This window comes from Pseudomonas sp. LA5 (genome assembly GCF_028640825.1).
Taxonomy (GTDB): domain Bacteria; phylum Pseudomonadota; class Gammaproteobacteria; order Pseudomonadales; family Pseudomonadaceae; genus Chryseomonas; species Chryseomonas aestiva.
The window spans coordinates 1-57671 of record NZ_JAQYZY010000033.1; the positions used below are offsets into that span (position 1 = coordinate 1).

At 66.0% G+C, this 57671-nt stretch carries 51 protein-coding genes (1 of these 51 running past the window's edge); 22 read left to right on the top strand and 29 right to left on the bottom strand.

All coding sequences use genetic code 11. The features are described from left to right. Positions 1-96 precede the first annotated feature (96 nt). The 4 genes from rpoH to ftsY form a co-directional block, all read right to left on the bottom strand. The gene (rpoH, locus tag PVZ72_RS10460) at positions 97-951 is read right to left on the bottom strand and encodes an RNA polymerase sigma factor RpoH (protein ID WP_064309252.1); all 855 of its coding nucleotides are present in this window, start codon (positions 949-951) and stop codon (positions 97-99) included. A gap of 161 nt (positions 952-1112) precedes the next feature. After that, complete coding sequence (ftsX, locus tag PVZ72_RS10465) at positions 1113-2123, bottom strand: permease-like cell division protein FtsX (RefSeq protein ID WP_158893568.1); 1011 nt, start codon at positions 2121-2123, stop codon at positions 1113-1115. Continuing rightward, positions 2120-2794: a cell division ATP-binding protein FtsE gene (ftsE, locus tag PVZ72_RS10470; protein WP_133861472.1), complete on the bottom strand. Its 675-nt coding sequence runs from the start codon at positions 2792-2794 to the stop codon at positions 2120-2122. Before ftsE ends, ftsX begins: the two co-directional genes overlap by 4 nt. Continuing rightward, positions 2791-4245: a signal recognition particle-docking protein FtsY gene (ftsY, locus tag PVZ72_RS10475; RefSeq protein ID WP_273861865.1), complete on the bottom strand. Its 1455-nt coding sequence runs from the start codon at positions 4243-4245 to the stop codon at positions 2791-2793. Before ftsY ends, ftsE begins: the two co-directional genes overlap by 4 nt. A gap of 202 nt (positions 4246-4447) precedes the next feature. On the opposite strand from ftsY, the gene PVZ72_RS10480 reads away from it, so the two are divergent. From PVZ72_RS10480 to PVZ72_RS10505, 6 genes are all read left to right on the top strand, one after another. Continuing rightward, positions 4448-5809, top strand: coding sequence for a M16 family metallopeptidase (locus PVZ72_RS10480; RefSeq protein ID WP_273861866.1), 1362 nt, complete (start codon positions 4448-4450; stop codon positions 5807-5809). Continuing rightward, entirely contained in the window at positions 5806-7245 is a 1440-nt protein-coding gene (locus PVZ72_RS10485) for a M16 family metallopeptidase (RefSeq protein WP_273861867.1), read from the top strand. Before PVZ72_RS10480 ends, PVZ72_RS10485 begins: the two co-directional genes overlap by 4 nt. Before the next feature lies 1 nt (position 7246). Then, positions 7247-7816 (top strand): 16S rRNA (guanine(966)-N(2))-methyltransferase RsmD, encoded by a 570-nt coding sequence (gene rsmD / locus PVZ72_RS10490; RefSeq protein WP_273861868.1) that lies wholly within the window; start codon positions 7247-7249, stop codon positions 7814-7816. Beyond that, the gene (locus PVZ72_RS10495) at positions 7813-8817 is read left to right on the top strand and encodes a hydrolase (RefSeq protein WP_273861869.1); all 1005 of its coding nucleotides are present in this window, start codon (positions 7813-7815) and stop codon (positions 8815-8817) included. Before rsmD ends, PVZ72_RS10495 begins: the two co-directional genes overlap by 4 nt. Positions 8818-8916: 99 nt before the next feature. Continuing rightward, the gene (gene coaD / locus PVZ72_RS10500) at positions 8917-9402 is read left to right on the top strand and encodes a pantetheine-phosphate adenylyltransferase (RefSeq protein WP_133861478.1); all 486 of its coding nucleotides are present in this window, start codon (positions 8917-8919) and stop codon (positions 9400-9402) included. A 99-nt stretch (positions 9403-9501) separates the two neighbouring features. After that, a complete protein-coding gene (locus PVZ72_RS10505) occupies positions 9502-9753 on the top strand; it encodes a YfhL family 4Fe-4S dicluster ferredoxin (RefSeq protein WP_007161640.1) in 252 nt (83 codons plus the stop codon). A gap of 23 nt (positions 9754-9776) precedes the next feature. Here the strand turns inward: PVZ72_RS10505 and PVZ72_RS10510 are convergent, their stop codons facing one another. The 18 genes from PVZ72_RS10510 to PVZ72_RS10595 all read right to left on the bottom strand — a co-directional run bounded on the left by PVZ72_RS10510 (position 9777) and on the right by PVZ72_RS10595 (position 33721). After that, complete coding sequence (locus PVZ72_RS10510; protein WP_187980372.1) at positions 9777-10133, bottom strand: multidrug transporter; 357 nt, start codon at positions 10131-10133, stop codon at positions 9777-9779. Between the two features lie 85 nt (positions 10134-10218). Beyond that, positions 10219-11031 carry a prolipoprotein diacylglyceryl transferase gene (gene lgt, locus PVZ72_RS10515; RefSeq protein WP_059313521.1) on the bottom strand — a complete coding sequence of 271 codons (813 nt, stop codon included), beginning with the start codon at positions 11029-11031 and terminating at the stop codon, positions 10219-10221. A gap of 19 nt (positions 11032-11050) precedes the next feature. Beyond that, complete coding sequence (locus PVZ72_RS10520; RefSeq protein WP_133861611.1) at positions 11051-11833, bottom strand: sulfite exporter TauE/SafE family protein; 783 nt, start codon at positions 11831-11833, stop codon at positions 11051-11053. Positions 11834-11909: 76 nt separating this feature from the next. Then, a complete protein-coding gene (gene ptsP, locus PVZ72_RS10525) occupies positions 11910-14189 on the bottom strand; it encodes a phosphoenolpyruvate--protein phosphotransferase (RefSeq protein ID WP_133861481.1) in 2280 nt (759 codons plus the stop codon). A gap of 111 nt (positions 14190-14300) precedes the next feature. After that, positions 14301-14774, bottom strand: a complete 474-nt coding sequence (locus tag PVZ72_RS10530; RefSeq protein WP_007161635.1) for an RNA pyrophosphohydrolase — start codon at positions 14772-14774, stop codon at positions 14301-14303. 191 nt (positions 14775-14965) lie between these two features. After that, on the bottom strand, positions 14966-16489 hold the full coding sequence (locus PVZ72_RS10535; protein ID WP_187980373.1) for an MFS transporter: 1524 nt from the start codon (positions 16487-16489) through the stop codon (positions 14966-14968). 110 nt (positions 16490-16599) lie between these two features. Then, complete coding sequence (locus PVZ72_RS10540) at positions 16600-17613, bottom strand: Ldh family oxidoreductase (protein WP_273861870.1); 1014 nt, start codon at positions 17611-17613, stop codon at positions 16600-16602. A gap of 92 nt (positions 17614-17705) precedes the next feature. Then, positions 17706-18773: a uroporphyrinogen decarboxylase gene (hemE, locus tag PVZ72_RS10545; protein WP_273861871.1), complete on the bottom strand. Its 1068-nt coding sequence runs from the start codon at positions 18771-18773 to the stop codon at positions 17706-17708. A gap of 421 nt (positions 18774-19194) precedes the next feature. Next, a complete protein-coding gene (locus PVZ72_RS10550) occupies positions 19195-20613 on the bottom strand; it encodes an FAD-dependent oxidoreductase (RefSeq protein ID WP_133861485.1) in 1419 nt (472 codons plus the stop codon). A gap of 90 nt (positions 20614-20703) precedes the next feature. Further along, on the bottom strand, positions 20704-25152 hold the full coding sequence (gltB, locus tag PVZ72_RS10555; RefSeq protein ID WP_273861872.1) for a glutamate synthase large subunit: 4449 nt from the start codon (positions 25150-25152) through the stop codon (positions 20704-20706). 216 nt (positions 25153-25368) lie between these two features. Beyond that, positions 25369-26967 carry an AAA family ATPase gene (locus PVZ72_RS10560; protein WP_273861873.1) on the bottom strand — a complete coding sequence of 533 codons (1599 nt, stop codon included), beginning with the start codon at positions 26965-26967 and terminating at the stop codon, positions 25369-25371. Between the two features lie 18 nt (positions 26968-26985). Beyond that, positions 26986-28080 (bottom strand): 3-dehydroquinate synthase, encoded by a 1095-nt coding sequence (gene aroB, locus PVZ72_RS10565; protein WP_187980377.1) that lies wholly within the window; start codon positions 28078-28080, stop codon positions 26986-26988. Between the two features lie 52 nt (positions 28081-28132). Further along, positions 28133-28651 carry a shikimate kinase AroK gene (aroK, locus tag PVZ72_RS10570; protein WP_133861489.1) on the bottom strand — a complete coding sequence of 173 codons (519 nt, stop codon included), beginning with the start codon at positions 28649-28651 and terminating at the stop codon, positions 28133-28135. Positions 28652-28656: 5 nt separating this feature from the next. Next, complete coding sequence (gene pilQ, locus PVZ72_RS10575; RefSeq protein WP_187980378.1) at positions 28657-30882, bottom strand: type IV pilus secretin PilQ; 2226 nt, start codon at positions 30880-30882, stop codon at positions 28657-28659. Between the two features lie 18 nt (positions 30883-30900). Beyond that, positions 30901-31419, bottom strand: a complete 519-nt coding sequence (locus PVZ72_RS10580) for a pilus assembly protein PilP (protein WP_133861491.1) — start codon at positions 31417-31419, stop codon at positions 30901-30903. After that, positions 31416-32069 carry a type 4a pilus biogenesis protein PilO gene (gene pilO / locus PVZ72_RS10585; protein ID WP_187980379.1) on the bottom strand — a complete coding sequence of 218 codons (654 nt, stop codon included), beginning with the start codon at positions 32067-32069 and terminating at the stop codon, positions 31416-31418. Before pilO ends, PVZ72_RS10580 begins: the two co-directional genes overlap by 4 nt. Next, positions 32066-32656 (bottom strand): PilN domain-containing protein, encoded by a 591-nt coding sequence (locus PVZ72_RS10590; protein WP_158893530.1) that lies wholly within the window; start codon positions 32654-32656, stop codon positions 32066-32068. Before PVZ72_RS10590 ends, pilO begins: the two co-directional genes overlap by 4 nt. After that, complete coding sequence (locus tag PVZ72_RS10595) at positions 32657-33721, bottom strand: pilus assembly protein PilM (RefSeq protein WP_133861494.1); 1065 nt, start codon at positions 33719-33721, stop codon at positions 32657-32659. It abuts the gene before it with no gap. A gap of 167 nt (positions 33722-33888) precedes the next feature. On the opposite strand from PVZ72_RS10595, the gene PVZ72_RS10600 reads away from it, so the two are divergent. Then, positions 33889-36309, top strand: coding sequence for a penicillin-binding protein 1A (locus tag PVZ72_RS10600; RefSeq protein ID WP_187980380.1), 2421 nt, complete (start codon positions 33889-33891; stop codon positions 36307-36309). A gap of 52 nt (positions 36310-36361) precedes the next feature. Here the strand turns inward: PVZ72_RS10600 and PVZ72_RS10605 are convergent, their stop codons facing one another. From PVZ72_RS10605 to rpmE, 3 genes are all read right to left on the bottom strand, one after another. Then, positions 36362-37630, bottom strand: a complete 1269-nt coding sequence (locus PVZ72_RS10605; RefSeq protein ID WP_133861496.1) for a malic enzyme-like NAD(P)-binding protein — start codon at positions 37628-37630, stop codon at positions 36362-36364. Positions 37631-37742: 112 nt separating this feature from the next. Continuing rightward, positions 37743-38570 carry a thermonuclease family protein gene (locus tag PVZ72_RS10610; RefSeq protein WP_187980381.1) on the bottom strand — a complete coding sequence of 276 codons (828 nt, stop codon included), beginning with the start codon at positions 38568-38570 and terminating at the stop codon, positions 37743-37745. Further along, on the bottom strand, positions 38570-38785 hold the full coding sequence (rpmE, locus tag PVZ72_RS10615; RefSeq protein WP_133861498.1) for a 50S ribosomal protein L31: 216 nt from the start codon (positions 38783-38785) through the stop codon (positions 38570-38572). Before rpmE ends, PVZ72_RS10610 begins: the two co-directional genes overlap by 1 nt. 157 nt (positions 38786-38942) lie before the next feature. Between rpmE and PVZ72_RS10620 the strand changes: the two genes are divergently transcribed. The 6 genes from PVZ72_RS10620 (at position 38943) to PVZ72_RS10645 (ending at position 46415) form a co-directional block, all read left to right on the top strand. Next, complete coding sequence (locus PVZ72_RS10620; RefSeq protein WP_187980382.1) at positions 38943-41156, top strand: primosomal protein N'; 2214 nt, start codon at positions 38943-38945, stop codon at positions 41154-41156. Positions 41157-41252: 96 nt separating this feature from the next. After that, the gene (gene argS / locus PVZ72_RS10625) at positions 41253-43010 is read left to right on the top strand and encodes an arginine--tRNA ligase (protein WP_273861874.1); all 1758 of its coding nucleotides are present in this window, start codon (positions 41253-41255) and stop codon (positions 43008-43010) included. 18 nt (positions 43011-43028) lie between these two features. After that, positions 43029-43766, top strand: a complete 738-nt coding sequence (locus PVZ72_RS10630) for an SPOR domain-containing protein (RefSeq protein ID WP_187980384.1) — start codon at positions 43029-43031, stop codon at positions 43764-43766. Between the two features lie 245 nt (positions 43767-44011). Continuing rightward, positions 44012-44545, top strand: coding sequence for an ATP-dependent protease subunit HslV (gene hslV, locus PVZ72_RS10635; RefSeq protein WP_017641034.1), 534 nt, complete (start codon positions 44012-44014; stop codon positions 44543-44545). A 19-nt stretch (positions 44546-44564) separates the two neighbouring features. Further along, positions 44565-45914 (top strand): ATP-dependent protease ATPase subunit HslU, encoded by a 1350-nt coding sequence (gene hslU, locus PVZ72_RS10640; RefSeq protein WP_042136625.1) that lies wholly within the window; start codon positions 44565-44567, stop codon positions 45912-45914. 129 nt (positions 45915-46043) lie between these two features. Continuing rightward, complete coding sequence (locus tag PVZ72_RS10645; protein WP_133861502.1) at positions 46044-46415, top strand: gamma-butyrobetaine hydroxylase-like domain-containing protein; 372 nt, start codon at positions 46044-46046, stop codon at positions 46413-46415. Positions 46416-46422: 7 nt separating this feature from the next. Here the strand turns inward: PVZ72_RS10645 and PVZ72_RS10650 are convergent, their stop codons facing one another. Further along, positions 46423-46701 carry a polyhydroxyalkanoic acid system family protein gene (locus tag PVZ72_RS10650; RefSeq protein ID WP_133861503.1) on the bottom strand — a complete coding sequence of 93 codons (279 nt, stop codon included), beginning with the start codon at positions 46699-46701 and terminating at the stop codon, positions 46423-46425. A 151-nt stretch (positions 46702-46852) separates the two neighbouring features. Here PVZ72_RS10650 and ubiE point away from each other — a divergent pair, with 151 nt between their 5' ends. From ubiE to PVZ72_RS10695, 9 genes are all read left to right on the top strand, one after another. Beyond that, positions 46853-47623, top strand: coding sequence for a bifunctional demethylmenaquinone methyltransferase/2-methoxy-6-polyprenyl-1,4-benzoquinol methylase UbiE (ubiE, locus tag PVZ72_RS10655; protein ID WP_017641038.1), 771 nt, complete (start codon positions 46853-46855; stop codon positions 47621-47623). Next, positions 47623-48258, top strand: coding sequence for a ubiquinone biosynthesis accessory factor UbiJ (locus PVZ72_RS10660; RefSeq protein ID WP_133861504.1), 636 nt, complete (start codon positions 47623-47625; stop codon positions 48256-48258). The genes ubiE and PVZ72_RS10660 overlap by 1 nt, the downstream gene beginning before the upstream one ends. Then, positions 48255-49853, top strand: a complete 1599-nt coding sequence (gene ubiB / locus PVZ72_RS10665; protein WP_133861505.1) for a ubiquinone biosynthesis regulatory protein kinase UbiB — start codon at positions 48255-48257, stop codon at positions 49851-49853. Before PVZ72_RS10660 ends, ubiB begins: the two co-directional genes overlap by 4 nt. Before the next feature lie 334 nt (positions 49854-50187). Further along, positions 50188-50589, top strand: coding sequence for a phosphoribosyl-AMP cyclohydrolase (gene hisI / locus PVZ72_RS10670; RefSeq protein WP_133861506.1), 402 nt, complete (start codon positions 50188-50190; stop codon positions 50587-50589). After that, the gene (locus PVZ72_RS10675; RefSeq protein ID WP_007161606.1) at positions 50582-50914 is read left to right on the top strand and encodes a phosphoribosyl-ATP diphosphatase; all 333 of its coding nucleotides are present in this window, start codon (positions 50582-50584) and stop codon (positions 50912-50914) included. Before hisI ends, PVZ72_RS10675 begins: the two co-directional genes overlap by 8 nt. 27 nt (positions 50915-50941) lie before the next feature. Then, positions 50942-51208, top strand: a complete 267-nt coding sequence (locus PVZ72_RS10680) for a twin-arginine translocase TatA/TatE family subunit (protein ID WP_059230854.1) — start codon at positions 50942-50944, stop codon at positions 51206-51208. A 9-nt stretch (positions 51209-51217) separates the two neighbouring features. Continuing rightward, the gene (tatB, locus tag PVZ72_RS10685) at positions 51218-51574 is read left to right on the top strand and encodes a Sec-independent protein translocase protein TatB (protein ID WP_187980385.1); all 357 of its coding nucleotides are present in this window, start codon (positions 51218-51220) and stop codon (positions 51572-51574) included. Continuing rightward, complete coding sequence (gene tatC / locus PVZ72_RS10690; protein WP_187980386.1) at positions 51571-52368, top strand: twin-arginine translocase subunit TatC; 798 nt, start codon at positions 51571-51573, stop codon at positions 52366-52368. Before tatB ends, tatC begins: the two co-directional genes overlap by 4 nt. After that, positions 52365-53075 carry a 16S rRNA (uracil(1498)-N(3))-methyltransferase gene (locus PVZ72_RS10695; RefSeq protein WP_187980387.1) on the top strand — a complete coding sequence of 237 codons (711 nt, stop codon included), beginning with the start codon at positions 52365-52367 and terminating at the stop codon, positions 53073-53075. The genes tatC and PVZ72_RS10695 overlap by 4 nt, the downstream gene beginning before the upstream one ends. 70 nt (positions 53076-53145) lie before the next feature. Here the strand turns inward: PVZ72_RS10695 and mdoH are convergent, their stop codons facing one another. The 3 genes from mdoH to dtd form a co-directional block, all read right to left on the bottom strand. After that, positions 53146-55743: a glucans biosynthesis glucosyltransferase MdoH gene (mdoH, locus tag PVZ72_RS10700; protein WP_187980388.1), complete on the bottom strand. Its 2598-nt coding sequence runs from the start codon at positions 55741-55743 to the stop codon at positions 53146-53148. Continuing rightward, positions 55736-57241: a glucan biosynthesis protein G gene (locus tag PVZ72_RS10705; RefSeq protein WP_273861917.1), complete on the bottom strand. Its 1506-nt coding sequence runs from the start codon at positions 57239-57241 to the stop codon at positions 55736-55738. The genes mdoH and PVZ72_RS10705 overlap by 8 nt, the downstream gene beginning before the upstream one ends. A 228-nt stretch (positions 57242-57469) precedes the next feature. Beyond that, on the bottom strand, positions 57470-57671 hold the 3' end of the coding sequence (gene dtd / locus PVZ72_RS10710) for a D-aminoacyl-tRNA deacylase (RefSeq protein ID WP_187980389.1). Its footprint extends 236 nt past the window's final position; 202 of the gene's 438 nt are visible here — the last part of the coding sequence; its start codon lies beyond the right edge, outside the window; the stop codon is at positions 57470-57472.

Sequence of the window (57671 nt, forward strand, 5' to 3'; positions counted from 1 at the left end):
TGGCCGCGATACGCTGGGTCCCGTCCACAACAGGGTAAGGATTTTCGGACATGAAAAAACCGCACCCGGAAGTGCGGTTTTTGGTCAGCGACCGGATCAGGCGGCGATATTGCCCTTGAGCTTGTTCATCGCGTTCTTTTCCAGCTGACGGATACGCTCCGCCGAGACGTTGTACTTGGCCGCCAGCTCGTGCAGCGTCGCCTTTTCCTCGGCCAGCCAACGCTGGTAGAGGATGTCGCGGCTGCGGTCATCCAGATGCTCCAGGGCCTCGTGCAGATTGGCCGTGGAACTGTCGGTCCAGTCGGCTTCCTCCAGCTGACGCGCCGGATCGTAACGGCTGTCTTCCAGATACTGGGCCGGCGACTGATAGGCCGCATCGTCATCGGCATCGCTGGCCGGGTCGAAGGCCATGTCATGCCCGGTCAGACGACTTTCCATCTCACGCACTTCCCTTGGTTCGACACCCAGGGTTTCGGCCACGCGATGGACCTCGTCGTTGTTCAGCCAGGCCAGTCGTTTCTTCTGACTGCGCAGGTTGAAGAACAACTTGCGCTGCGCCTTGGTGGTGGCGACCTTGACGATGCGCCAGTTGCGCAGGATGAATTCGTGGATTTCGGCCTTGATCCAGTGCACGGCAAAGGACACCAGGCGTACGCCCATTTCGGGATTGAAGCGCTTCACGGCCTTCATCAGGCCGACATTGCCTTCCTGGACCAGGTCGGCCTGGGCCAGACCATAGCCGGAATAGCTCTTGGCGATATGCACCACGAAACGCAGATGCGCGAGCACCAACTGCCGGGCGGCCTCGACGTCTTCCTTGTAGAAGAGGCGCTCGGCCAGTTCACGCTCCCGCTCCGGCGTGAGCAGCGGAATGCTGTTCACCGAATGCACATAGGCTTCCAGGCTGGCGCCGGGAACCAATGTAGGAACAGGTTGCAACGAAGTGGTCATGCGAATCCTCCGATTCACTAAGCACTGGGCAGTCTAACACTGATTTTTTGGACAGCGCCAGACTAGCCGAGGTTCCCTTAACCCCAGCTGAAAACCACCGTGAAATGCTTGTGCCATCAGGGGTTTAGACCGTTTCCGCAGGTTTCGGAAACGGCCGTTCGTCAGCGCGGAGCGAGTTCGCGCAGATGGCGGGCAACCGCCAGCCAGGCGCCGATGTAGCCGAGCAGCACGGCGCCGATCAGCAGCTGCAGCCCGTCCTCGACGGCGACGCTGCCCAGGGCGAAATCACTGCCGTAGAGGCCGGCCAGATCCAGCACTGCGGCGTTGAGCCAGCTCAGGCCGAACACCAGCAGGGCCCAGGCGGCGATGCCGGCGCCCAGGCCGAACAGCGCGCCCATGTAGAGGAAGGGCCGGCGCACATAGCCGTCGGTGCCACCCACCAGCTTGACCACCTCGATCTCGGTACGGCGATTCTCGATGGCCAGGCGGATGGTATTGCCGATCACCAGCAGCAGGGCGATCACCAGCACCACGGTCAGGCCGAAGACGAAGCGCTCGCCGAGCTTGAGGATGGCGGTGAGCCGCTCGACCCACTGCATGTCCAGCTGCACCTGCTGCACGCCGTTCATCTCGGCCAGCTGACTGCGCAGCATGTCGAGACGACTCTTGTCGATTTCCCTGGGCGTCACGGCGATGACGCCGGGCAGCGGATTCTGCGGCAATTCGCGCAGCGCCTCACCCAGGCCGGCATCCTGCTGCAACTCCTTCAGGGCATCGTCCGGACTGATCCAGCGCGCCTCGGCCACATCGGGCAGGACCTTGATCTGGCTCATCAGCACCTCGGCCTGGTCCTGACCGGTGCGCAGGTCGAGAAACACCGAGATCTGCGCCGCGCGCTGCCAGGACCCGCCGAGTCGCTCGACGTTCTTCAGCAGCAGCGACACGCCCATGGGCAGCGCCAGGGCAATGCCCATCACCAGGCAGGTAAGGAAGGTGCCTATGGGCTGCTGCACCATGCGCCTGAGGCTGTCCCTCAGGCCGGTGCGGTGGGCTTCGAGGTAGGCATGCAGCGGACTGCGCCAGTCGCTCTTGGGTTTCTGCGGGGCCTGGCGCTGCGGACGCTGGGGTTTGCCGCCCTGTTCCTGGCCACGGGGCAGTTCGTTGCCACTCATGACTGGCTCTCCTCTTCGTCACCGATCAGGCGACCGCGCTGCAGGGTCAGCATGCGATGGTGCAGGCGGGCGATGAGCGCATGGTCGTGGCTGGCGATCAGCACCGTGGTGCCGAGACTGTTGATGTCCTCGAAGACGCCCATGATCTCCGAGGCCAGGCGCGGATCGAGGTTGCCGGTGGGTTCGTCGGCGAGCAGCAGGGCTGGCCGATGCACCACGGCGCGGGCGATGCCGACCCGCTGTTGCTGGCCGGTGGACAGCTCGGCCGGATAGTCGTCGAGCTTGTCCTTGAGGCTGACCCGCTCCAGCGCAGAGGCGACGCGCTTGGCGATCTCGGGCTTGGACAGGCCGAGGATCTGCAGCGGCAGGGCGACGTTGTCGAACACGGTGCGGTCATGGAGCAGCTGATGGTTCTGGAAGACCACGCCGATCTGCCGGCGCAGAAAGGGAATCTGCGCATTGGTGATGCGCGAGATGTCCTGGCCGGCCAGGGTCAGCTTGCCGCCGGTGGGCCTTTCCATGGCCAGGATCAGCCGCATCAGGGTGCTCTTGCCGGCGCCGGAATGACCAGTGACGAAGAGAATCTCGCCGCGTTCGGCACGGAAGCTCAGTTCCTGCAGGCCGACGTGACCATTGGGATAGCGCTTGGAGACGCGGTCGAACTGGATCATGAGACGCCCCGCTCCGCGAACAGGGCCTGGACGAAGGGCCGCGCCTCGAAGGGCCGCAGGTCGTCGATGCCTTCGCCGACGCCGACATAGCGGATCGGCAGGGCGCTCTGCTTGGCCAGGGCGAAGATCACCCCACCCTTGGCGGTACCATCGAGCTTGGTCAGCGCCAGGCCGGTCAGGGGCACCGCATTGTGGAACTGCTTGGCCTGGTTGAGGGCGTTCTGGCCGGTACCGGCGTCCAGCACCAGCAGGGTCTCGTGGGGCGCCGCCGCGTCCAGCTTGCCGATCACCCGGCGCACCTTGCGCAGCTCTTCCATGAGGTTGTCCTTGGTGTGCAGGCGGCCGGCGGTGTCGGCGATCAGCACGTCGATGCCGCGGGCCTTGGCGGCCTGGACGGCATCGAAGATCACCGAGGCGGAATCGGCGCCGGTGTGCTGGGCGATCACCGGGATGCGGTTGCGCTCGCCCCAGACCTGCAACTGCTCGACCGCCGCGGCGCGGAAGGTATCGCCGGCCGCCAGCATGACCTTCTTGCCGTCGCTCTGCAGCCGCTTGGCCAGCTTGCCGATGGTGGTGGTCTTGCCGGCGCCGTTCACGCCGACCACCAGGATGACGTAGGGCTTGTGCGAGGTATCGATCACCAGCGGCTGTTCCACCGGCAGCAGCATCTCGGTGAGCTCCTGCTGCAGCGCCTGGTAGAGCGCCTCGCTGTCGGCCAGCTGCTTGCGTGCCACCTTCTGGGTCAGGTTGCGCATGATGACGCCGGTGGCCTCGACGCCGACGTCGGCGGTCAGCAGGCGGGTCTCCAGCTCTTCGAGCAGGTCGTCGTCGATGACCTTCTTGCCGAGGAACAGGCTGGCCATGCCCTCGCCGAGACTGGCGCTGGTCTTGGACAGGCCCTGGCGCAGGCGGGCGAAGAAGCCCAGCTTGGCGGGTTCGGTCGGCGTGGCGGCGACGGCTGGCGGAGCAGGTTCGGGCTCGGGCGCCACCACCGCGGGCTCGGAACGGACCGGAGCAAGGGGCGCTACCGGTACGACCGGGGCGGGAGCAGGCTCAGGAGCGGGCGCCGGCACAACCGGAGGTAGCGGTGTGACCGGCACGGCCACCGGGTCGGGCTCCACCTCGGGCGCCATCACCGGCTCGACCTCGACCGGCGGCACGATGGGATCGGTCACCAGCGGCTCGACCAGCGCCGTGAGCGCCACCGGCGACGGCGCCTCCTCTTCGGCGACCGGGACCGGGGTCAGCGAGGGGATCGCCTCCGGCGGCTCGGGCACCGGCTCCGGGTGCTGCACCGGCTCGCTGGCCAGCGGCGCGGGCAGGCGCTCCTCGGCGTCGGGCGCGGGGGTTTCGGCAGGCGTCTCTACGGGTTCGGCAGTCTTCTTGCGGAACCAGCCGAACAGGCCTTTCTTCTCCGTGGGGGGAGACTTCTTGTCGTCGGATCCAAACATGCGGGGCTCTGTATCGAACGGACGAGCCGGCTGCGGGAGCTCCGCCAGGCGGGGCTCGACCGTCAGGCATGGCCGTCGGGAAAAGGGATGCGTATCCTAGCAGCCTGCCGGGCGGAAGACCTCCCCGTCGGCGAAAAACGCGCGACCGTCCCCAGGACGCAGCCGCTTCGTCCCCTACCGCGCTACAAGGCCTGCTCTCGCGATGTCCGCCTCCCGCTCCCGTCGGACCGCCCTGGTCGTCCTGCTCAGCCTGCTCCCCACCCTCGCCCTGGCCGATGCCAGCCGGCAGAACACCGAGGAATTCACCCTCGACAACGGCCTCAAGCTGGTGGTCCGTGAAGATCACCGGGCGCCGGTCGCCGTGGTGCAACTCTGGTACCGCGTGGGTTCGAGCCTGGAGGCACCCGGTGCGACCGGCTTGTCCCATGCCCTGGAACACCTGATGTTCAAGGGCAGCCGCAAGCTTGACGCCGGCGAGGCCTCGCACCTGCTGCGCGACCTGGGCGCCGAGGAAAATGCCTTCACCACCGACGACTACACCGTCTATTACCAACTGCTCGCCCGTGATCGCCTGCCGGTGGCCCTGGAGCTGGAAGCCGATCGCATGCAGCATCTGCGGCTGGCGCCCGACGAAGTCAGTCGCGAGCTGGAGGTGATCAAGGAGGAACGCCGGCTGCGCACCGACGACCGCCCCGAGGCACTGTCCTTCGAACGCTTCAAGGCCGCCGCCTACCCGGCCAGCGGCTATCGCAATCCCACCATCGGCTGGCCCCAGGACCTGCAGCGCCTCGGCGTGGACGACCTGCGCCGCTGGTACCAGACCTGGTACGCGCCCAACAACGCCACCCTGGTGGTGGTGGGCGACGTCGAGCCCCAGGCGATCCGCGCCGAGGTGCAGCGCTGGTTCGGCACCCTCCCGCGCAGCGACCTGCCCGCGCCGCGCCGCCCGCTGGAACTGCCGGCGCCGGGCGAGCGCCGCCTGGACCTGCAAGCCCGCGAACTGCCCAGCCTGCTAATGGGCTTCAACGTGCCCAGCCTGGCCACCGCCGCCCAGCCGCGCGATGCCTACGCGCTGCAACTGCTGGCCGCCCTGCTCGGCGGCGGTTCGGGAGCGCGCCTGCCCAGCCGTCTCGAACGCGGCGTGGAAGTGGCCAGCAGCGTGCGCGCCGCCTATGGTGCCTACACCCGTGGCGACAGCCTCTTCCTGCTCAGTGGCACCCCCAACACCCAGCGCGGCAAGACCCTCGACCAGCTGGAAGCGGCCTTCTGGGCGCAACTGGACCTGCTCAAGCGCGAGCCGCCCAGCACCGAGGAGCTGGCCCGGGTCCGCGCCCTGTTGGTGGCCGGGCTGGTCTATGGCCGCGACTCCATCACCGCCCAGGCCAGCAGCATCGGTCAGCTGGAAAGCGTCGGCCTCGGCTGGCGTCAGGGCGATCGGCTGCTTGACGAACTGGGCCGGGTCACCCCCGACGACCTGCGCCGGGTGGCCCGCACCTACTTCACCCGCGAGCGCCTGACCCTGGCCCAGCTCAAGCCCGCAGCCACCGCGGAGAACCGTCCATGAAGCCGCTGCTCTGGCTGTCACTGTGCCTGCTCGCGGGCTGTCAGTCCCCTACCCCGGTCGGCGACCTGGCGCGCGCCTATCCCGCCGTGGACAGCCTCAGGACGCTCAAGGACGCACCGCCCCTGGGTCGCCAGCTGGATATCCAGCGCTGGCGCACCGCCGAGGGCGCCCAGGTGCTGTTCGTGCCGGCGCCGGAATTGCCGATGTTCGACGTGCGCCTGATCTTCGCCGCCGGCAGCAGCCAGGACGGCGCCACCCCGGGCCTGGCCATGCTGACCAACGGCCTGCTCAACGAAGGCACCCCGGGACGCGATGCCGGCGCCATCGCCGACGGCTTCGAGCGCCTGGGCGCCGATTTCAGCAACGGCGCCTATCGTGATCAGGCGGTGGTCGGACTGCGCACCCTCGCCGATCCGGCCCACAGCGAACCGGCCCTGGCGCTGCTGGCCGAGGTGGTCGGTCGCCCGACCTTTCCCACCGAGGCCATCCAGCGCATCCGTGACCAGTTGCTGACGCTGATCGCCGCCAGCCGCCGCGAACCGGCCAGCCTGGCCGACGAAGCGCTGCAGGAGCGCCTCTACGGCAATCATCCCTATGCCCATTCGCCACGGGGCACCGCAGCCGGAGTGACCCATCTCGATGCGGCCAGCCTCAGGGCCTTCCATGCCCGTGCCTATGCCGCCGGCAATGCGGTGATCGCCCTCACTGGCGACCTGGATCGAAGGCGCGCCGAACAGATCGCCGCCCGGCTGTCGCGCGCCCTGCCCCGCGGTCCGGCCCTGCCGCCACTGCCGGTGCCAGCGCCTGCCGCACCGGCAGTGGTGCAGCTGGAGGTCCCGGCCCAGCAGACGCGCCTGCTGCTCGGCCAACTCGGCATCACCCGCCGCGATCCCGACTACGCCGCGCTCTTCGTCGGCAACCAGATCCTCGGTGGCGGCGGCTTCGGCAGTCGGCTGATGACCGAGTTGCGCGAACGCCGTGGTCTCACCTACGGCGTCAGTTCGGGCTTCACCCCCATGCGTCAGCCCGGTCCCTTCACCATCGGCCTGCAGACCCGCGCCGAACTGGGCGATGCCACCCTGGCGCTGGTCCGCGACCTGCTGCGCGACTACCTGGCCCAGGGCCCCACCCAGGCCGAACTGGACCGCGCCAAGCGGCAGATCGAAGGCAGCTTCCCGCTGGCCAACGCCAGCAACGGCGCCATCGTCGCGCAATTGGGCAACATCGGCTTCTACGACCTGCCCAGCAGCTACCTGGACGACTTCCTCCAGCAGGTCCGCCGCCTCACGGTGGAACAGGTGCATGCCGCCCTGCAGCGCCATCTGGACCCGGAAAGGTTCGTCGTGGTCAGCGCCGGTCCACGGGTCGCCCAGCAGCCGCTGCCGCCACCCCGCCCTCTTCCCAACCTGCCGCCCAGCGGCGTTCCGGAGCACTAGCATGGCCCAGAAGACCGCCAACCAACTGCGCATCATCGGTGGCGACTGGCGCAGCCGGCGCTTCGTCTTTCCCGATGCCCTGGGCCTGAGACCCACCCCGGACCGGGTCCGCGAGACCCTGTTCAACTGGCTGGCCGCCGTCACCCCGGGCGCACGGGTGCTGGATCCCTTCGCCGGCAGCGGCGCCCTGCTGCTGGAAGCCCTGTCCCGCGGCGCCGGCCCGGCGCTGGCCTTCGACCTCAATGCCCAGGCCGCCAATGCCCTGCGCGGCCATCTGCAGGCCCTCGGCTGCGCCCACGCCGAGGTGCGCCAGACCGACGCCCTGCAGGCGCTGGCCAAGCCGGCGGCGACGCTCTTCGACCTGGTGTTTCTCGATCCGCCCTTTGCCAAGGACCTGCTGGAGCCGGCCTGCGCGGCTCTGGAAACCCAGGGCTGGCTGGCCGCGGACGCCTGGATCTACACCGAGAGCGAGACCCAGCCCTCGCGCCTGGCCCTGCCCGCGACCTGGCAGCTGCACCGCGAGAAGAAGACCGGCAACGTCCACTACGCCCTCTGGCGCCGCCAGGTGTGAACAGCGCACCCTTTCGCCCGGCGCGCTGGCTGCCCGGCCCGCACCTGCAGACCCTCTGGGGCTCGCTGTGGCGCCGCCTGCCACCCATCACCCGGCCGCGGGAGCGGCTGTGGCTGGAGGATGGCGACTTCCTCGATCTGGACTGGTACCACGCCGAGGATCCGCGTGCGCCGCTGGTGCTGATCGCCCACGGCCTGACCGGCAGCTCCGGCTCCCACTACGTACTCGGCCTGCAATTCGCCCTCGCCGCCCGCGGCTGGGCCAGCGTCGGCCTCAACTGGCGCGGCTGCTCCGGCGAACCCAACCGCCTGCCGCGCGGCTATCACTCCGGCGTCAGCGAAGACCTGGCGGCAGTGGTGCGCCATCTGCAGGCCAGTCGTCCGCACGCGCCGCTGTATGCGGTGGGCTTTTCCCTGGGTGGCAATGTGCTGCTCAAGTATCTCGGTGAGCGCGGCGCGGACAGTGGTCTCACCGCCGCAGCCGCGGTCTCGGTGCCCTTTCGTCTGGACCTTTGCGCCGATCGCATCGGCCTCGGCTTTTCGCGCATCTACCAGCGGCACTTCATCCGTGAACTGGCGCGCTACGTGCGCGACAAGCAGGCGCTGTTCGACCGCGAGCGCCACCCCGAGCAGCACGAGATCCTCGCACGCCTGGGGCCGCCCGAGGGGCTCAAGACCTTCTGGGACTTCGACGACCGCTACACCGCGCCCCTGCACGGCTTTCGCGATGCCCGGGACTATTACCGCCAGGCCTCCAGTCGCTACTACCTGGGGGGAATCCGCATCCCCACCCTGCTGATCCAGGCCGAGGACGATCCCTTCATCGGCACCGACGCCCTGCCCGCCCGCGCCGAACTGGCGCCCGATACCCTGTTCGAGCGCCTGCCCAACGGCGGCCACGTGGGTTTCATCGGCGGTGCCTTCCGCGATCCGGACTACTATCTGGAAAGACGCATCCCCGACTGGCTGGTCAGCCAGTGGGCAGCGCCATCCGGCCGATAAACGCCCACGGGTCGGCGATCCCGGCGGCTGTCGCCTTGGCCTCACTCCGCCCCTGAGCTACCATCCAAGCCCCAACAGCTTCGCCCCCAGGACAGCGTCATGAACCGAGTGCTATACCCCGGCACCTTCGACCCCATCACCAAGGGCCATGGCGATCTGGTGGAGCGCGCCTCGCGGCTGTTCGACGAAGTCGTGGTGGCGGTGGCGGCCAGCCCCAAGAAGAATCCGCTGTTTCCGCTGGAGCGCCGGGTCGAGCTGGCCAAGGCGGTGACCGCGCACCTGCCCAACGTCGAGGTGATCGGCTTCAGCTGCCTGCTGGCCACCCTGGTGGAGCAGCAGCAGGCGACCATCATCCTGCGCGGCCTGCGCGCCGTGTCGGATTTCGAATTCGAATTCCAGCTGGCCAACATGAACCGGGTGCTCGCGCCCCAGGCGGAAAGCATGTTCCTGACCCCGTCGGAGCACTATTCCTACCTGTCTTCCACCCTGGTGCGGGAGATCGCGGCGCTCGGCGGTGACGTGACCAAGTTCGTCCATCCCACCGTGCATCAGGCGCTGCTGGAGCGTTTTGCCCCGGGCAGCTGATTAACCCCAAGGACTGTCGGGTGCAGCCGGCGCGCGGATGGGGCAAAATGCGCGCCTGACTTTTGGATCGCTGCGCGTTCGCGCGGCGTGGAGCCGACGATGTCCCTCATCATTACCGACGATTGCATCAACTGCGACGTGTGCGAGCCCGAGTGCCCGAACGGCGCCATCTCCCAGGGTGCGGAGATCTATGTGATCGATCCGAACCTGTGCACCGAGTGCGTAGGCCACTACGACGAACCCCAGTGCCAGCAGGTCTGCCCGGTGGACTGCATCCCCCTCGACGAGAACCATGTCGAGACCAAGGAGCAGTTGCACGACAAGTATCTGAAGATCAGCGGCCAGGCCTAAGCGACCTGGCCTGGCGCCAGGGCCTATTCGGTACGCCCGTACCCGCTCTGGGTGCAGCCCAGGCAGCGCACGAAGGCCGCCTTACCCGGCTCGACCACCAGCGCCTTGCCGGCCTTGCCGATGTTACCGCCGGCGGCGGTGAACGGCAGACTGACCACGAAGGCGCCCGCGCCGATCACGGTGGCGGCGATCAGCAGCGGCCGCGCGATCAGCAGATCGCCGATCATGGAAAAGGCGGCAGGAGCCTGGGCTTCACCGAACGCCTGGTCGGCGGTCTGATATTCGGTGACGTCACCCTGGGCCTGCTGTGCCTGCGCCGGCAGGATCTGCATCGTCAGGGCCAGCGCCAGCACGGCGGCCAGGCTACGGAACGGATTCATACGGCTGATCCCTTGCGCGGTTGTAATGGTGGTCCCTGAACTATAACAGGCCGCCCGCACTTGTCATGCGGGCGGCCCCCAGACGTCATTCGGCGCGGACGACCGGCTGCGGCGCACGGCGGTAGGCATAGACCATGAGCGCGATACCGCCCAGCACCATGGGTACGCAGAGTACCTGCCCCATGGTCAGCCAGCCCCAGGCCAGATAGCCGAGCTGGGCGTCGGGCACCCGGACGAATTCGACGATGAAACGGAAGATGCCGTAGCAGAGCACGAACAGGCCGGACACGGCCATGGTCGGCCGCGGCTTGCGCGAGTACAGCCAGAGAATGACGAACAGCGCCACGCCTTCCAGGGCGAACTGATAGAGCTGCGACGGATGGCGCGGCAGCTGGGCCGGATCGCTGTAGGGCGGGAAGATCATCGCCCAAGGGACATCGGTGGGCTTGCCCCAGAGCTCGGCGTTGATGAAGTTGCCGATGCGACCGGCACCGAGGCCGATGGGTACCAGCGGCGCGATGAAGTCCATCAGCTCGAAGAAGCCCTTGTTGTGGCGCTTGCCGAACCACCAGACCGCCAGGATCACGCCGAGCAGGCCGCCGTGGAAGGACATGCCGCCCTTCCAGACCTCGAAGATCAGCGTCGGATTGGCGATGTACTCCGCCAGGTTGTAGAACAGCACGTAGCCGAGTCGCCCCCCGGCGATGACCCCCAGCGCCACCCAGAACACCAGATCCGACAGCGTCTCGCTGGTCCAGCGCGGATCGAAGCGATTGAGCCGACGCTTGGCCAGCCACCAGGCGCCGCCGATCCCCACCAGGTACATGAGGCCGTACCAGTGGATCTTCAGCGGCCCCAGCGACAGGGCCACCGGGTCTATTTGCGGATACGGCAGCATGGTGCCTCCTTGAAAGGGATCAGAGTAGGAAGTTGAGACCGACGCCGAACAGCAGCAGGGCGAACAGGCGCTTGAGCAGCCGGGGCGAGAGGCGATGGGCCAGTCGCGCACCGAAACGGGCCGAGAACATGCTGGTCAGGGCGATGCCCAGCAGGGCCGGCAGATAGACATAGCCCAGACTCCAGGCGGGCAGACCCGGCTGCTGCCAGCCGACCAGGATGAAGGACAGCGCCCCGGACAGGGCGATGGGCAGGCCACAGGCCGCCGAGGTGGCCACCGCCTGCTGCATCGACAGGCTACGCCAGACCAGGAAGGGCACGGTAAGCGAGCCGCCTCCGATGCCGAAGATCGCCGAGGCCCAGCCGATCACCGCCCCCGCCACCGTCAGCGTCGGCTTGCCGGGCTCGCCGGCCTGGCGCCTGGGGCGCAGGTCCAGCGCCAGCTGGAGGGCAATGAGAATGGCGAAGGTGCCGATGATCTTCTGCAGCAGCGGGCCATGGATGGCAGCGGCGGTCAGGGCGCCCAGGGCGCTGCCGAAGACGATGCCCAGGGCCATCCAGGCGAACAGCCGCCAGCGCACGGCGCCGAGTCGATGGTGGGCCCAGACGGAATTCAGCGAGGTGAAGACGATGGTGGCCAGCGAGGTGCCCACCGCCAGGTGGGTGAGGATGTCCGGATCGAGGCCCTTGGCGGTAAAGCTGTAGACCAGCACCGGCACGATGATCAGGCCACCGCCAACCCCGAACAGACCGGCCAGCAGCCCGGCGCAGGCGCCGAGCACCAGGAAGAGCAAGAGATCCATCATCACCTCGGGCGCAAGAGGCGGCATGGTACGCCGCTACCTGTCAGGCGGGAAGCAGCCTTCCCGCCTGACACGCTCAGCTCTGGACGCTGGCTGCCGGGTTGATCACCCGGCCCAGTCCGAGATTGCGCAAGGCCAGGTGCAGGGCGCTGTGGATGACCTGGGGATTGTCGATCTGGCGCATCTGCTGCACCAGCTCGCGGGCCTTTTCCAGGGTGACCTGGCGCAGCAGCCACTTCACCTTGGGCAGGTTGGTGGCGTTCATCGACAGGGTATCGAAGCCCATGCCCATGAGCAGCACCGCCGCCGCCGGATCGCCGGCCATCTCGCCGCAGATGCTGACCGGCACCCCTTCGGCGTGGGCGCCGTCCACCACCTGTTGCAGCGCCTGCAGCACCGCCGGGTGGAAGTAGTCGTAGAGGTCGGCCACCCGCGGATTGTTGCGATCCACCGCCAGCAGGTACTGGGTCAGGTCGTTGGAACCCACCGAGATGAAGTCCACCTGGCGCGCCAGATCACGGGCCTGGTAGACCGCCGAGGGGACCTCGACCATGACACCCACCGGCGGCATGGGGATGTCGACGCCTTCGTCACGCACCTCGCACCAGGCGCGGTGCAGCAGATGCTGGGACTCCTCCACCTCGTGCACGCCGGAAATCATCGGCAGCATGATGCGCAGGTTGTTCAGGCCTTCGCTGGCCTTGAGCATGGCGCGGGTCTGCACCAGGAAGATTTCCGGATGGTCCAGGGTGACGCGGATCCCGCGCCAGCCGAGGAAGGGATTGTCTTCCTTGATCGGGAAATAGGACAGCGCCTTGTCCCCGCCGACGTCCAGGGTACGCATGGTCACCGGCGCCGGATGGAAGGCGGCCAGCTGCTCGCGATAGATGGAGAGCTGTTCCTTCTCGCTGGGAAAGCGCTCGTTGACCATGAAGGGCACTTCGGTGCGATACAGCCCGACCCCTTCGGCGCCGCGCTGCTGGGCACGGGCCACGTCGGCCATCAGGCCGGTGTTGACCCACAGCGGCATGCGGTGACCGTCGAGGGTCTCGCAGGGCAGGCTGCGCAGGGCGTCGAGGCCCTGGGTCAGCTGGCGCTCCTCTTCCACCACGTCGCCATACTGCTTGATCAGCGTCGGCGAAGGATTGGTGAAGATCTCGCCGTGGTAGCCATCGACGATGAGGTCGATGCCGTCCACCTTGGAATACGGCAGATCCACCGCGCCCATGACGGTGGGCACGCCCATGGCACGCGCCAGGATGGCCACGTGGGAGTTGCCCGAGCCAAGCACCGAGATCAGGCCGACCAGGCGCCCTTCGGGCACCTCGCCGAGCATGGCCGGCGAGAGTTCCTCGCTGACCAGGATGGTGTTTTCCGGATAGATCAGGCAGGCCTGGTGGGCCTGCTGCAGATAGGCCAGCAACCGGCGACCGAGGTCGCGCACGTCGGCGGCGCGTTCGCGCAGATAGGCGTCGTCCATCAGCTCGAAGCGCTGGACGTGCTCCATCACCACCTGGCGCAAGGCACCCTGGGCCCACTGGCCGCTCTTGATGATGGTGGTCACCTCGTTACCGAGGGCGGCGTCGTCGAGCATCATCAGATAGACGTCGAACAGCGCCTGCTCTTCCTTGCGCAACTGGGTGGACAGGCGCTTGGACAGCGCCTTCATGTCCGCCCGTACGCCTTCGATGGCGGTGCGGAACAGCTGCAACTCGGCGTCGATGTCGGTCACGGTCTTGTCCGGGACCACTTCCAGGTCGGCCGGTGGCAGGACCACCACCGCCTTGCCGACGCCCACCCCGGGCGAACCGGGGATGCCGACGAAACGGGCCTCCTGGATACCCCGGCCCTGCCGGTCCAGCCCGCGGATGGTCCCGGTGGCCTCGGCATGGGCGATCACCCCGGCGAGCTGGGCGCTCATGGTCACCAGGAAGGCCTCCTCACCCTCGTCGAACTGGCGACGCTCCTTCTGCTGCACCACCAGCACGCCCATGACGCGCCGGTGGTGGATGATGGGCGCGCCGAGAAAGGAGGCATAGCGTTCTTCGCCGGTCTCGGCAAAGTAGCGAAAGCGCGGGTGACTGGCGGCGTCTTCGAGATTGAGCGGCTCTTCGCGGGTCCCGACCAGGCCGACCAGGCCCTCGTTGGGGGCCATGCTGACGCGACCGATGGACTTCTTGTTGAGGCCTTCGGTGGCCATCAGCACGAAACGGTTGGTGTCCGGATCCAGCAGATAGACGGAGCAGACCTGCGACTGCATGGCCGCGCGGACGCGCTGCACGATGATGGACAGTGCCGACCCCAGATCCTTGGCGGCATTGACCTCCTGGACGATCTTGCGCAGAACTGCAAGCATCTAGCGCCTCCGCAGCCGACGCCCGGCGGAGCCGCCGGCGTGCATCACGTGTCGTTCATCCTGCATGACCACAGCTTCTCCTCACCTCTTTCGCACCGGCCGTACCGGTAATCAGGCCAGCAAGCGGGGTGCCAACTCCTTGAGCGCCCGCCGATAGACCTCTCGCTTGAAGGTCACCACCTGGCCCAGTGGGTACCAGTAGCTTACCCAGCGCCAGCCATCGAATTCCGGCTTGCCCGTCACATCCATCCGCACCCGCTGCTCTTCCGCGGTCAGCCGCAGCAGAAACCACTTCTGCTTCTGGCCGATGCACAGCGGACGGCTGTGGGTGCGCACCATGCGCTGCGGCAGACGATAGCGCAACCAGCCCCGGGTACAGGCCAGGATGCGGACGTCATCGGGGCTCAGCCCCACCTCTTCGTTCAGCTCCCGGTACAGCGCCTCTTCGGGCGTTTCCCGGTCATCTATCCCACCCTGGGGGAACTGCCAGGCATCCTGATTGATGCGGCGGGCCCACAGTACTTGGCCGGCATCGTTGGCGAGAATGATGCCGACATTGGGGCGAAAACCATCAGCGTCGATCACGGCTGCCACCCTTGAAAAATGTCGTTGCCCGCATTGTTCCACAAAGCCCGACAGCCCAGCAATGCAAGCTCCGGACCGACTGGGGCGCGGCCGACCGGCGCAGGCGCCCGACAGCTGCCGCGACCTGCAAAAGCCCGCATTATGGTGGTCGCTAGCTGAACGTCGGCTTAAGGGCCGGCAAACGTCGCGCCTCAGCGAAAATGCCGTTGCACGGCCATGTAGAGGGCCAGTGCCAGACCGATCCAGCCGACCAGCCAGAAATAGTCGAGATAGCCCAGCACCTGGCTCTGGCGGGTGACCAGACTGGAGATCTGCGCCAGGGCGTTGTCGGCGCCGGTGGCTTGCCGATAGCGTTCGCCATAGGCCTGGTAGTTCTGCGCATAGGGATTGACCGCGGCGCTGAGCACCGCGGCGTGGAAGGCGTCGCGCCACTGCAGGAAGACGTTGGAGAGCACGATGCCCATGGGCATGACCAGTTGCTGGGTCATGTTCTTGATCTGGTAGGCCTGGCTGAAATAGGCCGGCTCGACGCGCATGAAGGTGTACATGATGATCACCGCGAAGGTGCCGATCAGGTAGGTGCCATGCATCATCAGCCCCGGGACCAGCTGCTGGTAGAGGGGCACGTCGGCGTGCTGGCGCACCATCCAGAAGCCGTAGCCGGCCAGCAGCAGATAGCCCGCCACCAGGTACTTGCGAAAGCCGCCCCAGGGAAAGCGCTCGCGCAGCCGCACCGAGGTGATCATCAGCAGCGGTGCCAGACCGCACAGCCAGCCCAGCGCCATGACGCCCCCGGCGGTATAGACCGGCAGTTGCAGGCCGTTGACCACGTACTGGGGGATGATGAAGTTGTAGGCGCCGAGCAGGAAGTAGTTGAGCATCATGAACAGCATGCCGGCGAGAAAGCCCGGGGTGATGGCGTGCTTGAAGTCCAGCGTCGGCCGCGCCAGGCCGCGCTCGTAGTAGACATAGAGTCCGAGGATGGCCGTTCCCAGCAGCAGCTCCAGGGCCAGCCACAGCCCGTCGCTGAAGAAGTCGAAGGCCAGGCGCTGGGTGGTGGTGGTCAGCAGCAGGCTGCCCACCGCCAGCAACACCATGGACAGCAGCGAAGGCGCTCCGGAATTCTGCAGCGGATGGGAGCGTCGCGGCAGCGACAGCCAGACGCACACCGCCACCAGCGCGCAGGCCAGCGCCGGCACCATGAAGATGGCGCGCCACTGATGACCTTCCAGCAATTCCGCGGTGGTGAAGGACGCGAGCGCACCACCCAGGGGCACGCCGGAGGCGAAGGCGCGGATCCCGGTCGGCAACTGCGGACCGGAGAAATACATCTGCACCAGTACCCGCGCCCCGGCAAAGAAGGTGGCGGCACCGGCGCCCATCAGTACTCGCCCGACGATGAAGGTCGGTAGATCGGTGGCCACCAGGCAGCACACCTGGCCGACCAGGTGGATGCCGACGGCGGTGAAGATCAGGTTGCGATAGCCCAGGCGCTGGGCGAACCACTGGTGCGGGGCGCTGGTGACGATGACCGCGGCGCTGTAGCAGGCCGTGGCCAGGGTGTAGCTGCGCGGGTCGATACCCAGGCCGCCGTAGACATAGCGGTTGGCCAGGGCGATTGACAGGTTGTCGAGAAAGTACACCAGCACCATCAGGGTGATGCTCAGCAGCAACAGGCCGCGGTGGTGAGGGCGATCGGTGTCGTCGGCGTACATGAAGACCCATGCTGGCACTAAGGGGGCCAGTCGTGGACCCTGCGTCCGGGGCGGGGTTCAGAGACCGCGTTGTCGCAGCCTCCTTCAGGTGATACGGATCGCGTCCCGACTCAGCCGGGCAGCAGGGCCCGGACGTCGGCCAGGAGTTCGTCCGGCACCTCCACCCAGCCACGGGTGGTGTTACGAGTCCGTGCCTGATAGCGGCGCTGCGACGGCAGGCGGGCGCCCTGGGCCTCGATGCCGGCGAACAGCTGCTCGGCGCGCTGCTGATAGTCGGCTACCGCGGCGCCGAGAAAGCGCTGGGGATCGAAGGCCAGGATGAGTTCGCCGTGATAGGGCAACCCGCCCGCGCCGGCGTCGACCACGGAGGACTCCGGACTGGTGAGATCGCCGATCAGGGGACCGGCGAGCAATTCGATCATGGCCGACAGCGCCGAGCCCTTGTGGCCACCAAAGGTGAGCATGGCGCCCTCCTCCAGCACGGTGCGGGCATCGCTGCTGGGAGCACCCTCGGCGTCCACGCCCCAGCCCTCGGGCAGGGCCTTGCCGGCGCGTCGATGCAATTCGATTTCGCCGCGGGCAACGGCGCTGGTGGCGAAGTCGAAGACGAAGGGCTGCCCTTCCGGCCGTGGCCAGCCGAAGGCGATGGGATTGGTACCGAACAGGGGACGACGCCCACCGGCCGGGGCGACATAGGCCTGGGTCGGATTGCAGGCCAAGGCCACCAGGCCCCTGGCGGTGAGGGCTTCCATCTCCACCCAGAGCGCCGAGAAGTGCACGCAGTTGTTGATCGCCAGGGCTGCCAGACCGCACTTGCGCGCCTTGGCTTCCAGCAGCGGCAGACCCGTATGAAAGGCCAGCGGCGAGAAGCCGCCCCCGGCATCGACCCGGACAATGGCCGGTGCCACGTCTTCGACGCGAGGCTCGGCATCTGCCACCACCTTGCCGGCCTTGAGCGTCTTGACGATGCCCAGGAGCCGATAGATGCCATGGGAGGCGCAGTCGTCACGCTGGCCGGCCACCATCATGGCGGCGATGGCCGCGCCCTGCGGCTGACTGAAGCCATGGGCCGCGAGCACCTCTTCGGCCAGGTGCTGCAGTTCTTCCGGGGTCATCTGGGCCATGGCGGCGCTCCGTCGGGAAAACCCCGACTATGCCGTAACCGGCCACGCCCCGCTCGCTCGACTTGGGACCGGTCGTGCCGATCCCGGCACAGTCAGCCTTGGTGGTAGCGCCCCGACAACTCGTGGACGGCTTCGATGAAGGCACCGGCATGGGCCGGATCCACCTCGGGGGTGATGCCATGGCCCAGGTTGAAGACGTGGCCGCTGCCCTGGCCGTAGCTTTCCAGGATGCGCCCAACCTCGGCGCGGATGGCCGACGGCTTGGCGTAGAGCACGCTGGGGTCCATGTTGCCTTGCAGGGCAACCTTGGCACCCACACGGCGGCGCGCTTCGCCGATGTCGCAGGTCCAGTCCAGGCCCAGGGCCTCGGCCCCGCTGTCGGCCAGGCTTTCCAGCCAGAGACCGCCATTCTTGGTGAAGAGGATCACCGGTACCTGGCGCCCTTCATGCTCGCGGATTAGCCCGGCGACGATCTTGCGCATGTAGGCCAGGGAAAATTCCTGGTAGGCCGCGGCGGACAGGTTGCCGCCCCAGGTATCGAAGATCTGCACCGCCTGGGCGCCGGCGCGGATCTGGCCGTTGAGGTAGGCGGTGACCGCCTGGGCCAGCTTGTCCAGCAGCAGGTGCAGGGCCTCGGGGGTGTCGTAGAGCATGGCCTTGGCCTTGCGGAAATCCTTGCTGGAGCCGCCTTCGATCATGTAGGTGGCGAGGGTCCAGGGGCTGCCGGAAAAGCCGATCAGGGGTACCCGGCCGTCCAGCGCCGTGCGGATGGTGCGCACGGCGTCCATCACATAGCCCAGGTCGGATTCGGCATCGGGGATCGGCAGCGCCTCGATGTCGGCAGGCGTGTCGATCACCTTGCGAAAGCGCGGCCCCTCGCCGGTCTCGAAATAGAGGCCCTGACCCATGGCGTCGGGGATGGTGAGGATGTCGGAAAAGAGGATGGCGGCATCCAGCGGATAGCGCTCCAGCGGCTGCAGGGTCACCTCGCAGGCGAATTGTGGGTTCTTGCACAGACTCATGAAGTCCCCGGCGCGGGCCCGGCTGGCGCGGTACTCGGGCAGATAGCGCCCGGCCTGGCGCATCATCCACACCGGGGTGACGTCCACCGGCTGCTTGAGCAGGGCACGCAGGAAACGGTCGTTCTTCAGGGCAGTCATGGCGACATCCGGCAGCAAAAGTGCCGGCATTGTCGCAAAGCGGCTGGCAAAAGGCACGGCAGCGGGTCGTGCCTTTTGTCTATCGGGGCGATGGGGTGGCGGTTGTGACTGGCAAGGGATAGCCGCGTGGAAAACGCTGTGCGGTTTTCCACCCTACGCATCGGTGGCGGCGTGAAGCCGTAGGGTGGGTAACGGCGCGGCCTTACCCACCGTCGAGCCCAGCACATTACAGCCACCCTCGAGAGGACGGATTCAACGAGCTAATCGCGGCCATGCCGGTGCGCCGTAGCGACCGCTCCTACAAGAGCGTCATGCCAGGCAGGAGCGGTCGCATCGGCGAACCGCCATGGCCTCGATAATCTTTCAGCAACAAAAAAGCCGACCGGCTTGCACCGGTCGGCTCCTGTCCAGCGGCCTGGGCTCAGACGCCCAGGTAGTCGAGGATGCCCTCGGCGGCGTTGCGGCCTTCGAAGATGGCGGTCACCACCAGGTCGGAGCCACGCACCATGTCGCCACCGGCAAAGATCTTCGGATTGCTGGTCTGGTGCTTGAATTCGTGCAGCCCTGGCGCGACCACGCGCCCCTGGCTGTCGAGATCGATGCCGAACTGCTCGAACCAGGGCGCGGGACTCGGGCGGAAACCAAAGGCGATGACCACCGCATCGGCCGGCAGGATCTCCTCGGAACCGGGAATCGGCTCGGGACTGCGGCGACCACGGGCATCGGGCTCGCCCAGACGGGTCTCCACCACCTTGACGCCTTCCACCTTGTCTTCGCCGATGATGGCGATGGGCTGGCGGTTGAAGAGGAACTTCACGCCCTCTTCCTTGGCGTTCTTCACTTCCTTGCGCGAGCCCGGCATGTTGGCGGCGTCGCGGCGGTAGGCGCAGGTCACGCTCTTGGCGCCCTGGCGGATGGAGGTGCGGTTGCAGTCCATGGCGGTGTCACCACCGCCCAGGACCACCACGCGCTTGCCCTTCATGTCGACGAAGTCGGCCGCATCCTTTTCGAAACCCAGGTTGCGATTGACGTTGGCCACCAGGAAATCCAGGGCGTCGTGCACGCCGGGCAGATCTTCGCCGGGGAAGCCGCCCTTCATGTAGGTGTAGGTGCCCATGCCCAGGAAGACCGCATCGAATTCCTCGAGCAACTGGTCCATGGTCACGTCCTTGCCCACCTCGGTGTTGAGGCGGAATTCCACACCCATCCCGCCGAAGACCTCGCGGCGGCGGCTGAGCACGGTCTTTTCCAGCTTGAATTCGGGGATGCCGAAGGTCAGCAGGCCACCGATCTCGGGATGCTTGTCGAACACCACCGGGGTCACGCCGTTGCGTACCAGGATGTCGGCACAGCCCAGGCCGGCCGGACCGGCACCGATCACGGCGACGCGCTTGCCGGTCGGCTTGACCTTGGACATGTCCGGGCGCCAGCCCATGGCGAAGGCGGTGTCGGTGATGTATTTCTCCACCGAACCGATGGTCACCGCGCCGAAACCGTCATTGAGGGTACAGGCGCCCTCGCAGAGCCGATCCTGCGGGCAGACCCGGCCACAGACCTCGGGCAGGGTGTTGGTCTGGTGCGCCAGCTCCGCCGCCGCCAGGATGTTGCCTTCGGAGACCAGCTTGAGCCAGTTGGGAATGAAGTTGTGCACCGGGCACTTCCATTCGCAATAGGGGTTGCCGCAACCCAGGCAGCGGTGCGCCTGCTCGGCGGCCTGCTGGGGCTTGAAGGGATCGTGGATCTCGACGAATTCCTTCTTGCGCTGGCGCAGCAGCTTCTTCTTCGGATCCTTGCGACCGACCTCGATGAACTGGAAGTCGTTGTTCAGACGTTCAGCCATTTCCAAACCTCTTGAAGCGGCGCCCCTTCAGCAGGGCGCCACGAGCTATCACGGTGAAACCGGCGCCTTGCGGCGCCGGCATCGAAGTCGTTATTCCGGACGGGCGCGGGTGCTGACCAGCAGCGACGCCAGGCTGGCCGCCTTGGGCTTCACCAGCCAGAACTTGCGCAGGTAGTCGTCCAGATTCTCATGGAGATGGCTGCCCCAGGCACTGCCGGTCTCGCGCACGTATTCGGCCAGCACCCCTTCCAGGTGGCTGCGATAGGCTTCCATGGCCTCGCTGTTGATGCGCTGGATCTCCACCAGTTCGTGGTTGACCCGGTCATAGAAACCGTTGTCCAAGTCCAGCACATAGGCGAAGCCGCCGGTCATGCCCGAGCCGAAGTTGTAGCCGGTCTTGCCCAGCACGCAGACGAAGCCGCCGGTCATGTACTCGCAGCAGTGGTCGCCGGTGCCTTCCACCACCGTGTGGGCCCCGGAGTTGCGCACCCCGAAGCGCTCACCGGCGGTGCCGGCGGCGAACAGCTTGCCACCGGTGGCGCCATAGAGGCAGGTGTTGCCGATGATGGCCGATTCCTGGCTCTTGAAGCCCGCGCCCTGGGGCGGGGTGATGACCAGCTTGCCGCCGGTCATGCCCTTGCCCACATAGTCGTTGGCATCGCCTTCCAGATACATATGCAGGCCGCCGGCGTTCCAGACGCCGAAGCTCTGGCCAGCAGTGCCCTTGAAGCGGAAGGTCAGCGGCGCCTTGACCATGCCCTGGTTGCCGTGACGCCGGGCGATTTCACCGGAGACACGGGCACCGATGGAGCGGTCGCAGTTGCCGATGCTCAGGCTGAAGTCACCGCCTTCGAGCTTTTCGATCCCGGGCAGCGACAGGCGTACCATTTCCTCGGCCAGCAGGCCCTGGTCGAACGGCGGGTTCTTTTCCACCTGACAGTACTGCGGCTTCTCGGCCGGAATATGATCGCTACCCAACAGCGGGGTGAGATCCAGGTGCTGTTGCTTGGCGGTCTCGCCCGGCAGGATTTCCAGCAGATCGGTACGACCGATCAGCTCGCCCAGGCTGCGCACGCCCAGCCTGGCCAGCCACTCGCGGGTTTCCTCGGCGATAAAGGTGAAGAAATTCATCACCATCTCTACCGTACCGATGAAGTGTTCCTTGCGCAGGCGGTCGTTCTGGGTGGCGACGCCGGTGGCGCAGTTGTTCAGGTGGCAGATGCGCAGGTACTTGCAGCCCAGGGCGATCATCGGCGCAGTACCGAAGCCGAAGCTCTCGGCGCCGAGGATGGCCGCCTTGATCACGTCCAGGCCGGTCTTCAGACCGCCGTCGGTCTGCACCCGCACCTTGCCGCGCAGGTCGTTACCGCGCAGGGTCTGGTGCGCCTCGGCCAGGCCCAGTTCCCAGGGCGAACCGGCGTACTTGATGGAGGTCACCGGCGAAGCACCGGTGCCGCCGTCGTAGCCGGAGATGGTGATGAGGTCGGCATAGGCCTTGGCCACACCAGCCGCTACCGTCCCCACGCCGGGCTCGGACACCAGCTTGACCGATACCAGCGCCTTGGGGTTGACCTGCTTGAGGTCAAAGATCAGCTGCGACAGGTCTTCGATGGAATAGATGTCGTGGTGCGGCGGCGGCGAGATCAGGGTCACGCCGGGTACCGCATAGCGCAGCTTGGCGATCAGGCCGTTGACCTTGCCACCGGGCAGCTGGCCGCCCTCGCCCGGCTTGGCGCCCTGGGCCACCTTGATCTGCAGGACCTCGGCATTGACCAGGTACTCGGGGGTGACGCCAAAGCGGCCGGTGGCCACCTGCTTGATCTTGGAGCTCTTGATGGTGCCGTAGCGCGCCGGGTCCTCGCCGCCCTCACCGGAGTTGGAGCGCCCACCCAGGCGGTTCATGGCCTCGGCCAGGGCCTCGTGGGCCTCCGGCGAGAGAGCGCCCAGGGAGATGCCGGCCGCGTCGAAGCGGGTGAAGATGTTGGCCAGCGGCTCGATCTCGTCCAGCGCCAGGGGCTGGTCGCTGGTCTTCACCTTGAGCAGGTCGCGGATCATGGCCACCGGACGCTGGTCCACCAGCGCGGTGTATTCGCGGAACTTGGCGTAGTCGCCCTGTTGCACGGCGGCCTGCAGCAGATTGACCACGTCCGGGTTGTAGGCGTGGTACTCGCCGCCATAGACGAACTTGAGCAGGCCACCCGGCTGGATCGGCTTGCGGTTGTTCCAGGCCTCGCCGGCCAGCAGCTTCTGCTCGGCTTCCAGGTCGACGAAGCGCGCACCCTTGATGCGGCTGGTGACCCCGGGGAAGCAGAGGTTGGTGACCTCGTCCGCCAGGCCCACGGCCTCGAACAGCTGGGCGCCGCGATAGGAGGCGACGGTGGAGATGCCCATCTTGGAGATCACCTTGAGCAGGCCCTTGGTGATGCCCTTGCGGTAGTACTTGAACACCTCGTAGAGGTCGCCCAGCACCTCGCCGGTGCGGATCAGATCGCCCAGCACCTCGTAGGCCAGGAACGGATAGACCGCGGTGGCGCCGAAGCCCAGCAGCACGGCGAAGTGGTGCGGATCACGGGCGGTGGCGGTCTCCACCAGGATATTGCTGCTGGTGCGCAGCCCCAGGTTGACCAGGTGATGGTGCACGGCGCCGGTGGCCAGCACCGCGTGTACCGGCAGCTTGCCCGGCTCGATGTGGCGGTCGGTCAGCACCAGCAGCACCTTGCCGGCGCGCACGGCCTCCTCGGCCTGCTCGACGATGTTGCGCAAGGCCGCCTCGAGGCCCATGGACTCGGGGTAGTTGAGGTCGATCTTGACATGCTCGAAGCCGGGCTTGGGCATGTTGAGAATGGTCCGCCACTTGGCCGGCGAGACCACCGGACTGCTCAGGATGGCGCGATCGGCGTGCTCGGCGGTTTCCTCGAAGACATTGCGCTCGGCGCCCAGGCAGGTCTCCAGGGACATGACGATGGACTCGCGCAGCGGGTCGATCGGCGGGTTGGTGACCTGGGCGAATTGCTGGCGGAAATAGTCGTAGGGGGAACGGATGCGCCGCGACAGCACCGCCATCGGGGTGTCGTCACCCATGGAGCCCACGGCTTCCTGGCCCTGCTCGCCCAGCGGGCGCAGCACCTGATCACGCTCCTCGAAGGTGACCTGGAACATCTTCATGTACTGGCGCAGCTGATCCTGGTCGTAGAAGGCCGAACCGTGATCGTTGTCGTCCAGGGTCGCCTGGATGCGCATGGCGTTCTTGCGCAGCCACTGCTTGTAGGGATGGCGCGCCTTGAGGCGATTGTCGATGTCGTCGGTCTGCAGCACCTCGCCGGTCTCGGTGTCCACGGCGAGGATCTGGCCCGGGCCGACCCGGCCCTTGGCGATGACGTCGTCGGGCTGGTAGTTCCAGACGCCGACTTCCGAAGCCAGGGTGATGTAACCGTTCTTGGTGGTCACCCAGCGCGCCGGGCGCAGGCCGTTGCGGTCGAGCAGGCAGACCGCGTAGCGGCCTTCGGTCAGCACCACGCCGGCCGGACCGTCCCAGGGCTCCATGTGCATGGAGTTGAATTCGTAGAAGGCGCGCAGATCGGCGTCCATGGTCTCGACGTTCTGCCAGGCCGGCGGAATGATCATGCGCACGGCGCGGAACAGATCCATGCCGCCGGTCACCAGCAGTTCCAGCATGTTGTCCATGCTGGAGGAGTCGGAACCGACGCGGTTGACCAGCGGACCGAGCTGATCGAGATCCGGGATCAGTTCGTTGACGAACTTGGTCCGCCGCGCCTGGGCCCAGTTGCGGTTGCCGGTGATGGTATTGATCTCGCCATTGTGGGCGAGATAGCGGAAGGGCTGCGCCAGCGGCCACTTCGGCAGGGTGTTGGTGGAGAAGCGCTGGTGGAAGACGCAGATGGCGGTGGCCAGACGCGGATCGCCGAGGTCCGGATAGAAGGCGGCGAGATCCGCCGGCATCATCAGGCCCTTGTAGACGATGACCCGGGACGACAGGCTGCAGATGTAGTGCTCGGCGTCCTCGGCGTTGCGCACCGAGGAACGGCGGCGGGCGGAGAACAGCTTGACGCCGAACTGCTGGTCGTCGAGACCCGGACCGGCGACGAACACCTGCTCGATGCGCGGCAGGCGGGCCAGGGCCAATTCACCCAGCACCGAGGTGTCGATGGGCACCTTGCGCCAGCCGACCAGGGTCAGGCCGGCGGCCTCGATCTCCAGGTTCATGTTGGCACGGGCCCGTTCGGCACGGGCCTCGTCCTGGTTGAAGAACACCACGCCGGCAGCGTACTGCTCGGGCAATTCGGCACCGAACTGCTCCTGGGCGATGGCGCGCAGGAAGGCGTCCGGCTTCTGCATGAGCAGACCGCAACCGTCACCGGTCTTGCCGTCCGCGTTGATACCGCCCCGGTGGGTCATGCAGGTCAGGGCTTCAATGGCCGTTTCCAGCAGGTCGTGGCTGGGCTCGCCCTGCATATGGGCGATCAGGCCGAAGCCGCAGTTGTCCTTGAAGCTATCGGGATTGAACAGGCCTGCTTTCATAGCGCTCTCACCGGCAATCAGGTTATTGCGAAGGCATCACAAAACGGTCCGCTTATTTGAACTTTTTTCGGACAGTCAAAGGCTGACCAGTGTAGCGAAAAAATCGCTTACGACAAACACTGATGACACCTGATGAAAATTTGGTGACGCAAAAAAGAAAGCCCCGGCATCACGCTCGTGATAGCACCGGGGCTTTATTTGCATTTCAGGCAAGAATCAGCGACTGGTGGCGATGTCCTGCTGGATGCTGGCGAAGGTCCGCGGCCAGGGTTTGCTGGCCTGCACCTTGGCCGGCAGCTGCTTGACCGCCGCTTCCGCCGCCGCCCGATTGGCGAAGTTGCCGTAGGTCACCACATAGAGCGCCTTGCCCTGGTAGCTCTTCTTGAAATAGCGGAAGTTGCCACTGTCGGACTGGCCGGCGATGAAGTCCTGCGCGGCCTTTTCGGTGCTGGTGCCCACCACCTGCAAGGCGTATTTGCTACCGGACTGGCTGCCGTACCAGCCCGCCGCGGCACTGCCGGCGTGGGCAGGCGCCGCCGTCGGGGCCGGCTTGGCCGGTGCCGGCGCGGCGGTAGGCGCAGGCGCGGTATGCCGGGGCGCCGGGGCAGCCACTGCCGGCGCACTGGGCGCTGGCGTGCGTGCCGGTGTCCGGCTGGGCAGTTCGTCTTCGTCACTGACCGGCGGGGCCTCGGTGGTCACGGTCGGCGGCACGCCGCCAGCGCCCATGTCGTTACCGGCCGCGGTACCCGCCTGCCGGCCACCAGCCGCTTCCGCCAGGGGTTCACGGATGACCGGCTGCGACTCACCCACCAGCGGCAGGGGCAGCGGCTTGGAAGAGCCGTCGAACTGGATGGGCGCCCCTTGGGCGTCCTTGCCGGCAGAGGCGGTGTTCTGGCTACCCATGGGCAGGTCCTGTCCGGCCGTGCCGGTGGCCGGGGCCTCGCTCTTGCCGCCCTTCAGCGACAGCGCCGCGGCGCCGACTGCCAGCACCACCACCCCGAGAATGACCAGGTGCTTGCGCGGCAGCGCCGCCAGCAGATTGCGCGAGCCCTTCGCCGGTGCGGCGGCCTTCTTGCGCCGGGCGCTCATGCCCGCCACCAGGACATCCCGGGCTTCTTCGTTGAGCCGACCGGGCCAGCCGCCGGAGCGCTGGTGGATGGTCGCGAGTTGCTCGTCGGTAAAGATCTCCAGGCCCTGGCCGGCACCCTCCAGGCGCTGGGCCAGATATTCCTCGGCCTCGCTCTCGCTGTAGGGCAGCAACTCGATGGCGTGATAGCGCTCTTCGCCCTGGGCGATGTCTTCCAGGCGCATCACCACTTCCGCTTCGCCGAACAGGAAGACGTGCAGGCGCTCCTTTTCGCCGCCACCGGCCAGTTCCAGCAGGGCTTCCAGCGCGGGGGTGGCCAGCGCCTCGGCGTCATCCACCAGGATGTAGACCTCCTGCCCCGCCAGGCGCACTTCCGCCGCCTGCGCGAGAATGGCCGCCGGCGTCTGGCTGTCGGCGCCCACGCCCTTGGCGACCTGGGCCAGCACGGTACGGGCGTCGCCGCCGTTCTGCGCGGAAATCACCACGCAGTGCACGGCCTCCTTCTTGGTACTGGCCGCCAGCGCCTGGCGCAGCAGCGTCTTGCCACTGCCCTCAGGGCCGCTGACCACCAGCAGCAGCTGGCTGTAGCGGGCCAGATGATGCAACTGGCCCAGCACCGGCTTGCGCTGCGCCGGAAAGAATTTGAAACCGGGAACGCGGGCGGCGAACGGGTCGTGAGTGAACTGATAGTGACCGAGGAAGGCTTCGTCGGCGTGCAGATTGGACATGGGACTCTCTTGTTCTCCTTACTGGGCGGTCAGCGCTTGGTAATCGGTACGCAGCGTCTGCTCGAGAATGTCGCGGGCGAAGTCGGCGGTCACCACGGCCTGGCCCAGGTCACTGAGCAGTACCAGCCGGAGTTGTCCATCCAGGACCTTCTTGTCCACCGCCATGAGGCGTTCGAAATCGGCCGGCTGCATGTCCGCCGGCGGTACCACGGGAAGCCCCGCCCGGACCAGCAGGCGCAGGGCGCGGTCGCGCTGGGCAGCCGTGAGCCAGCCCAGCAGCAGGGACATCTGCAACGCCATGACCATGCCGGCGGAAACCGCCTCGCCATGCAGCCAGACGCCATAGCCCTGGTGGGTCTCGATGGCGTGACCGAAGGTATGGCCGAGATTGAGGATGGCACGCAGGCCCGACTCGCGCTCGTCGCTGCCGACCACCTGGGCCTTGGCCGCGCAGGAACGCTCGATGGCTTGGGTGAGGGCCTGCTGGTCCAGCGCCAGCAGCGCCTCGACATGCTCTTCGAGCCAGCCGAGGAAGGGTTCGTCGCAGATCAGGCCGTACTTGATGACCTCGGCCAGACCCGCCGACAGTTCGCGCGCCGGCAGGGTCGCCAGGCTGTCGGTGTCGATGACCACGGCCTTGGGCTGGTAGAAGGCGCCGATCATGTTCTTGCCCAGCGGGTGGTTGATGCCGGTCTTGCCACCCACCGAGGAATCGACCTGGGACAGCAGCGTGGTCGGCACCTGAATGAAGTCCACCCCGCGCTGATAGCAGGCCGCGGCGAATCCGCCCATGTCGCCGATCACCCCGCCACCGAGGGCGATGAGGGTGGTCTTGCGATCATGGCGATCCTGCAGCAGGCCGTCGAAGATCAGCTGCAGGGTTTCCCAGTTCTTGTGCGCCTCGCCATCGGGCAGCACGATCGAGCTGACCTGGCGGTCGCCCAGGGTGCGCAGCAGGCGCTCCAGATAGAGCGGCGCGATGGTTTCATTGGTGACGATCGCCACCTTGCGCCCGGCGAGATGGGGCAGGAAGCAGTCCCGCCGATCCAGAAGGCCCTGGCCGATGTAGATCGGGTAGCTGCGCTCACCGAGCTCGACGTGAAGAGTCCGCATGCCGTCACCTTGATTCAAAGGGCGCCTAGCATAGCGCAGAACGCTTGCGGCTTTAATGCGGCGCCAGGGCTTTCAGACGGTCGAGTATCTGCAGCACGACCAGCCGGGGTGGCCGCTCGTCGGTCTCGATGATGATATCGGCGATCTCGCGGTACAGCGGGTCGCGCATGGCCATGAGATTGCGCAGCACCGCCGCAGGATCGGCGGTCTGCAGGAGGGGACGGTTGCGATCGCGGGAGGTGCGTTCGATCTGCTGCTCGATGGAGGCATGCAGATAGATGACCCGTCCGCCGTGCTTGAGCGCCTGGCGATTGTCCTCGCGCAGCACGGCGCCCCCGCCGGTGGCCATTACCAGGCCGTTTTCCGCGCACAGCTCGGCGATCGCAGCGCGTTCGCGCTCGCGAAAGCCCTGCTCGCCTTCCACATCGAAGATCCAGGGGATGTCGGCACCGGTACGTTCTTCGATTACCTTGTCGGAATCCTTGAACGGCAGCCGCAATTCCTTCGCCAGGAGCCGGCCGATGGTGCTCTTGCCCGAGCCCATCGGTCCTACGAGAAACAGATTACGCACTTATGTCATCGACCAACCGCTATCGCCTGGTTGTTCATGATACGCGGCGTGAGGAAGATCAGCAGCTCGACTTTGCTGTCGGTGACCGAATCCCGGCGGAACAGTCGGCCGACATAGGGAATATCCCCCAGCATCGGCACCTTGGTGGTGGACTTGGTCTGGGTATTGGAGAACACCCCGCCCAGCACGATGGTCTCGCCATCGCTCACCAGCACCTTGGCATTGACCTCGTTCTTGCTGATCGGCGGCACGCCGTTGAGGGCATTCTGGTAGTCAGGGGCATCCTTGTTGACCTTGACCTCCATGATGATGCGGTTGTCCGGGGTGATCTGCGGTGTGACCTCCAGCGACAGGGCAGCCTGCTTGAAGCTGGTGCTGGTGGCACCGCTGGAGCTGGCTTCCTGGTAGGGGATCTCGGTACCGCGCAGGATCTTGGCGGTCTCCTTGTCCGAGGTCACCACCTTGGGCTGGGAGATGATTTCGCCATTGCCACTGGATTGCAGCGCGGACAGCTGCAGGTCGAGCATCTTGCCACCGACCATGAAGCCGACGCCGATGCCCGAGGTGCTGCCGGAAACGCCCATGTCGACGAAGGGCGTGGGCGCGACGCCGTTGGTAGAAGTGAAATTACCCACGGTACTGGTGCCCGGCAGGAAGGCCTGACCGGTAGTAGGATCGACCGTGGTGGCGCCGTCCTTGCCATAGACCGCGAAGTTGCCCGAACTGGCGTTACCGCCCCAGCGCACGCCCAGCTGCTTGCTGTAGTCGACGTTGGCCTCCACCAGCCGCGCCTCGATCATCACCTGGCGCACCGGGATGTCCAGCTGCGAGACGATGCGCCGGAGTTCGTCCAGGCGATTCTGGGTCTGGTAGGCAATGATGCTGTTGGTGCGCTCGTCCACCGAGATGGAGCCGCGCTCGTCGGCGGTCTTGTCGGCGCTGGTCACCGACTGGAACAGCTTGGCGATATCGGCGGCCTTGGCGTAGTTGACCTGGATCAGGTCGCGACGCAGCGGGGCCAGCTGCTGGATCTGCTTCTGGGATTCCAGCTCCTGACGCTCGCGGGCGGCGATCTCGTCGGCCGGTGCAACCAGCAGCACGTTGCCGATCTGGCGCTTGTCGAGACCCTTGGTCTTGAGGATCAGATCCAGCGCCTGGTCCCAGGGCACGTTCTGCAGGCGCAGGGTGATGTTGCCCTGCACGGTGTCGCTCGCCACCAGGTTGAGATTGGTGAAATCGGCGATCAGCTGCAGCACCGAGCGGACGTCGATGTCCTGGAAATTCAGCGACAGTTTTTCACCGGTATAGGTGAAGCGATCGGCTGCGCGCTTTTCCTTTTCCTCGGTGGTGAGCGGCTTGACGCTCAGGGTCAGACGATTGTTGGTCTGGTAGGCCAGGTAGTCGTAGGTCCCGGTCGGTTCGATGACGATGGACGCCCCGCCGCTGTCAGCGGAGGCGTTGACGAACTGCACGGGGGTGGCGAAGTCCTTGACGTCCAGGCGCACGCGCAGCTCTTCGGGCAGCTGGGTACCGGCGAAGGTCAGGCGGATCTTGCCGCCCTGCTCCTGGATGTCCGGGTTGATGCCGGTCTCGCTCAGGTCGATGACCACGTTGCCCTCGCCCTGGGGACCCCGCTGGAAATCGATATGGCGGATCGCCTTGCCGCGCAGTTGCGGCCGCGGCGCGGTCATGGCCGCTACGGTGGAAGTGGCCTGGGTCGGCGGCAGCGGCGTGCGGGCGACCGCACCGGGCAGGGGGGCGGACGAGGGTGCGGTCACGGTGGCCGGCGCGGCGGCGCGCGGCAGGTTGGGCGTCAGATTGGCCTGGGCGCTGGCAGTCTGGCGACCGGCGGTGCCGCCGATGGTGACGAACAGGTTGCGGCCGTCGGCCCGGGTGTCGTAGCTGGCCAGGTTGGTGAGGTTGATGATCAGGCGGGTGCGATTTCCCGCCTCGACCACCGTCACGCTGCGAGCATTGCCATTGCCCAGCTCGCGGCTCTTGGTACCCAGCTTGTTGGCCACGCCGGGCAGATCCAGGGCAATCCGCGCCGGCTGCTCGATGGTGTAGCCCTTGGGCACCGGCACCGGCTGATCGAAGGTCAGCTTGAGTTCGATACGATCCCCGGGCAGGGAGGCGACGTTCAAGGCCTGCAGATCGGCTGCCAGGGCCTGACCGGCCAGGCTGCTCAGCAGCAGGGCCAGTCCCAGTCGTCCCGCGATAGTAGTGTTCACAGTGCTCGCCCTGCCCATTTAAGTCTTTTCCTTCAAGGTGATGGTGCGCGGCCGTTCCAGCCAGCCACCCTCGCCATCCGGGACGATTTCGATCACGTCGATCTCGCCATCGGTAATCTTGGTGATGCGCCCATCGTTGCGCCCCAGGTAGTCCCCCACCTTGACGCGATGCACGCCCCCGGCACCGTTGACCAAAGCATAGCGGCCGCTGGCATTGGCCAGGATGCCGACCATGCTGAAGGTCTCGATGTTGAAGCCTTCGAGAAACTGCTTGGGCCGATTCGCGTCCGGCTTGATGTTGCCGGTTCCGCGCTGGCGCACCGTGGGATCGATGCGCACCGGCGCCTGGAAGGGGCTGCGCAGGGCCGCGGCGGCGTAGGTGAAGGGTTCGTAGGCGCGAAACTGCGGCAGCGGCTCGATGGAACCGCGCGGCTTGGCCCGGGTTTCGTCCATGAAGGCCTGCAGATCGCTGGTATCGCTGGAACCACAGCCGACCAGCACGCCGGTCAGCAGGCAAAGCAACAGGGGCGTCCTCATTTGCCGAGCCCCTTGTCGTTGTACCTGTAGGTCTTGGCCAGGACGTTCATGCGCAACTTGCCGCCGCCTCCGGAGACCGTACCGCCACCATTGGCATTCTTGTCGTCCACCGGCTTGAGATCGAAGTCGTGCAGGGTGACGATGCGCGGCAGGCTGGAGACGCTGCTGACGAAGGTCGCCAGGTCGTGATAGTTGCCCACCACGGTGATCTGGATCGGCAACTCGACGTAGAACTGCTGGGTGACTTCGGGCAGCAGCTTGATCTGCTCGAATTCCAGACCGCTGCCGAGACCGGTGCGGGTGATGTCTTCCAGCAGCGCCGGCACCTCGGTATCGCCGGGCAGTTGCCGCAGCAGGGCACCGAAGGACTCCTCCATCTCCACCATCTGCTGCTTGTAGGCATCCAGATTGGCGGCCTGGAAGGCCTTGCTGGCGTATTGCTGCTTGAGCGTCTCTTCCTGATTGCGCTGACTGTCCAGCTGGGCCTGCATGTCGCTGAGATGGAACTGATAGCCGAGCAGCAGCACCACCAGCATGATCAGCAGGCAGGCGATGACCTTGACCGGCTTGGGCCAGGAACCGAGGTTCTCCAGGCTGAGTTCGTTGATGTCAACCTTGCGCAGGCTGGCCAGGGAATCGGCGAGACTCATGGTTTGCCTCCCTTGGCGAGCGGGGCCGGGGCAACGGGGGCGCCGGGCTGGGTCTGCTTGACAGTGAGCTGGAAGGTGTTGGCCTGGTCCACCGCTCCGGCAGTGGTCGCCTTGACCTCGATCAGCGTAGGCGACGCGAACCAGTCGGAGGCATCCAGGTTACGCATCAGGTTGGAGACGCGGTTGTTGGATTCCGCCTCGCCGCTGATCGACAGGGTGTCGCCCTGCATCTTCAGCTCGCGGAAGTAGACGCCGTCCGGCAGGGTACGCACCAACTGGTCGAAGACGTGGCCGATGACCGGGCGGTTGCCTTGCAGGTCCTGGATGATCTTCATCCGCGCCAGCAGTTGCTGACGACGGGTCTTGAGTTCGCTGATCTCCTTGATGCGCACGTCCAGCTGGGCGATGTTCTGTTGGATGAAGGCGTTGCGCGCCTCCTGCCGGGCGATCTCGCCGGACAGGTACTGATCCCCGAGAAACACGGCGCCGCACGAGAGCACGAAGATACCGCCCAGGATCACCAGGAACTGCTTGCGCCTTTCTTCGCGCAGCTGCTCCCGCCAGGGCAAGAGGTTGATGCGGGCCATCTAGTCGAAACTCCTCATGGCCAGGCCGCAGGCGATCATCAGCGCCGGGGCGTCACCCGCCAGGGCTGCCGCATTGACCTTATTGCTGACGGTCATGTCGGCGAAGGGATTGGCCAGGACCGTGGGGGTGCCGATTTTCTGCTGGATCAAGCGGTCGAGTCCGGAAATTGACGCGGTTCCTCCAGCAAGCAAGATGTAGTCCACATCATTGTATTGCCCGGCGGCGAAAAAGAACTGCAGCGAACGCGCCACCTGCTGCACCACGGCCTCGCGGAAGGGCGTCAGCACCTCGCTCTGGTAGTCGTCCGGCAATCCACCCTGCTTCTTGGCCAGACCGGCCTCCTCCACCGAGAGGCCGTAGCGGCGCTGGATTTCCTCGGTGAGCTGACGACCGCCGAACAACTGCTCGCGGGTATAGATGGTCTTGCCGTTGTGCAGCACGCTCAGGGTGGTCATGGTGGCGCCGATGTCGACCACCGCCACGGTCAGGTCGTCGACATGGCCGCCGAGCTGGTTGGCCAGCAACTGGTAGGCGCGCTCCAAGGCATAGGCCTCGACGTCGACCACCTTGGCCGCGACACCGGCCAGCGCCAGGGCCGCCTCGCGAACCTCGACGTTTTCCTTCCGGCAGGCGGCCAGCAGCACCTCGACGCGCTCGGCGTTGCGCGGCGACGGCCCCTGCACCTCGAAGTCGATGGCGACCTCGTCCAGCGGATAGGGAATGTACTGGTCGGCTTCCAGCTTGATCTGGTTTTCCAGCTCGTCGTCGGTCAGGCCGGCATCCATCTCGATGGTCTTGGCGATCACCGCCGAGCCGGAGACGGCCACCGCAGCGCTGCGCGCGGAGCTGCGCGCCTTGACCAGCACCCGGCCGATGGCCAGGCCCACGCCTTCGAGTTCGGCGATGTTCTTTTCCACCACGGCATTGGCCGGCAGGGGCTCGACCGCATAGGCCTCCACCCGGTAGCGTCCGCCTGAACGGCTCAACTCGATGAGTTTCACGGATGTCGAACTGACGTCGATACCCAGCAGCGTATTCGCCTTCTTTCTGAATAGCCCTAGCACATCAGTTCCCTATGAGCGACGGTGGTCTTCCGCGGACGGGCATTAGATAACAGACTTGACACCCGAGCAAATAGCGGCCAACCGCCAAACGCGCCTATAATGGCGACGCCGTGTAGGCTGACCCTCACCTGTCGCCCTTTCCTTCTTTCCATTCGAAAAGTCTCTTGATGCGTGTTCTGAAATTTTTCTGGTGGTCGTTGGTCGCCCTGGTCTGCAGCCTTTTGCTGGGTCTCAGCGGTGCCTTCCTCTACCTCAGCCCCAGCCTGCCCTCCATCGACGCCCTGCGAAACGTGCAACTGCAGATCCCTCTGCGGGTGTACAGCGCGGACGGCAAACTCATCGCCGAATTCGGCGAAATGCGCCGCTCGCCGCTGCGGTTCAACGAGATACCGCCCAACTTCATCCATGCCCTGCTCTCCGCCGAGGATGACAACTTCGCCAATCACTATGGCGTGGATGTGAAAAGCCTGGCGCGCGCAGTGAGCCAGCTGGTCAAGACCGGACATATCCAGACCGGCGGCAGCACCATCACCATGCAGGTCGCCAAGAACTACTTCCTGACCAGCGAACGCAGCTTCTCGCGCAAATTCACCGAGATCCTCCTGGCGCTGCAAATCGAGCGCCAACTGAGCAAGGACGAGATCCTCGAGCTCTACGTCAACAAGATCTACCTGGGCAACCGCGCCTACGGTATCGAGGCCGCCGCCCAGGTCTACTACGGCAAGTCCATCAAGGACCTGACCGTCGCCCAGATGGCGATGATCGCCGGTCTGCCCAAGGCGCCGTCGCGCTACAACCCGGTCGCTAATCCTGAGCGTAGCCTGGAAAGACGCAACTGGATCCTCGAACGCATGTTCAAGCTCGGTTATATCGATCAGGCGGCCTACCAGGCCGGCATCGCCGAGCCGCTCGAGGCCTACCACCACGTCGCCGTGCCTGAACTCAACGCTCCCTACATCGCCGAAATGGCGCGGGCGGAAATGGTCGGGCGCTACGGCGGCGACGCCTATACCGACGGTTATCAGGTCTATACCACCATCGACAGCCGGCTGCAGACGGACGCCTTCAACGCCGTGCGCGACGGCCTGACCGACTATGACCGCCGCCATGGCTATCGCGGCCCCGAGGCCCAGTGGCCCAACCGCAGCCGCCCCGAGTGGACCGCGCTGATCCAGAAGCAGCGCATTGTCGGCGGCCAGGATCCGGCCATCGTCACCCAGGTGGAGAAGAGCGGCATCCTGGTCCTGACCCGCGAGGGCAAGGAAGAGGCGGTCTCCTGGGACTCGATGAAGTGGGCACGCCCCTACCTCAGCGCCAACAGCCTGGGGCCGCGCCCGAACGGTCCGGCCGACGTGGTCAAGGTCGGCGACCTGATCCGGGTGCAGCGCCAGGACGATGGCAGCCTGAAGTTCTCGCAGATCCCCAAGGCGCAGAGCGCCCTGGTGTCGCTTGATCCCCAGGATGGCGCCATCCGCGCCCTGATCGGTGGTTTCTCCTTCGAGCAAAGCAACTACAACCGCGCGACCCAGGCCCGCCGCCAGCCCGGCTCCAGCTTCAAGCCGTTCATCTATAGCGCGGCCCTGGAGAAGGGCTTCACCGCCGCCAGCCTGGTCAACGATGCGCCCATCGTCTTCATGGACGAGAATCCCGACGAAGCCTGGCGACCGAAGAACGACAACAACACCTTCCTCGGCCCCATCCGCCTGCGCGAGGCGCTGTATCGCTCGCGCAACCTGGTGTCCATCCGGGTGCTGCAGGCCATCGGCATCGACTATGCGCTGGATTACGTCAGTCGCTTCGGCTTCGAGCGCGATCAGTTGCCGCGCAACCTGTCCCTCGCCCTCGGCACCCCGGGCCTGACGCCGCTGGAGGTGGCCACCGGCTGGTCGGTGTTCGCCAACGAAGGCTACAAGGTGACGCCCTACGTGGTCGATCACGTGACCGATCGCGACGGCAAGGTGGTCTATCGCACTGCCGCGCCGCGGGTGCCCCAGCAGGTGCAGGCCAAGGCCGCAGCCGGCGTCGAGGTCACACCGGTGGCCGATACCACCGCTGCCGATCCGGCCAATCCGCCGCCGGTGTTCGCGCCCCAGGTCATCGACCCGCGCAACGCCTTCATCATGAACAGCATGCTGCAGGACGTGATCAAGCGCGGTACCGGGCGCAAGGCGCTGGAACTGGGTCGCAACGACCTGGCCGGCAAGACCGGCACCACCAACGAATCCAAGGACACCTGGTTCTCCGGCTACAACGGCGACTACGTGACCACGGTCTGGGCCGGCTTCGATCAGCCCGAGACCCTGGGTCGCCAGGAATTCGGTGGCACCGTGGCCCTGCCGATCTGGATGAGCTACATGGGCGCGGCGCTCAAGGACAAGCCGCCGCATCAGCTCAAGGAACCGGACGGCATCGTTTCCATCCGCGTCGATCCCACCACGGGTCGCGCCGCGCCGCCCGGCACGCCCAACGCCTATTTCGAGCTGTTCAAGAGCGAGGACACCCCGCCGAGCCTGGACGAGCTGCCGCCCGGCGTCGCGCCCGGCACGCCACTGCCCTCCAGCGAAAACGTGCCCATGGACATCTTCTGATCCGCGCCCAATAAAAAACCCCGCCTTGGCGGGGTTTTTTTTGCTTCGGGCCTTACTTGGCGAAGACGTCATCCACCGACTTCAGCGGATAGTTCGCCGGATAGGGCAGCGTGGCCACGCCGGTCTCGATGGCGGCCTTGGCCACGGCATCGGATACCAGGGTGATCAGGCGCGCGTCCATCGGCTTGGGAATGATGTACTCGCGACCGAAGCTCAGGCTGTCGACGTTGTAGGCGGCGCAGACTTCCTTGGGCACCGGCAGCTTGGCCAGATCACGCAGGGCCAGGGCCGCGGCGATCTTCATCTCTTCGTTGATCACCCGGGCGCGAACGTCCAGGGCACCGCGGAAGATGAAGGGGAAGCCCAGCACGTTGTTGACCTGGTTCGGATAGTCGGAGCGACCGGTGGCCATGATCACGTCGTCGCGGGTGGCGTGGGCCAGCTCGGGGGTGATTTCCGGATCCGGGTTGGAGCAGGCGAAGACGATGGGGTTGGCCGCCATGCGCTTGAGGCCTTCCGCCGACAACAGGTTCGGACCGGACAGACCGACGAAGACATCGGCGCCTTCGAGGGCGTCGTCCAGGGTGCGCTTGCTGGTCTCGGTGGCGAAGGCCGCCTTGTACTGGTTCAGGTCGCTGCGACCGCTGTGGACCACGCCCTGACGGTCGATCATGTAGATGTTCTCGACCTTGGCGCCCATGCTGGCCAGGAGGCGCATGCAGGAGATGGCGGCAGCGCCGGCACCCAGGCAGACGATCTTGGCGTCTTCCAGACGCTTGCCGGCGATTTCCAGGGCGTTGAGCATGCCGGCGGCGGTGACGATGGCGGTGCCATGCTGGTCATCGTGGAAGACCGGGATGTCGCACTGCTCGATCAGGGCGCGCTCGATCTCGAAGCACTCGGGCGCCTTGATGTCTTCGAGGTTGATGCCGCCGAAGGTGATGGAGATGCGCTTGACGGTGTCGATGAAGGCCTGGGGGCTCTCGGCGTCCACCTCGATGTCGAAGACGTCCACACCGGCGAAGCGCTTGAACAGCACGCCCTTGCCTTCCATCACCGGCTTGGAGGCCAGCGGGCCGAGGTTGCCCAGGCCGAGGATGGCGGTACCGTCGGAGATCACGGCGACCAGGTTGCCCTTGCCGGTGTAACGGTAGGCCAGTTCGGGATCGCGACCGATCTCGCGGACCGGTTCGGCGACGCCGGGACTGTAGGCCAGGGACAGGTCACGGGCGGTCGCGGTGGGCTTGGTCAGCTCGACGCTGAGTTTGCCGGGGCGCGGTTGGGCGTGGTATTCGAGGGCGGCGGTTTTGAGATCAGACATTATTGGTATATCCGCGTGGTGTGGGTCTTGGGTCGGGCGAGAATACGCAAAGACTCAAGGTGCCACAAGCAATCGGCCATATGCCTGAAATCAATCGCAATACGACTTTCGGCTAAAACGATTCAACCCGCAAACCCAGCATGTGCGGGTCGCTCAGGGTCATCTGCCAGCGCCCGCGACCCGCTTCCTGGCGCCGACTGCGATCGACGATCCAGCCTCGGGCTTCGAGGTCGCGCCCTGTCCATTGGCGCAGCGGCACCTCGTCGAAGGCCGCGACGAAGCGCTCGGGGACATTGACCACCAGATCGCCTTCGAACTGCAGCCAGAGGCCGCCACGATTGCGCTCGACGTCCAGCAGACGCCCCCGCACCACGGCGAAACCACTCTCTTCCAAGCGGGTCGAGGCGATGGTCGGATCCTGCTTCCAGACGCCCCGTCGCGCCTTGCGCGCCTGGCTTTCCGCGGCGGCCTGACAGGCGGCCAGCCGGGTATTGGGCGCGATGGCGACGGCATAGCCGAAGCCCTCGGCTATCAGCCGGGCTTCCAGGTTGCCGCCCTGGCGATCATAGAGATGCGCCAGGGTGCGACCATAGTGGTCGGTCGCCTCGCTGCCCGGCACCAGCCGCAGGCGCTGGTCGCTGGCCGCGACCAGCTCAAGCAGCCGCCGACGCGCCGCCTCGGCATAGGGCTGGGCGGTACCGCCGGACGTGCCCAGCTCCGGAGCATTGACGCCGATCAGGCGCACCGAACGGCCGTCGACCAGGCGCAGGGTATCGCCGTCGACCACCTGGCGGACCACGACCTCCTGTCCGCCCGGCAGCAACGGACAGTCCGCCGCCTGGGCCACCGGGGCGCCAGCTAGGCCACAAACAAAAAAGGCGCCCCAGAGGGACGCCTTTTTCAGTGTCGAACCATGCAGAGATGGCCGACGGCAGCGCATTACTTGTTGCTGCCGAACACGCCGAAGCGCTGCTTGAAGCGATCGATACGGCCGCCAGCGTCCAGGACCTTCTGCTTGCCAGTGTAGAACGGGTGGCATTCGGAGCAGACGTCCAGGTGAATGTTCTTGCTCAGGGTCGAGCGGGTCTTGATGACGTTGCCGCAGCTGCAGGTGGCTTCGATGGCATCGTACTGCGGATGGATATCAGCTTTCATGGGACTATCCTCGGGGTCTAGCTGTGCCGCCACCCGGCGCCATTGCCGGATACCGCACAGATTTGGGCTGCAAATCATACCAGAGCAGATAGGAGGTGCAAGCAGCCCCCTCACCGCCCGTCTGCTACCATCGGGCTTTCCTCCTGCGAGCCCTGCCGTGCCCCTGATCCTGCGCCTGGCGCTGCCCTCCCCACTGCGCCGCCTGTTCGACTATCTGCCGCCCAAGGGAGTGGTCGAGGAGCAGTTGCGCCCGGGCGTGCGGCTGCGGGTACCCTTCGGTCGCCGCGAGGTGGTCGGGGTGCTGATCGAGGTGGCCCGGGAAACCGAGGTGCCGCCGGACAAGCTGCGCAAGGCACTGCAACTGCTCGACGAGCGTCCGCCGCTGCCCAGCGCGCTGTTCGAGCTCTGCCAGTGGTCTGCCCAGTACTATCAGCACAGCCTCGGCGACACCCTGAGCTGGGCACTTCCTGCCCTTTTGCGTCAGGGGGAGCCGGCCGAGCGACGACTGCAGCGCTTCTGGATCGCCCAGCCCGATGCGCGCCCGGAAGATCCACGCCTGGCCCGCGCGCCGCGCCAGCGCGAGGCACTCAAGACCCTGCGCCAGCACCCCCACGGGGTGCTGCACGAATTGCTCGGTCAGCTCGGCCTGGTCAAGGACAGTCTCGATCTGCTGCAGGCCAAGGGCCTGGTCACGGTGGAGACCCGCTATCACCAGCCGACGCGGCACCAGGGTTCCTGGCTGGCCCAGGCCGAGTTGCCACTCAACAGCGAGCAGCGCCTGGCCTACGAAGCGGTCCGCGCCGGCAGCGGCTTCCACTGCCATCTCCTGGAAGGGGTGACCGGCAGCGGCAAGACCGAGGTCTATCTGCAACTGATCCGCGCCACCCTGGAAGCGGGGCGCCAGGCGCTGCTACTGATCCCCGAGATCAACCTGGGCCCGCAGACCCTGGGGCGTTTCGAGCAGCGCTTCAATGCCCGCATCGCCCTGCTGCACTCGGCGCTGACCGATCGCGAGCGCATGGATATCTGGCTGGCCGCCCGCGATGGCGAACTGGACATCGTGGTCGGCACCCGCTCGGCGCTGTTCACCCCACTCAAACACCCTGGGCTGATCATCGTCGATGAGGAACACGACGCCTCCTATAAACAGCAGGAAGGCCTGAGGTACCACGCTCGCGACCTGGCGGTGGTTCGCGCGCGCTTCGAGAATCTGCCGGTGGTGCTGGGCTCGGCCACGCCCTCGCTGGAAAGCCTGCACAACGCCGACCAGGGGCGCTATGCCCACCTGCGCCTGTCGCTCCGTGCCGGTGGCGCCCAGCCGCCGCGCTTCGAGCGCCTGGACGTGCGCAGCCGTCCGCTGGACAGCGGCCTCTCCCAGCCACTGCTCAAGGCCATGGGCGCGACCCTGGAGCGCGGTCAGCAGGTGCTGGTGTTCCTCAATCGTCGCGGCTTCGCCCCCACCCTGCTCTGCCACGACTGCGGCTGGCTGGCCCAGTGCCCGCGCTGCGATGCGCGCATGACCTATCACCGCGGCTCCGGCGAATTGCGCTGCCACCACTGTGATCAGCGCCAGACGCCGCCGCGGCATTGCCCGTCCTGCGGCAAGCTCGACCTGCGCCCGGTGGGTGCCGGTACCGAACGCGCCGAGGAACGCCTGCAGCTGCTGTTTCCGGACGTCCCGGTGCTGCGCATCGACCGCGACACCACGGCACGCAAGGACGCCTTGGGCAAACTCCTGCGCACCATCCACAGTGGGGTGCCCTGCATCCTGGTCGGCACCCAGATGCTCGCCAAGGGGCACCACTTTCCAAAGGTGACCTTGGTGGCCGTGCTGGACGCCGACAGCGGGCTGTTTTCCGCCGACTTCCGCGCCAGCGAGCGCATGGCCCAGCAGATCGTCCAGGTGGCCGGTCGCGCCGGTCGCGCCGAGGAGCCGGGGCAGGTGCTGATCCAGACCCATCTGGCCGATCATCCGCTGATGGTGCAGCTGGCCGAGGAGGGTTATCCGGCCTTTGCCCGCCAGGCTCTGCAGGAGCGCCGCGCCGCCGGGCTGCCGCCCTTCGCCTATCTGGCGCTGCTGCGCGCCGATGCCCATCGCCAGGACCAGGTGGAGAATTTCCTGGAGGCGGCCTATCACGTCGCCGAGGGCCTGGCGGTCAATCTCGCCCTGCCTCAGGTGGAGTTGCTGGGGCCGGTACCGGCGCCGATGGAGCGCCGCGCCGGTCGCCACCGGGCCCAGTTGCTGCTGCAAAGCAGCAGCCGCGCGCCTCTGCATCGCCTGCTGGGCATCTGGGTCGTCCAGCTGGAAAGCCTGCCTGAAGCCCGTCAGGTGCGCTGGTCGCTGGACGTGGATCCCATCGATCTCTTCTAGTGGCATTGGCTTACCATTGGCAAGGCCGGGCTCGCCACGGATAATGCCGGGTTTTCATCGCAGTGCGCGCTCGGCGCACGCCGAAGGCCAATGATCATGAAAGACAGCATCCGCCAGCTCATCCAGCACGCCCTCGACCGCCTGATCGCCGACGGCACCCTGCCGGCCGACGTGGCTCCGGCCATCCAGGTCGAAAACACCAAGGACAAGAGCCACGGCGACTTCGCCAGCAACGTCGCCCTGCTGCTGGCCAAGCCGGCCCGCGCCAAGCCCCGCGACCTGGCCGAAAAGCTGCTCGCCGCCCTGCCCGCCGATCCGGCGGTCAGCAAGGTGGAAATCGCCGGCCCCGGCTTTCTCAATTTCTTCCAGAATCACGCGCAACTGGCCGCGCGCCTGGATGCGGCCTTCGCCGATCCGCACCTGGGGGTGCCCAGGCACGAGCCGCGTCAGCGCGTGGTGGTGGACCTCTCCTCGCCGAACCTGGCCAAGGAAATGCACGTCGGTCACCTGAGATCCACCATCATCGGGGACGCGGTGGCGCGGGTGCTGGAATTCCGCGGCGACGAAGTGATCCGCCAGAACCACGTGGGTGACTGGGGCACCCAGTTCGGCATGCTTCTGGCCTACATGGAAGAGCAGCCGCAAGCCGCCGAAGGCGAGCTGGCCGATCTCGAGGTGTTCTATCGCGCCGCCAAGGGTCGCTTCGACGCCTCGCCGGAATTCGCCGCCCGCGCGCGCGAACTGGTGGTGGCGCTGCAGGCCGGCGATGCCCACTGCCTGCGGCTCTGGGAACGCTTCAATGCCGTCTCCCTGTCCCATTGCCAGGAAGTCTACGACCGCCTCAACGTCTGCCTGACCCCGGCCGACGTCAAGGGCGAGAGCGCCTACAACGACGACCTGGCCCAGGTGGTGAGCGATCTGGACGCCGCCGGCCTGCTCACCGAGAGCGATGGCGCCCGCTGCGTCTTTCTCGACGAATTCAAGAACGCCGAGGGCAATCCGCTGCCGGTGATCGTGCAGAAGGCCGGTGGCGGCTATCTCTATTCCACCACCGACCTGGCCGCCATGCGCTACCGCAGCCGCCAGCTGCACGCCGATCGGGCGCTGTACTTCGTCGACCAGCGCCAGGCCCTGCACTTCCAGATGGCCTTCGAAGTGGCGCGCCGCGCCGGCTTCGTCGCGCCGACCATGCAACTCGAGCACATGGGCTTCGGCACCATGAACGGCGCCGACGGCCGTCCGTTCAAGACCCGTGACGGCGGTACCGTCAAGCTGGTCGACCTGCTCGACGAAGCCGAGGAACGTGCCTACCAGCTGGTCAAGGAGCGCAATGCCGGTCGCGCCGAGCGTGGCGAGGTACCCTTCAGCGAGGACGAACTGCGCCACATCGGCCGCGTGGTGGGCATCGCCTCGGTCAAGTACGCCGACCTGTCCAAGCACCGCACCAGCGACTACAGCTTCAACTTCGAGCAGATGCTCAGCTTCGAGGGCAATACCGCGCCCTATCTGCTGTACGCCTACACCCGCGTCGCCAGCGTGCTGCGCAAGGCCGAGCAGAGCGAACCCGCCGGCAGCATCCGCCTGGATGCCCCGCAGGAGCAGGATCTGGGCGGTCGCCTGGCGCAATTCGGCGAAATCCTCGCCAGCGTTGCCGACAAGGGCACCCCGCACCTGCTGTGCAGCTACCTCTATGATCTGGCCGGCCTGTTCTCCAGCTTCTACGAGAATTGTCCGATCCTGACCGCCGAGGACCCCGAGCTGCGCCAGAGCCGCCTGCGGCTGGCCGCCCTCACCGGGCGCACCCTCAAGCAGGGTCTGGAACTGCTCGGCCTGCACACCCTGGAACGCATGTAAGAGACGGATCACCGCCTGATGGCCACCAAGAAAGCCCCACCCAAGCGCGGCGCCAGTCGCAACACCTCGGCCCCCAAGAAACAGCCCCTGCCCGGCTGGGTCTGGCTCGCGTCGGGTCTGGCCATCGGGGCCTTCGTGGTGTTCCTGATGAAGCTCGAACCAGGCAACAAGGCGGTGCAGCGTGCCAAGCCGGAAGAGGGCCGCCCGGCCGCCACGGCGGGCAATGGCAAGTCGTCGACCGCTACCGGCAAGACCGAGGGCACGCCGCCCACGCCGATCAAGCCCAAGTACGACTTCTATACCCTGCTGCCCGAATCCGAGGTAATCGTGCCGCCGGACGCCGTGCCGCGCAATCCGGCCGCCAAGCCGACCACCCCGGCCAAAGCGGATGCCGCCGCGACCCCGGCGCAACCTGGCCAGCCGGCGACCGCGACGTCGGCCACGCCCGCGACCACCCCGGGCCAGCCGGCCGCCACGCCGCCCAAGGAAGCCACCACCAAGGCCCAGCCGCCGGTAACCCTGTTCTTCCTCCAGGCCGGCTCCTTCCGCACCCAGGCCGATGCCGACCGGGTCCGCGCCCAGATCATCATGCTCGGCCAGGACGTGCGCGTGGAATCGGGCAAGGTCAAGGACGACACCTGGTACCGGGTACTGGTCGGTCCCTACAGCGATCGCGACCAGCTGACCCAGGCGCAGAAACAGCTCGCCGGCAGCGGCTTCAAGAATCTGTTGCTGCAGCAGCGACGCGGTCACTAAAGAGTCTGCCCATGGCCTGCTGCGCGTCGGCCAAACAGCGCTGAAAATTCTCTCGGAATGCTCATTTACCACGCGTAAACTGCGCTTCCTCGAGAATTCTCGCCTGGTTTGGCGCTAGCTCGCGAGGCCGTGAACAGACTCTCACCTGCCGAATCCCCCCGCCGCGACGCTTGAAGGGCGCCGCGGCCATCCCCATATCTCCGCTTAACCGGGGCCGACGCCCCAAGCAACGCGGAGAGATTCCCTTGACCACCATCGTTTCTGTACGCCGCAACGGCAAGGTCGTGATCGGCGGCGACGGCCAGGTTTCCCTGGGCAACACCGTCATGAAAGGCAACGCCAAGAAAGTCCGGCGGCTGTACCGGGGCGAGGTGCTGGCCGGTTTCGCCGGCGGTACCGCCGACGCCTTCACCCTTTTCGAGCGCTTTGAGGCGCAACTCGAGAAGCACCAGGGCCATCTGGTCCGCGCCGCCGTCGAGCTGGCCAAGGACTGGCGTACCGACCGTGCCCTGCGCCGTCTGGAAGCCATGCTGGCGGTCGCCAACAAGGACGCCTCCCTGATCATCACCGGCAACGGCGACGTGGTGGAACCCGAAGAAGGCCTGATCGCCATGGGCTCCGGTGGCGCCTATGCCCAGGCCGCCGCTCGCGCCCTGCTCATGCACACCGACCTCAGTGCCCGCGAGATCGCCGAGACCTCCCTGAATATCGCCGGTGACATCTGCGTGTTCACCAACCGCAACCTGACCATCGAGGAGCTGGACGCGCCCCAGGCGTGATCCGGTTTAGAGACTGCCCATGTCCATGACCCCCCGCGAGATCGTCCACGAACTCAATCGCCACATCATCGGCCAGGACGACGCCAAGCGCGCCGTGGCCATCGCCCTGCGCAACCGCTGGCGGCGCATGCAGCTGCCCGTCGAGCTGCGTCCCGAGGTCACCCCCAAGAACATCCTGATGATAGGTCCCACGGGTGTGGGCAAGACCGAAATCGCCCGGCGCCTGGCCAAGCTGGCCAATGCGCCCTTCCTCAAGGTGGAAGCCACCAAGTTCACCGAGGTCGGCTATGTCGGCCGCGACGTCGAGTCCATCATCCGTGACCTCGCCGACGCCGCGGTGAAGATGCTGCGCGAACAGGAAATGGTGCGTAACCGCCATCGCGCCGAAGACGCCGCCGAAGAGCGCATCCTCGATGCCCTGCTGCCGCCGGCGCGGCCGTCGGTGGGCTTCAGCAACGAGCCCCAGCCGGCATCGACCGATAGCAACACCCGTCAGCTGTTCCGCAAGCGCCTGCGCGAAGGCCAGCTGGACGACAAGGAAATCGACATCGAGGTGGCCGATGCCCCCGCTGGCGTCGAGATCATGACCCCGCCCGGCATGGAGGAGATGACCAGCCAGCTGCAGAATCTCTTCGCCGGCATGCACAAGGGCAAGACCAAGCAGCGCAAGCTCAAGGTCAAGGAAGCGCTCAAGCTGGTGCGCGACGAAGAAGCCGCGCGCCTGGTCAACGAGGAAGAACTCAAGGGCCGCGCCCTGGAAGCCGTCGAGCAGCACGGCATCGTCTTCATCGACGAGATCGACAAGGTCGCCAAGCGTGGCAACACCAGCGGTGCCGATGTCTCCCGCGAGGGTGTGCAGCGTGACCTGCTGCCGCTGATCGAAGGCTGCACCGTCAACACCAAGCTGGGCATGGTCAAGACCGACCATATCCTGTTCATCGCCTCGGGCGCCTTCCACCTGTCCAAGCCCAGCGATCTGGTGCCGGAGCTGCAGGGTCGTCTGCCGATTCGCGTCGAACTCAAGGCGCTGACGCCGCAGGACTTCGAGCGCATCCTCACCGAGCCGCATGCCTCCCTCACCGAGCAGTATCGCGAACTGCTCAAGACTGAGGGGCTGCTGGTGGAATTCGCCGCCGACGGCATCACCCGCATTGCCGAGATCGCCTGGCAGGTCAACGAGAAGACCGAGAACATCGGTGCCCGGCGCCTGCACACCCTGCTGGAACGCCTGCTGGAAGAGGTGTCCTTCAGCGCCGCCGACCTCGCTGGCCAGCAGAATGGCGAGCCCATCGTCATCGACGCGGCCTATGTGAACGGCCACCTGGGCGAACTGGCGCAGGACGAAGACCTGTCGCGCTATATACTGTAACGGTAGGTTTGGTGCATTCGTAATCGCGGCCATGGGCCGCTCCTACAGGGTTCGATGTCTCCTGTAGGAGCGGCCCATGGCCGCGATGGCCTCAGGCAAAGACTGCAAAACCGCTCAGAGAACCTCACCATGCGTACTCCCACCGCCATCCAGCTCCACAAGGCTTCCAAGACCCTCAGCGTCAGCTATGGCGCGGAAACCTTCGAGCTGCCCGCCGAATTCCTGCGGGTGCACTCGCCTTCGGCCGAGGTCCAGGGACACGGCAATCCGGTATTGCAGTGGGGCAAGCAGCAGGTCGGCATCAGCGCCGTCGAACCGGCGGGGCGCTACGCCATCAAGCTGACCTTCGATGACGGCCACGACAGTGGTCTGTTCAGCTGGGACTATCTCTATGAACTGGGCAGTCGCCGCGACGAACTCTGGGCCGACTACCTGGAACAGCTGGCCCGCGCCGGCAAGACGCGGGACCCACACGTCAGCGCGGTCAAGCTGATGCTCTAGCCCTGGCTCAGGCCGCCAGGGCCTTGTCCAGCTTGCGCTCGATCTCTTTCTCGATCTGGCCACTGAGCATCGAGAACATCATGCCCAGGGTCGCCAGCACCCGCACCCGGTCTTCACCGACCTCGATCCGTCCATCCACGCCGCTGCGCGTGAATGTCAGGGTATCGCCTTCCCAGGCGCAGGCCACCCCATAGTCACGCGTGAGTTTTTCGGCCAGTTGATCGGCCTTCTGGCGAACGCCTTCCAAGCCAAGCGAATGGCTGCGTTCGATGGTGATCTGGGACATCGGGGAACTCCGGATAAGGGGCCCTGACTATAGCGAGGGCCCGCCACGTCGCCAATCGCGAGAACCGAGCGGTCAGCCCCGGTTTTAGCCGGGCATGCCGGGCGATCGGCCTGCTAGAATGCCCTCTTGTCCCTGTCCCAGGTGTAGCCCCATGAGCGATCCGCGCAAAGGCCCCGAGGCCGAATCCCAGACCCACTTCGGCTACCAGAGCGTTCCGGAGAGCCAGAAGGCTTACAAGGTCGCGGAGGTCTTCCATTCGGTGGCGGCCAAGTACGATGTGATGAACGACCTGATGTCGGCGGGCATCCACCGGCTGTGGAAGAGATTCACCATCGAGCTCTCCGGCGTGCGCCGTGGCAACCGCGTACTGGACATCGCTGGCGGCACCGGCGACCTGACCAAGCAGTTCGCCCGTCTGGTCGGCCCCACCGGCGAGGTGGTCCTGGCCGACATCAACGATTCCATGCTCCGGGTCGGCCGCGACCGCCTGCTCGACGAAGGCGTCGCCAGCAATGTGCGCTTCGTCCAGGCGGATGCCGAGAAGCTGCCCTTCCCCGACAACCATTTCGACTGCATCACCATCGCCTTCGGCCTGCGCAACGTCACCCACAAGGACCAGGCCCTGGCTTCGATGCTGCGCGTGCTCAAGCCGGGTGGCCGGCTGCTGGTGCTGGAGTTCTCCAAGCCCACCAATCCGCTGGTGTCCAAGGCCTATGACGCCTACTCCTTCGGCTTCCTGCCCCTGATGGGCAAGCTGGTGGCCGGTGACGCCGAAAGCTATCGCTACCTGGCCGAATCCATCCGCATGCACCCCGATCAGCAGACCCTAAAGGCCATGATGGAAGAGACCGGTTTCGCCCGGGTCACCTTCCACAACATGACCGGCGGCGTGGTCGCCCTGCATCGCGGCATCAAGCCCTGATGGCCCTCGTCACCCAGGCATTGCTGGCCGCGCTGGAGCGTGGCCTGAATCCACTACTGGCGCTCGACCCCGTGGCCTTGCCGCGGCTGGCCGGCCTGACCGGCCGGGTGATCGCGGTGCAGACCCGGCAACCGGCGCTGCGCCTGTACGTCCTGCCCGCGGGTGACGGCCTGCATTTCGCCGCCCATCACGAAGGCGATATCGACTGCACCCTGAGTGCCCCGGCGACACGTCTGGCCGAACTGGCCCTGGCCCGTGACAAGCAGCGGGTGCTGCACCAGCCGGACGTGCGTCTGGAAGGCGACAGCACCCTGCTGATCGAGCTGGCCGACATCCTGCAGAAGCTGGAGCTGGACTGGCAGCACGAGGTCAGTCGCTGGCTCGGCCCGCTGCCGGCGGCGCTGCTGGGCGATCTGGCCCGGCGCGGCCAGGCGCTCGGTGAACAGAGCCGTGACAGCCTGCAACTGACGCTGTCCAACTGGCTGAACGAGGAGAGCCGCCAGCTGGTGGGTCGTCTCGAAGGTGAGGCCCGCTTCGCCGAGATCGATGCCCTGCGCCTGGACGTGGATCGTCTCGACGCCCGTCTCGCCCGCCTGGGCACCGCCCGCAACACCAGGGATAACCCCGACGAATGAAGCTGTTCGCTGCCCTCAACCGCCTGTTGCGGATCTTCTTCGTGGTCATCCGCTATCGGCTTGACGACATCGTCTATGCCCTGCCGCTGCCCTGGTACCTGCGTGCCACCCGCTACGTGCTGCCCTGGCGCTGGTTGCCACGTCCGAGCAAGACCCTGCCGCGCGGCGCCCGTCTGCGCCTGGCGCTGGAAGGTCTGGGACCGGTGTTCGTCAAATTCGGGCAGATCCTTTCCACCCGGCGCGACCTCATGCCGGAGGATATCGCCGACGAACTGATGTTCCTGCAGGACAAGGTCCCGCCCTTTCCGCCGGAAAAGGCCGTGGCGCTCATCGAGTCCCAGCTCGGCGTACCCATCAAGCAGGCCTTCGCCCGCTTCGATCACCAGCCGCTGGCCTCGGCCTCGGTGGCCCAGGTCCATGCCGCCCAGCTGCGGACTGGCGAAGAGGTGGTGGTCAAGGTGGTGCGCCCGGGGCTTAAGAACATCATCAGCCAGGACATCGCCTGGCTGTTCCTGCTGGCGCGCCTGGCCGAACGGCTGTCCGCCGAAGCCCGCCGCCTGCACCCGATGGACGTGGTCAGCGACTACGAGAAGACCATCTACGACGAGCTGGACCTTTTGCGCGAAGCGGCCAACTCCAGCCAGCTCAGACGCAATTTCGACGGCTCCGAGCGCCTCTATGTGCCCCAGGTGTACTGGGACTGGTGCCGCGAGCGGGTGCTGGTCATGGAGCGCATCTACGGCATCCCGGTAACCGACCTGGCCGCCCTGCGCGACCAGGGCACCGACTTCAAGCTGCTGGCCGAGCGAGGGGTGGAGATCTTCTTCACCCAGGTCTTCCGCGACAGCTTCTTCCACGCCGACATGCACCCGGGCAACATCTTCGTCAGCACCGCCAAGCCCTGGGATCCGCTCTACATCGCGGTGGACTGCGGCATCATCGGCAGCCTGACCCCCGAGGACCAGGACTATCTGGCGCGCAACCTCTGGGCCTTCTTCCAGCGCGACTACCGCAAGGTCGCGCAGTTGCACATCGACTCCGGCTGGGTACCGGCCAACACCCAGGTCAACGAACTGGAAGCGGCCATCCGCACCGTCTGCGAACCCATCTTCGAGAAGCCGCTCAAGGACATTTCCTTCGGCCAGCTGCTGTTGCGGCTGTTCCAGGTGGCGCGCCGCTTCAACATGGAGATCCAGCCGCAACTGGTGCTCCTGCAGAAGACCCTGCTCAACATCGAAGGCCTGGGCCGCCAGCTCTATCCGGACCTGGATCTCTGGTCCACCGCCAAGCCCTACCTGGAAAAGTGGATGCGCAAGCGGCTGAGTCCGCCGCAGGTCGCCCGCAATATCCAGCAGCAACTGGAGCAGATCCCCCATCTGGCGCAGATGGCGCGCGATACCCTGGAACGCATCACCCAGCCGCATCGCAAGGATCCGCCCAATCCCTGGGGCAGACGCAACGACGACTGGATCGTGCGGGTGGTCGGCGCGGTCCTGCTGGTGGGTGCGGCACAACTGGGTCTCGAACCCCAGCCCCACGCCTGGCCGGCCTGGGCCATGCTGGTCGGCGGCCTGGTTCTGGTGATCAGGCGCTGAACTCCTTAAGCTGTAACCGTCCTGTCATTTTTATCGGGCGAAATACACGCCCTCAGCCACTGGTGCCCTGCCGCTGTATTCGAGTTGCGTCTTGTGCGAGGCTAGGGCCTGTCTGAAAAGTCGCCGAGCGAAGGTCAGGCAAGGCGCAACGACCAACGGGAGTAACAGCCAAGGGCTGGCCCGAAGGGTGAGCGCCAGCGAATCAAATCCGTGAGGAAGCGGAGTTTACGAACGGTAAATGAGCATTCCGAACGGATTTTTAACGCCACATGACCGAGCGCAGGCAATTTTCGGACAGAGCCCAGTACCCTAATTCGTAGTATTGAACAGACTCATGAGCGACTGGTTAGACGAGATCCACTGGAACAGCGACGGCCTGGTACCGGCTATCGCCCAGGACCCCACCTCGGGGCGCATCCTGATGATGGCCTGGATGAACCGCGAATCCCTGGCCCTGACCGCCGCCGAAGGCCGTGCGGTCTACTGGTCGCGCTCGCGCAACCGCCTGTGGCGCAAGGGCGAGGAGTCCGGTCACGTACAGCGCGTCATCGAACTGCGCCTGGATTGCGACGCCGACGTGGTGGTGCTGCAGGTGGAGCAACTTGGCGGCATCGCCTGCCACACCGGTCGGGAGAGCTGCTTCTATCGCGTGCTGCGCGATGGCGAGTGGACGACCGTCGACCCGGTGGTCAAGGATCCCCAAGCCATCTATGCCGGAGGGCACGGCCATGACTGACACCCTGGCGCGTCTGGCGCAGGTACTGGAAGAACGCAAGCAGGCCGCCCCGGATTCCTCCTATGTGGCCAGCCTCTATCACAAGGGCCTGAACAAGATCCTGGAAAAGGTCGGCGAAGAAAGCGTCGAGACCATTCTCGCGGCGAAAGACGCCGCCATCAGCCAGCAGTACGACGACGTCATCTACGAGACCGCCGACCTCTGGTTCCACAGCCTGATCATGCTCTCGGCCCTCGGCCAGCATCCCCAGGCCGTGCTGGACGAACTGGATCGTCGTTTCGGCCTCTCCGGGCACGCCGAAAAGGCCGCCCGCACTCAATCCTGACCCCAAGCTTCGCAACGAGGAAAGACCATGGGTATCTTCGACTGGAAACACTGGATCGTCATCCTGCTCGTCGTGGTGATCGTCTTTGGCACCAAACGCCTGAAGCATCTGGGCTCCGACGTGGGCGAGGCCATCAAGGGCTTTCGCAAGGCCATGCACACCGACGAGGACGACAAGGCCGAACAGCCGACGCCTACCACCAGCACGGCCAACCCGAATGCTCCCCTGAATCGCCCCCAGACCTTCGACGCCGAGCACCGCAAGGTCGAAGAGCCGGTGGTACGCAAGGACTAAGGCCCCGCCATGTTCGGAATCAGCTTTCCCGAAATGATGCTGGTGGGGTTCGTCGCCCTGCTGGTGCTGGGCCCGGAACGCCTGCCGGGTGCCGCACGCACCGCGGGGCTGTGGATCGGTCGCCTGAGGCGCAGCTTCAACAGCATCCGCCAGGAAGTGGAGCGCGAGATCGGTGCTGACGAAATTCGCCAGCAATTGCGCAACGAGCATATCCTGTCCGTGGAACAGCGCGACAACCGGCCCAAGCCTGCCGCTTCCACGCCGGAAGTCCAGACACCGCCCGCCGCCGCTGCTCCGCCCATGCCCCAGGACGTGGTTGCCGAACGCCCGCAGGATCCGCCCCAGACGCCGCCAAGAGCACCATGAGCGACAAGCCCTCCGAACACGATGACCAGGAAATGCCCCTGGTCTCGCACCTCACCGAATTGCGCACCCGTATCCTCAGATGCGTGCTGGCGACCTTTCTGATCTTCCTCGGCCTGTTCTACTTCGCCCAGAAGATCTATGCCTTCGCTTCCGAGCCGATCCGCCGCGTCCTTCCCGAAGGCGCGACCATGATCTCCACGGACGTCACCTCGCCGTTCCTCGCACCCTTCAAGCTGACCCTGGTGGTGTCGCTGTTCATCGCCATGCCGGTGATCCTGCACCAGGTCTGGGGCTTCATCGCGCCGGGTCTTTATCGTCACGAGAAGAAGGTCGCCATCCCGCTGTTGATCTCCAGCATCGTGCTGTTCTACACCGGCATGGCCTTCGCCTACTTCCTGGTGTTCCCGATCATCTTCCACTTCTTCAGCAGCATCACGCCGGAAGGCGCTGTGATGATGCCGGATCTGAATGCCTACCTGGACTTCATCCTGACGCTGTTCTTCGCCTTTGGCGTGGCCTTCGAGATTCCGGTGGCCACCGTGCTGCTGATCTGGATCGGCGTGGTCGACGTCGCCTACCTGAAGAAGATCCGCCCCTACGTCATCATCGGCTGCTTCGTGGTCGGCATGATCCTGACCCCGCCGGATGTCTTCTCCCAGACCATGCTGGCCGTACCCATGTGGCTGCTGTTCGAGATCGGCCTGCTGTTCGGTCGCTTCGTGCAGAAGCGCGAGCGCCCGCTCAGCGACGAAGATGCCAGTCCCGACGTCCAGCCGCCCGCCGAACGCCCGTGAATCTGATCCTGCTCGAGGCGGCCGACTTCACGGCCGCTGACCGGGTCGTGCTGCGCGATCCGCGCCGTCTCGCCCATCTGCGCGAGGTCCACCAGGCGGCCGCCGGCGACCGGATGCGCGTTGGCCTGCTGAACGGCCTGATGGGTACCGGCCACATCGAATCCCTCGATGCCGGCCAGGCCTGCCTGATCGTCACCCTCGATCAGCCGCCGCCGGCCAAGCTCCCGCTCACCCTGCTGCTGGCCCTGCCCCGCCCCAAGATGCTGCGCCGGGTGTTGCAGACCGTATCCGCCATGGGCGTCGCGCGACTGGTACTGCTCAACAGCTATCGCGTGGAAAAGAGCTTCTGGCAGACGCCGTTCCTGGCGCCCGAGGCCATCGAGGAGCAACTGCGTCTCGGGCTGGAGCAGGCCCGGGACACTGTGCTGCCGGAGGTTTTGATCGAAAAGAGATTCAAGCCCTTCGTCGAGGATCGCCTGCCCGCACTCGCCGCCGGCACCCGTGGCCTGGTCGGGCATCCGGGCAGCTATCCCGCCTGCCCTCGTGCCCTCGAAGAGCCCGTGACGCTGGCGATCGGGCCCGAGGGTGGCTGGATACCCTACGAGGTCGAGAAGCTGCAGGAAGCGGGCCTGGCGCCCGTGCAGCTCGGTGAACGCATCCTGCGCGTCGAGAACGCGGTACCCGCCCTCCTCGCCCGTCTGTTCTAGCCGGATCACGTACAAGAAAAAGCCCCGGTGTCCTGCGACACCGGGGCTTTTTCGTGGGCGGAGCGCCTCCTCAGGAGGCGGGCCGCGGGATCATGCTGGCCGGACTGGCTGGGGCATCCGCAGCGGAATCGCTGTGGGAGCGTGGCCGCAGGGTGGCATAGGCTTCTCGCCAATTGCGGTGCTCTTCGGCCTTCCAGACCTGCAGGTGCAGTTGCGCCATGCCATCCGGATCGCTGAGCAGACGCCACTGGTCGTCGCCCTTGGTCTTCTCGGGACCGGCGGCCAGGACCCGCGCCACCCGCTCTTCGCGCAGCCGACGGGCCGGCTCCACCACCTTGCCATGGCGACCGCGGGCCATGCCGATGGCCAGGGCATTGAGCACCGGATCGACAGTGGCGCGCAGGAAGCCCTTGGTCAGGGCGTTGCGGTTGTTCAGGTGCAGGTACTCGTCGGTCGCCACCAGTTCGCGCGGCGGTGCGTACTCTTCCGGGATCAGGAACAGATGATGACGACGACTGCCCAGCCCTAGGTTGGTCCGACTGGAGATCACCGACACCGGCGCCGACAGGATCAGCGACACCACGATGGGCGACAGCCACCAGAGGAAGCGCGGGTCCAGCCAGGCCACGCCGGCGGTCCAGATCAGGCCGAGCAGCATCTGCGAACCATGGCGGCGGAAGGCTTCGCTCCAGGGCGTGTCGTTGTCGTCCCGCTGGGGCGAATTCCACTGCACCGACCAGCCGAGGAAGGCGGCCGTCACGAACACCGTGTGGAAGAGCATCCGTACCGGTGCCAGCAGCACCGAGAAGAGCATCTCCAGCATCATGGAGAGGAACAGCCGCAACCCACCGCCGAATTCCTTCGCGCCCTTGGCGATGATCAGCACCACGCTGAGCAGCTTGGGCAGGAACAGTAGGATCAAGGTGGTGGAGAACAGGGCTATGGCCTGCTCCGGATGCCACTGGGGCCAGACCGGAAACAGCTGGCGGGGCTGGAAGAAGTACTGGGGCTCCAGCAACTTGTGGATCGCCAGCAGCGCCGTGGACAGCACCAGGAAGAGGAACCACAGCGGCGCCGACAGATAGGACATCACCCCGGTGAGGAACACCGCACGATGCACCGGGTGCATGCCCTTGACCAGGAACAGCCGGAAGTTCATCAGGTTGCCATGGCACCAGCGGCGGTCACGCTTGAGTTCGTCCAGCAGGTTGGGCGGCAGTTCTTCGTAGCTACCCGGCAGGTCGTAGGCGATCCACACGCCCCAGCCGGAGCGCCGCATCAGGGCGGCTTCGACGAAGTCGTGGGAGAGAATCGCACCGGCGAACGAACCCGTGCCCGGCAGCGGAGCCAGGGCGCAATGGTCGATGAACGGCTTGACCCGGATGATGGCGTTGTGGCCCCAGTAGTGGGATTCACCGAGTTGCCAGAAGTGCAGACCGGCGGTGAACAGCGGTCCGTACACCCGGGTGGCGAACTGCTGCAGACGCGCGTACAGGGTATCCATGCCGGACGCCTTGGGCGCGGTCTGGATGATGCCGGCACGGGGATTGGCTTCCATCAGCCGGACCAGGCTGGACAGGCATTCGCCACTCATCACGCTGTCGGCGTCGAGCACTACCATGTACTTGTACTGGCTGCCCCAGCGACGGCAGAAGTCGTCGATGTTGCCGCTCTTGCGCTTCACCCGACGGCGGCGGCGGCGATAGAAGATGTGTCCGAAGCCGCCGACCTCGCGGCACAGCTCCAGCCAGGCCTTCTCTTCGGCCACGCATTTGTCGGGGTCGTTGCTGTCGCTGAGGATGAAGAAATCGAAGTGCTCCAGCTCGCCGCTGGCGCGGACCGACTCGTAGGTCGCGCGCAGACCGGCAAAGACCCGCGGCACGTCTTCGTTGGCGATGGGCATCACCAGGGCGGTACGCGACTGGGGATCGATCGGCTCGGTGCCGGTGGAGCTGGCCGAGATGCTGTACTTGTCACGTCCGCTGAGCAGTTGCCAGAAGCCCATCAGGGCGGTCCAGAAACCGGCGGAGACCCAGCAGAACAGCAGGGCGAAGAGCAACAGGATGCTGGTCTGCACCACATAGGGCAGCACCTGGCGGATGGACTCGCCCCAGCCCTGGCGGTAGACCTCGCTGAGATCGACCAGCGCCCAGCCCTGATAGGGCAGCACGGCCTTCATGTACCAGGTGGCGATACCGGTCTGCACCAGCATCAGGATGAGCAGGATGAAGCGCCGGAAGGAACCCACCTTGCGCCAGTGCGCATGGGCATCGGCTTCGGGATCGGGCTGCCAGCGACTGTGGTCCTTGCGGCCGAGCAGACGCTTCCAGCTCCGCGCCACGGGATTGGTGCGCCAGGGATCGGGCACCATCATGGAGCGGGTCATGGGCGGGGTGGCCTTGATGAAGACACGCCCCTGGGCATCACTGCCCAGCAGCTCGCCGTCGTCCAGCGTCTCGTCCCAACCGGCGGCCAGACGCGCCTCGGTGGAGGCGATCACCGCGTCGGCGCCCTGGGCGCCCTCGCCGCGGGCACCGGCCAGTTGCCGATGCAGCGACTCGACATCGGTCGTCTGGTCCAGCGCCTGCCGCTGCCCGGTGGGCAACGGCAGGTGTTCGAGGTAGTCGCCAGTGGCGGCGACCGAGGTATCGCGGGTGGTGTTATTCATTGGCAGGTAGCTGGTAAGTCCAGGTTTCGCTGAGCGGTTTGTCACCCTGGGCGAGGTTGGCGCGCATTTCCACCGGCTTGGTCTGATCCTTGACCTTGAGTCTCAAGGTCAGGCGATAGCCCTTGGTAACCGGGTTGTAGCGCACAGAGTTCTCGACCAGCTCACCGTTGGCGTCCAGGCTGACCTGGGAGCCGACCTGCGAATCCTCGGGCAGATCGTCGAGATTCGGCCCTTCGAAATCGATGATGTAGGCCAGGCTGCCATCGGTCTGACGGACCAGGTTGGACTGCCGCACATCGCCGGTGGACAGGCGCGTCTGAGCGACCCAGGCCAGGTCCTTGGTGTGCAGGTTGGGTTCGTCGGTGGTGAAGTGCAGGCGATAGCTGACATCGATCGGCTGGCCCTTCTCCGGCAGGGTGTCCGGCGTCCAGAAGGCCACGATGTTGTCGTTGGTCTCGTCCGGGGTGGGGATTTCCACCAGTTCGACATGACCCTTGCCCCAGTCGCCCTTGGGCTCGACCCAGCCACTGGGACGCTTGTCGTAGCGCTCGTCCAGGTCCTGGTACTTGTAGAACTCGTGACCGCGCTGCAGCAGACCGAAACCGCGCGGATTCTCGATGGTGTAGGTGCTGACCGAGAGCCGACGCGGGTTGTTCAGCGGACGCCACAGCCACTCGCCGTTGCCGGCGTGGATCGCCAGGCCATTGGAGTCGTGCAGGGCCGGACGATAGTTGACCTGGGCGCTCGGCTGGTTGGGACCGAACAGGTACATGCTGGTCAGCGGCGCGATGCCGAGCTTGTTGACGTTGTCGCGCAGGAACACCTTGGCTTCGACGTCGACGGTGCTGTCCTTGCCAGGCGTCAGCACGAAGCGATAGGCACCGGTGGCCCGCGGCGAATCGAGCAGTGCATAGATCACCAGGTTGCGACGATCCGACTGGGGTTGTTCGACCCAGAACTCGGTGAAGCGCGGGAACTCCTCGCCGGACGGCAGGGCGGTGTCGATGGCCAGACCACGGGCGGACAGGCCATAGACCTGGTTCTTGCCGATCACGCGGAAATAGCTGGCGCCGAGCATGGTCATCAGCTCGTCATGCTTGTCCGCCTTGTTCAGCGGATAGAGCACCTTGAATCCGGCGAAGCCGAGATCCTTGAGCTGGGCCTGATCGATCTGCAGATTGCCGAAGTTGAACATCGAGGGATCGTATTTGATCTCTTCGACGTTGTTGGCGGTGACCTCGTTGATCTTCACCGGCACGCTGTAGTGCATGCCCTCGTGATAGAAATTCAGCCGGAAGGGCGTCTTGGCGTCCTTCCAGTAGGCCTTGTCCTGATTGAAGGTGATCTGCTGATAGTCGGCATACTTCATGCCGCTGAAGGATGCGGGCAGGTTGCTCTTGGGCGCGACGAACTTCTGGCCGGAGAGCTCTTTGGCCTTGGCGGCCACGTCGTCCAGGCTGAAGGCCAGGGCCTGGGCACTGAACAGGCCCAGTGCGATGGAGAGCCCGACAAGGGCGAAGCCCTGCTTGCCCGGCTTAACTTTGGAATGAGATAACACGCAGCCTCCTAAATCAGCGTACGAATACGTTTGGCGACGGGTAGTCGCGAAACGGATAGGCAGTGGTCCGACTCCCTCGGGGGTCAATGATTCCCCAGTTGGACGACCGTTCAAACTCGAACTGCGCAATCATAGACACTTGGCAGGGCGCTGTAAGGGGCGCCCTCACTAAATCGACAATAAAAATGTCACCGGTCCGTCGTTGACCAGGGAAACCTGCATGTCCGCACCGAAACGCCCGGTCTGGACCTCGGGCTGGAGATCACGGGCGAGGCCCACCAGGTGACCGAACAGCCGTTCGCCCTGGGCCGGAGGCGCGGCGGTGGAAAAGCTCGGCCGCCGCCCGCTGCGGGTATCGGCAGCGAGGGTG

Bases quoted from the DNA above. Each gene is read 5' to 3' on its own strand.
- PVZ72_RS10610 (WP_187980381.1), bottom strand. From the start codon at position 38,570: ATGCGCTGCCGTCGGCCATCTCTGCATGGTTCGACACTGAAAAAGGCG.
- PVZ72_RS10550 (WP_133861485.1), bottom strand. From the start codon at position 20,613: ATGGCTGAACGTCTGAACAACGACTTCCAGTTCATCGAGGTCGGTCGC.
- PVZ72_RS10540 (WP_273861870.1), bottom strand. From the start codon at position 17,613: ATGGCCCAGATGACCCCGGAAGAACTGCAGCACCTGGCCGAAGAGGTG.
- PVZ72_RS10675 (WP_007161606.1), top strand. From the start codon at position 50,582: ATGACTGACACCCTGGCGCGTCTGGCGCAGGTACTGGAAGAACGCAAG.
- rsmD (WP_273861868.1), top strand. From the start codon at position 7,247: ATGGCCCAGAAGACCGCCAACCAACTGCGCATCATCGGTGGCGACTGG.
- PVZ72_RS10510 (WP_187980372.1), bottom strand. From the start codon at position 10,133: ATGAATCCGTTCCGTAGCCTGGCCGCCGTGCTGGCGCTGGCCCTGACG.
- ubiB (WP_133861505.1), top strand. From the start codon at position 48,255: ATGAAGCTGTTCGCTGCCCTCAACCGCCTGTTGCGGATCTTCTTCGTG.
- PVZ72_RS10645 (WP_133861502.1), top strand. From the start codon at position 46,044: ATGCGTACTCCCACCGCCATCCAGCTCCACAAGGCTTCCAAGACCCTC.
- ftsX (WP_158893568.1), bottom strand. From the start codon at position 2,123: ATGAGTGGCAACGAACTGCCCCGTGGCCAGGAACAGGGCGGCAAACCC.
- PVZ72_RS10580 (WP_133861491.1), bottom strand. From the start codon at position 31,419: ATGAGGACGCCCCTGTTGCTTTGCCTGCTGACCGGCGTGCTGGTCGGC.
- pilO (WP_187980379.1), bottom strand. From the start codon at position 32,069: ATGAGTCTCGCCGATTCCCTGGCCAGCCTGCGCAAGGTTGACATCAAC.
- gltB (WP_273861872.1), bottom strand. From the start codon at position 25,152: ATGAAAGCAGGCCTGTTCAATCCCGATAGCTTCAAGGACAACTGCGGC.
- PVZ72_RS10590 (WP_158893530.1), bottom strand. From the start codon at position 32,656: ATGGCCCGCATCAACCTCTTGCCCTGGCGGGAGCAGCTGCGCGAAGAA.
- PVZ72_RS10680 (WP_059230854.1), top strand. From the start codon at position 50,942: ATGGGTATCTTCGACTGGAAACACTGGATCGTCATCCTGCTCGTCGTG.
- lgt (WP_059313521.1), bottom strand. From the start codon at position 11,031: ATGCTGCCGTATCCGCAAATAGACCCGGTGGCCCTGTCGCTGGGGCCG.
- PVZ72_RS10660 (WP_133861504.1), top strand. From the start codon at position 47,623: ATGGCCCTCGTCACCCAGGCATTGCTGGCCGCGCTGGAGCGTGGCCTG.
- mdoH (WP_187980388.1), bottom strand. From the start codon at position 55,743: ATGAATAACACCACCCGCGATACCTCGGTCGCCGCCACTGGCGACTAC.
- hisI (WP_133861506.1), top strand. From the start codon at position 50,188: ATGAGCGACTGGTTAGACGAGATCCACTGGAACAGCGACGGCCTGGTA.
- hemE (WP_273861871.1), bottom strand. From the start codon at position 18,773: ATGACTGCCCTGAAGAACGACCGTTTCCTGCGTGCCCTGCTCAAGCAG.
- PVZ72_RS10485 (WP_273861867.1), top strand. From the start codon at position 5,806: ATGAAGCCGCTGCTCTGGCTGTCACTGTGCCTGCTCGCGGGCTGTCAG.
- PVZ72_RS10480 (WP_273861866.1), top strand. From the start codon at position 4,448: ATGTCCGCCTCCCGCTCCCGTCGGACCGCCCTGGTCGTCCTGCTCAGC.
- PVZ72_RS10600 (WP_187980380.1), top strand. From the start codon at position 33,889: ATGCGTGTTCTGAAATTTTTCTGGTGGTCGTTGGTCGCCCTGGTCTGC.
- ptsP (WP_133861481.1), bottom strand. From the start codon at position 14,189: ATGCTTGCAGTTCTGCGCAAGATCGTCCAGGAGGTCAATGCCGCCAAG.
- PVZ72_RS10605 (WP_133861496.1), bottom strand. From the start codon at position 37,630: ATGTCTGATCTCAAAACCGCCGCCCTCGAATACCACGCCCAACCGCGC.
- PVZ72_RS10520 (WP_133861611.1), bottom strand. From the start codon at position 11,833: ATGGATCTCTTGCTCTTCCTGGTGCTCGGCGCCTGCGCCGGGCTGCTG.
- ftsY (WP_273861865.1), bottom strand. From the start codon at position 4,245: ATGTTTGGATCCGACGACAAGAAGTCTCCCCCCACGGAGAAGAAAGGC.
- PVZ72_RS10650 (WP_133861503.1), bottom strand. From the start codon at position 46,701: ATGTCCCAGATCACCATCGAACGCAGCCATTCGCTTGGCTTGGAAGGC.
- rpoH (WP_064309252.1), bottom strand. From the start codon at position 951: ATGACCACTTCGTTGCAACCTGTTCCTACATTGGTTCCCGGCGCCAGC.
- rpmE (WP_133861498.1), bottom strand. From the start codon at position 38,785: ATGAAAGCTGATATCCATCCGCAGTACGATGCCATCGAAGCCACCTGC.
- tatC (WP_187980386.1), top strand. From the start codon at position 51,571: ATGAGCGACAAGCCCTCCGAACACGATGACCAGGAAATGCCCCTGGTC.
- argS (WP_273861874.1), top strand. From the start codon at position 41,253: ATGAAAGACAGCATCCGCCAGCTCATCCAGCACGCCCTCGACCGCCTG.
- PVZ72_RS10630 (WP_187980384.1), top strand. From the start codon at position 43,029: ATGGCCACCAAGAAAGCCCCACCCAAGCGCGGCGCCAGTCGCAACACC.
- tatB (WP_187980385.1), top strand. From the start codon at position 51,218: ATGTTCGGAATCAGCTTTCCCGAAATGATGCTGGTGGGGTTCGTCGCC.
- ubiE (WP_017641038.1), top strand. From the start codon at position 46,853: ATGAGCGATCCGCGCAAAGGCCCCGAGGCCGAATCCCAGACCCACTTC.
- PVZ72_RS10560 (WP_273861873.1), bottom strand. From the start codon at position 26,967: ATGTCCAATCTGCACGCCGACGAAGCCTTCCTCGGTCACTATCAGTTC.
- aroB (WP_187980377.1), bottom strand. From the start codon at position 28,080: ATGCGGACTCTTCACGTCGAGCTCGGTGAGCGCAGCTACCCGATCTAC.
- PVZ72_RS10505 (WP_007161640.1), top strand. From the start codon at position 9,502: ATGTCCCTCATCATTACCGACGATTGCATCAACTGCGACGTGTGCGAG.
- ftsE (WP_133861472.1), bottom strand. From the start codon at position 2,794: ATGATCCAGTTCGACCGCGTCTCCAAGCGCTATCCCAATGGTCACGTC.
- hslU (WP_042136625.1), top strand. From the start codon at position 44,565: ATGTCCATGACCCCCCGCGAGATCGTCCACGAACTCAATCGCCACATC.
- coaD (WP_133861478.1), top strand. From the start codon at position 8,917: ATGAACCGAGTGCTATACCCCGGCACCTTCGACCCCATCACCAAGGGC.
- PVZ72_RS10535 (WP_187980373.1), bottom strand. From the start codon at position 16,489: ATGTACGCCGACGACACCGATCGCCCTCACCACCGCGGCCTGTTGCTG.